Source organism: Vibrio sp. CK2-1 (assembly GCF_021726515.1).
In the GTDB taxonomy this organism is placed as follows: domain Bacteria; phylum Pseudomonadota; class Gammaproteobacteria; order Enterobacterales; family Vibrionaceae; genus Vibrio.
In genome coordinates, this window is record NZ_JAKKCJ010000002.1 from 459,379 (window position 1) to 517,049 (window position 57,671).

The window sequence follows — 57,671 nt, forward strand, 5'->3', positions numbered from 1 at the left end:
TGAGCGAGTTGCGTTAGTCGGCGATGCGGCGCACACCATACATCCACTAGCTGGCCAAGGCGTAAACTTAGGTTTTCTTGATGCGGCGAGCTTAGCAGAAGAAGTATTGACTTTGTGGCAGCAAGGGGAAGATATTGGTCTACAGCGCAATTTGAGATCGTATGAACGCTGGCGTAAAGCAGAAGCGGCAAAAATGATCGCGGCGATGCAAGGCTTTAAAGATTTATTTGAAGGGGAAAACCCGGCTAAGAAGTTAGTCCGTGGGCTTGGCATGCAATTTATTGGTCAGTTGCCAGGCATGAAAGAAGAAATGATGAAAAGAGCGCTAGGTATTACCGGAAAATTACCAAGCTTAGCTCAAGCGAAATCTCCTCAACTGTAAATAACTTCCGTTGGGGTTAATTAAATACACGACTGATAAACGAAAAAAGGTTGGCTATCAAAGCCAACCTTTTTCAATTCTATTCATTTTAATCTAAGCACAGCGCATGCGGCTAATTTCTTGATTGATCTCTTTGACCATTTTGTAATGTTGAACTTGCGCCTGTGATGGAATGATTAACTTTGCATTATCGAATTCAAACTTACCCACACCATTGATATAAATACGCCCTTTGAAAAAACGGCTTACATGCCTTGCGACGGCTCTTGGTACATATTTATTAAATAATCTCATACTAACATCCTTATAGTAACTGAGGTCATTATACTGGTTTTATGAAGCTATATTGTTAAATTTTTATTTTTTATGTGAAAAATGATGCGGCCATCAAATTTTAATGCTGTTTTAATCTGAAATGATAGTGTTTGTATCTGCCAATAAAATAGATGCTGATGCTTTATTGTTTTGAGTGATGATTTAGGCAAAAAAATGCCCACGAAAAAAGTAGCGTGGGCGAATAGTCACAGATGCATTATACAAAGTGGATATGGCTGGAAGAACCAGCACAACACTTTACTGGTTAATTCACTTAATCAAATGAAGTCATGAATCAACCTGCCAATAAATCATACATTAAAAAAGGTCAGATCAATATTTATTCAAAATAAATGATTAAAAATTCTTTATTTTGTTTTTTCTTGTGTGAGTAAGATCGATGTTTAATGAATGCGAGTGCAATAAATTGTATTGATAAGCGATCAAGCTTTGCTCTGAATATTGAGGCTCTGAGGATGGGGCTCGAAAGATTAACGAGCGAATGCTTGGGCTAAGTGATAGTTGGGCTAAAGGCGGGGGAGAGATTAGAGAGTCGAGTAGGTAGATGTGCACTCTAACTAACCTAGTCAATTAGAGTGCATAATTTCAATTATTCTTCTTCAAGTGAATAAGGGAGTTCGGCAAAGCTTAATTGAGCCTCTGGGAATGCTTCTAAACGAAACACAGTATCAGGCTCTAAATTATTGGGTAGTACCGCTAGTGCGATCAATTTACCATCACTGAATTGATAGTAATTATTGAGCTGACCTGCACCTCGCCAGTTTTCACCTACTTGGCGCTCTAATTTAAGATTGTCGTTTAACTCTGAATGAAGTTCACCTTGTAAGCAGAATAATGCACGCTTATTAATGCCGCGGTATTTGGCTCGGGCGACCGTTTCCTGTCCGGTATAACAACCTTTTTGGAACGAAATACCACCGAGTGCTTGCAAGTTCATTGCCTGTGGAATGTGTTCGAGTTGTTCATGTTGGTCGATTCGCGGTAGGGCGTCCATCACATCGGCGTGATCCCATAAACGCTCATCAGATAAAGTGAGATCGCTATTTTTTTCAATAAGTTGTTCTGCACTTTGCTTTGATAACATCAATAACCAACGGTTGGCGCTGATTGGCACTGCGGTACCAGATTCTAGTGCGATGACTTGTAGGTTATCTTGATCAATAGATTGGCCAGATAGTTGCGCGATAAACGAAGTTGCTTGGCTACCCATAAGACCAAGGAAAACATCAGCGCTTTGTTCGATGACTACCTTAGAAAAAATGGCGTACTTTTTTATTTCCACTAATTCTTTTTCGATAGCAGAAGCACGCTGAAACATGGCATAGCCGTCATTGTGGTGGAATAGACGGAAAGTACTCAGCATTTTCCCTTTGGCATCACAATGCGCGCCTAGGGTTGATTGGTCTGCTTCGAGCGATACCACATCACTGGTAATTTGTCCTTGTAGATAAGATTTTTTGTCATCACCGGTCATGGTGATCGCACCCCAAGAGGCAAGGTGACACAGGACTAAATCGGGAAAGGCTTGTGTTGATGCGAGAGGATAAGCGGTAAAAGTATCATTCCAATTCATCATAATGTCCTAGTTGATGGTTCAATAAAGTTATTCACCATGGTACTGGCGTAATTGATATTTGTCAGCATTTGTTGTGATTGTTACTGAGTCTGTGATTGCTGCACTAGTTGCTAGACAGGTGAGCTGATAAACTCGACCAATATGCATTATGAGATGGAACCGTTATGTACACACCAGAACAAAAAGCACGTATAAAGTGGGCTTGCCGCCGTGGCATGCTAGAACTTGATGTAGTTATCATGCCTTTTTTTGAAGAGTGTTTTGATGATTTAACTGAAGATGATCAAAAGTCATTTGTTTCTTTGCTTGAATGCGATGATCCCGATCTGTTTACTTGGATCATGGGGCATGGTCGTAGTGAACATCTAGGTCACGCGAAACTTGTGGATCGAATCGTTGCCCACAATCTTAGTAAAGTGCGCTAAGCGCCATAATACAACGACTGTTTTTTATTATCGTCACACCTATATCGCTCAAATTGGGTTTGTTGTCCTAAACAGCCTATCTATTTGGGCGATATCTGTTTCTACTCTTCCGCTTGCCGCTTCAATACTATTGATAATTTTATCTTTTTCTCTTCTCAGCCAGCTTGTTTTTCGTTTTGGTCACCAAGCTATTTCACCTGAGTTATTTCATCCTTTAATACGGATAGATCGGCAGTTATCGGAGTTTGGTCTGCAATTGCTTTTAAAAAATGGCCAAGTGCTGCGCTTAATGCGTTATCAATTTGAGAGTGATGAATATAAGAAATTCAATGTGGTATTGGATGAAGGGGTAAATAATTTGTCTATCTGCGTTTTATCATCTAAGAAACGTCAAGATAAAAAATAGGCCTCTACTTTTGACAAAGGAGAGGCCAGAGATTTGTTATTCGCTTTGCTGGTTAAAACATTTGTTGATTAAAACAAAGGATTACTGGTTCTGAACGTTTCAGGTTCTAGAATAGTCGGGCCGCTATTTTCTAATTGCTCTGGATAATCCAAAGTGTAGTGTAAACCACGGCTTTCTTTACGTGCCATCGCGCAGCGAACCATTAACTCGGCCACTTGTAGTAAGTTACGCAATTCTAATAAGTTATTGGATACTCTAAAGTGGCTATAGTATTCATGGGTTTCTTGCTGCAATAACTGTATACGACGTAAAGCTCTCTCAAGGCGTTTATCGGTTCTCACTATCCCCATGTAGTCCCACATAAATAAACGTAATTCATGCCAGTTATGCTGCAAGATGACTTCTTCATCCGAGTTGGTTACCTGACTTTCATCCCAATATGGAAGTGCTGGTGGTAGCTCTACTTTATTTATGTTTGTGATGATGTCTTTGGCGGCAGACCAAGCATAAACCACGCACTCTAATAATGAATTTGATGCCAGACGGTTAGCGCCATGCAGACCGGTATAGGTCACTTCACCAACCGCGTACAAGTTAGCTAAATCGGTTTGCCCTTGTTGATTAACCATCACACCACCACAAGTGTAATGAGCGGCAGGAACAATTGGAATTGGCTCTTTGGTCATATCGATGCCCAAATCGAGCAACCGCATATTGATGGTTGGGAAATGCTTTTCAATAAAATCAGCAGGCTTATGGCTGATATCTAAGTACATGCAATCCGCACCAAGGCGTTTCATTTCATAGTCAATTGCGCGAGCCACGATATCACGAGGGGCGAGTTCACCTCTTTCATCAAAATCCGGCATAAAACGACTGCCATCAGGACGTTTTAGGTAAGCGCCTTCGCCGCGCAACGCTTCAGTTAATAAGAAGTTGCGTGCTTCAGGGTGAAATAGGCAAGTGGGGTGGAACTGATTGAACTCTAAATTAGCAACACGACAACCTGAGCGCCAAGCCATGGCAATACCATCACCAGAAGAAACATCTGGGTTGGACGTATATTGATAAACTTTTGAAGCGCCGCCAGTTGCTAATACTACAAATTTCGCTCTAACCGATTCCACGTGCTCTTGGTTACGGTTCCAAATATAAGCACCAACGACTTTTTTAGCGTCGCCACCAATACGGTCTTCGGTAATTAAATCTAAAGCGTTGTAGCGTTCTAAGAAGTGGATGTTGGGGTGGTTATTAACGTTATCTTGTAGATTGGTTTGCATTGCCATGCCGGTGGCATCAGCAGCATGTAGGATCCTACGGTGACTATGGCCACCCTCACGTGTTAAGTGGTGACGAGGATGCTCACTTTTATCGCTTTCATCAAGATCAAATGGTACGCCGCCATCAATTAACCATTGCACGCATTCTTTGGCGTTTTCGGTGATAAAGCTAACCGCATCTTTCTCACATATACCCGCCCCAGCAATTAATGTGTCATCTATATGGGATTCGACACTGTCTTCTTCATCAAATACCGCTGCGATACCGCCCTGAGCATAATAGGTGGAGCCTTCATTTCGAGGGCCTTTGCTTAATACTATGACTTTGCCATGAGGGGCAACTCTCAGTGCTAACGATAAACCTGCAGCACCACTACCAATGACTAGTACATCACATTGATGTTCACTATTTGTGTTCATAAGTTCGTTTCAGTTCCTAAGCTAGTACCGAGAAATAGGGCTCGATACTTATTTGTATTCACTCAGCTGGCGCGCAATGAGACTGGTCGCGCACTTGACGAAGCATTGAAATAAGTAGCTAATATGCATAGATATCAAACTGAGTTTCAAGTGTTGTTTTACTTTCTCATGAAAAAAATGAGAAAGTTCGATGACGATTACAGCACATTTTATGGTTAAAATGGAAAAAGTTGTTCTTTAATGAACTTTTCTCGCCGCCACATGTCACAATAGTGGTCGGTGATACATCAATACTACAATATACCCTAGTGACCACCAAAGGCTGTTTACTTATAAGAAAAGTAGCCCAAAGGTCATTTAAGTATAATAAGAAATGCTTATGTCGTTGAGACAAAAAGTAAAACAATAGGAGTAGGTGCTCGAAATGAGCGAGCAGTTGACTGATCAAGTTTTAATTGAGCGGGTTCAAAACGGAGATAAACAAGCATTCAATCTTTTGGTCACTAAGTATCAAAATAAAGTCTGTAGTTTGATTTCCCGCTACATTAAGAATCCCGGCGATGTGCCTGACGTGGCTCAAGAAGCCTTTATCAAAGCCTACCGAGCGCTACCCAACTTTCGTGGTGAAAGTGCTTTTTATACATGGCTTTATCGTATCGCGGTTAACACTGCGAAGAATCATATCGTCGCTCAATCACGCCGCCCTCCAGCCAGTGATGTTGATGCTGAAGATGCAGAATATTACGAATCTGGAAGTGCATTAAAAGAAATATCGAACCCTGAGAACTTAACGTTGTCAGAAGAATTAAAGCAGGTCGTTTTTCATGCAATTGAAGCCCTGCCAGAAGATTTAAAAACCGCAATGACCTTACGAGAACTGGATGGTTTGAGTTATGAGGAGATTGCGGAGGTGATGGACTGTCCGGTTGGTACGGTTCGTTCTCGGATTTTCCGAGCTCGCGATGCAGTGGAAAAGAAAATAAGCCCACTGATTCAGCGATAACAATGACTAATAATGGTGAGTAAAATGACCAATAAACAGCAGATCTCAGCTCTAATGGATGGAGAGCTTATTGATCAATCATTGATTTCTGAGATAGAGCAAGATGATGAATCTTTGCAGTCTTGGAGTCGCTATCATTTGATCGGAGATACGCTTCGTGGTGAAACGCCAAGTAACCCAAGTTGGGATATTGCGTCTAAAGTCGCTTTAGCGTTAGAAGATGAACCCGCTCATAACAGTTTGTCTTCGAGAAACGACTTGTCTTCAAGCAAAGTTACGCCAATTTTAGAAGCTCAACCTAAGCCAGAGAAAGCTCGCGCAAGAATGCCTGCCTGGTTAAGTAACTTGACTCAAGTCGGTGTGGCAGCGTGTGTCTCATTGGTTGTGATCCTTGGGGTTCAGCAATACTCGGGTTCAGATGCGAATGTTGCCTCTGATTCTGATCAGCTTCCAGTTTTACAAACGATACCTTTTGCTGGTTCAGCAGAGCCTGTTAGCCTGACTCGCGACTCTGTACGTTCACAATCATCTGAAGCCAAAGCGATGGAACAACATCGTCGTGCTAATGAATTGATGCAAGATTATGAATTACAACTGCGTTTGAATCACACGAGCGAATAATATGTCTTTCGTGGCGATTAACCCGATAGAAGCGGTATTTAAATGAAAAAAATTCTGATTAGTACTTGGTTGCTATTCAGCTTATTTAGTCAAGCAGCCTCAGCCGAAGATGTTAAGCCTTCTGCTGAGGCTTTATTGCTTAAAATGAGTGAAGCCAGCAAGACCCTCAATTATGAGTTGTCTTATATCTTGGTTCGCAAGAATAGTATTGAGCCATTACTTTATCGTCATGCAATTGAAAATGACAAAAATTTAGCTCATCTGGTTTATTTAAGTGGTCCGGTGCGTGAAGTGATCCGTCGTGGTGATGAGATCAGTTATATCGAACCTGGGCTCGATCCCTTTTCTATCCGCTCAGGCAACATGGTTGCACCACTGATTCCTCTGATTGATAGTGATATTAAAGAACTGAGCAATATTTATGATTTTGTGAAGATTGGACGCTCTCGTGAAGCTGGCACTGCATGTCAGGTGGTTCGCGTTGTTCCTAAAGATGGTCAACGTTACTCTTATATTGTCTGGATTGATGAGCGTACTAGCTTGCCATTAAGAGCGGATTTAGTTGAGCGTAATGGTGAAGTTCTAGAGCAATATCGAACCATTTCTTACGCGGTGAGCGATCATATTGCGACGATTTTAGATGGGCTTAATTCAGCGAAATTGCCGGATGTATTAACCTTACCTAAATCACAAGATATGGAAGCTAATTGGCAGGTTAATTGGGTGCCGAATGGGTTTGAAGCCAATAACCTCAATCGCTACCGTATGCCGGTGACGGATACCATTGTAGAAAGCCAACTCTACAGTGATGGCTTGTTCAACTTTTCTGTCTACGTGTCGGAAATAAAAACTTCAGACAGTAAGGCGCAGGTTTATCGTCAAGGCCGTCGAACGCTGCAAACTTTTGTCAAAGATAACCGTGAGATTTCGGTGATTGGTGATATTCCACCATCTACCGCGAAGCGCATTGCGGATTCAGTGACATTTACCACTAAAGGCAATACCCCATGATGACCGCTTTAGCGACCGTTATTGCGGTTGAACAAGAGCAAGGAATGAATACCGTGCAGCTGAGTTGTGAACAGCAAACCAGCTGCAAAAGTTGTAAGTCACAAAAAAGCTGCGGCACTGGCATGGTGTCGAAAGCATTAGGTAGTAAAGCGCACTTTTGGAAACTACGGACTAGCCAAGCATTACAAAATGGCCAAGTGGTTGAAATCGGTTTGCCGGAAAAAAGTTTAGTGCTTTCTGCGCTGATTGTTTACTTACTACCTTTGCTAACCATGATAGCGGGTAGTGTGTTTGCACAGCTCGTTTTAAGACCTTGGCTAAACCTTGGTGAGGGTATTGTCATTTTGATGTTCTTCATCTGTGGTGGCCTTGGCATCTATTTCGCCAAACCCATGACTCAATGGTTAGAAAAAAAAGTCGATAGTGAAGTCTCTTTGATCCGAGTTTTAGGTCAACCTATTATTTGAGAATTTCGACTCGGTTTTCTTTTCGGTTTTTTCCTAGGCATATTGGGTATAGCTACCCAGCAGGAAATTGGGTAGAATCGCTGCCACTAAAATGAAATTGACCTAGCAAAAGGGATTTCATATCCAATCCACCATTTATTTGAGTATTGTCTCCAGCCTATGAAGCACATTCGTAACTTTTCGATTATCGCCCATATCGACCACGGTAAGTCGACTCTTTCTGATCGCTTAATTCAAGTATGTGGAGGGCTGACCGAGCGTGAAATGGCAGCTCAAGTACTTGATTCAATGGATCTTGAGCGCGAGCGTGGTATCACGATTAAAGCGCAAAGCGTGACATTGGATTATAAAGCTAATGATGGTGAAACTTACCAACTTAATTTCATCGATACCCCAGGACACGTTGACTTCTCTTATGAAGTTTCTCGCTCTCTAGCTGCGTGTGAAGGTGCATTATTAGTGGTCGATGCAGGTCAAGGTGTAGAAGCTCAAACACTAGCAAACTGTTATACCGCGATCGAAATGGACCTAGAAGTGGTTCCGATTTTAAATAAAATTGACTTACCAGCCGCTGATCCAGAGCGTGTGGCGGAAGAAATCGAAGACATCGTTGGTATTGACGCGATGGAGGCGGTTCGTTGTTCTGCCAAAACTGGTATCGGTGTTGATCTGGTTTTAGAAGAAATTGTTAAATCAATTCCTGCACCAGAAGGTGATCCGGACGGTCCTCTACAAGCTCTAATTATTGATTCATGGTTTGATAACTATTTAGGCGTAGTTTCTTTGGTTCGAATCAAAAATGGTTCACTGAAGAAAAACGACAAAATTAAAGTGATGAGCACAGGCCAAACTTGGGGTGTGGATCGCATTGGTATTTTTACACCAAAACAAATTGATACAGATGGCTTGAATACCGGCGAAGTAGGTTGGGTTGTTTGTGGTATCAAAGACATTTTAGGCGCGCCGGTTGGTGATACGTTAACACATGCTAAAGGCGGCTGTGAGGAGCGTTTACCTGGTTTTCAGAAAGTGAAGCCTCAGGTATATGCAGGTTTATTCCCTGTATCATCTGATGATTATGAAAACTTCCGTGATGCGTTAGGTAAATTAAGCCTGAACGACGCTTCATTGTTCTATGAGCCAGAAAGCTCAGCAGCACTTGGTTTTGGTTTCCGTTGTGGCTTCCTTGGTATGCTGCACATGGAAATTATTCAAGAACGTCTAGAGCGTGAATACGATCTTGATCTGATCACTACGGCACCAACAGTAGTGTATGAAGTAGAAAAGACCAATGGCGATATTATTTACGTTGATAGCCCAGCTAAGCTACCGGCGATTAATGATATTGAAGAAATTCGTGAGCCTATCGCTCGCTGTAATATCTTAGTACCTTCAGATTACCTAGGTAACGTAATCACACTGTGTGTTGAAAAACGCGGTACTCAGGTTGATATGGTTTACCATGGCAATCAAGTTGCATTGACTTATGACTTGCCAATGGCAGAAGTGGTATTGGACTTCTTTGACCGCTTGAAGTCGACGTCACGTGGTTATGCATCACTTGATTACAACTTCCACCGTTATGAAAGCTCAAGCATGGTACGTGTCGATGTACTACTTAACGGCGACACAGTAGATGCACTGGCTATCATCACTCATAAAGACAACTCACAAACGCGTGGTCGTCAGTTGGTTGAGAAAATGAAAGAATTCATTCCTCGTCAAATGTTTGATATTGCAATTCAAGCGGCAATTGGTAACCACATTATTGCTCGTTCAACCGTGAAGCAATTGCGTAAAAACGTAATTGCTAAATGTTACGGTGGTGATGTGAGCCGTAAGAAAAAGCTATTGAAGAAGCAGAAAGAAGGTAAGAAACGCATGAAGCAAATCGGTAATGTTGAATTACCGCAAGAAGCGTTCTTAGCTATTTTGCACGTAGGTAAAGATTAATCACGGTAATAGACGTTGTTCGTTTCCGTGAGCACAAGCAAATGGCTATGTCATAGGTAAATGACGATATAAAGTGAAAGGGCGATAATGCCTTTTCACTTTTGTTATTTATAGCAAACATATTAGTACAATCAGTATTAGATCATAGGGAAGCCGAATCGGATGGCGAATACATTTTCATTAATCTTAGTGCTAGTGACATTAGTGACTGGTGTGGTATGGGTATTAGAAAAGTTTGTTTGGGGCAAGAAGCGCCAACAAGCGGTTGCTGATGTTGAGACCAAAACAACAGAACCACTCACTAAGGAAGCGGCTGCGAAAATTCACCCGCAACCTTGGTGGGTAGAAAATAGCGTATCGATTTTCCCAGTGATTGCCTTTGTTTTGGTATTGCGCAGCTTTATCTACGAACCCTTTCAAATCCCATCAGGCTCTATGATGCCAACGTTATTGGTTGGTGACTTCATCTTGGTAGAAAAATTCTCATACGGCATTAAAGATCCAGTATTCCAATCTAAATTGATTGAAACTGGTGAACCTAAGCGTGGTGATATTGCGGTATTTAAATACCCACCACAGCCAAATATTGATTACATTAAGCGTGTGGTTGGCCTACCTGGCGACACCATCCGCTATACTGAAGATAAGCAAATTTGTGTTCAAGCTGTCGGCACTGATACTTGTAAGCCAGTGGCACAGTTTGATGCGAAAGAAAGTCCATTTTATCAAGATGGCATTCCGTTGATTCAAGCAAAAGAAAAGCTTGGTGAAGTGGAACATAATATTTTAGTCAGCCCAATTCGTCGCGATAACGTGCAGGCATACCAGCCACGCCCGTATCACAATGAATGGGTCGTGCCAGAAGGTGAGTACTTTATGATGGGTGATAACCGTGATAACAGTGCAGATAGTCGTTACTGGGGCTTTGTTCCAGAAGCAAACTTTGTGGGTAAAGCCACCGCCATTTGGATTAGCTTTGAATTTGATCGTGATGCGGACAGCGTATTACCTTCTTGGATCCCTTCCGACGTGCGATTTAATCGTATCGGCGGACTAATATAATTGAGAGAGTATGAATTCTCAGATTCCTAGATTACAAAAAAAGATTGGCTATCAATTTAACGATGCCAATCTTTTAAACCTCGCACTGACTCACCGCAGTGCGAACAGCAAACACAATGAGCGCTTAGAGTTTTTGGGCGATTCAATTTTAAGTTTTGTTATTGCTGATGAGTTATATCATCGCTTCCCTAATATTAACGAAGGGGATATGAGCCGCATGCGTGCAACTTTAGTTAGAGGTCATACTTTAGCGGAGTTAGGACGTGAGTTTGTGCTTGGTGACTACTTAAAATTAGGTCCAGGTGAATTGAAAAGTGGCGGCTTCCGTCGTGACTCTATTCTAGCTGATGCCGTCGAAGCTATCATTGGTGCATGCTATCTTGATAGTGATATTGAAATGGTACGTAAAGTCGTACTTGCTTGGTATCAAACTCGTTTGGATGAAATCCAGCCGGGAGTATCGCAAAAAGATCCTAAAACTCGCCTACAAGAATTCTTGCAAGGTCGTCGTAAACCGTTGCCTGTTTATACTGTGGCAAAAATTAAAGGTGAAGCGCACAACCAAGAATTCACCGTTTCATGCGAGATCACTGGTGTTGCTGAGCCTGTCGTAGGTAAAGGCACTAGCCGCCGCAAAGCCGAGCAAGCTGCTGCTGAGCTAGCTTTAGGAGTATTAGCAAATGGTAAATAAAAACGATCCACAAGACGAGCAAGAGTTCGATCTTGATGCTTACTTTGCCGGTGAAGCGCAGCCAAACCAAGTTGCCGCGGAAGATGTCGATCCTAGTGAACAACACTGTGGTTTTATCGCGATTGTTGGTCGTCCTAATGTTGGTAAATCAACGCTGCTAAACCATCTACTTGGTCAGAAAATTTCAATTACCTCACGTAAACCTCAGACTACCCGTCACCGCATCATGGGTGTGGATACCGAAGGCGCGTTTCAGGCTATCTACGTGGATACTCCGGGATTACACATCGAAGAAAAGCGTGCGATTAATCGTTTGATGAACCGCGCGGCCAATAGCTCACTAAGTGATGTAAACCTAGTGTTGTTCTTGGTTGATGGTACTCAGTGGACTGCGGATGATGAAATGGTACTCAATAAGTTGCGTACTGCTAATTTCCCAACCGTATTGCTGATCAACAAGGTCGATAATGTAAAAGATCGCACCGAAGTGATGACGCACATGCAAGCCTTGTCTGAGAAAATGGATTTTGTCGATATTATCCCAATCTCAGCGAAACAAGGCCGCAACACTGACGCGATTCGCGAACGAGTACGTGCAGCCTTGCCACAAGCGGTACACCATTTCCCTGAAGAGTATGTGACAGACCGTTCACAGCGCTTTATGGCATCGGAAATCATTCGTGAAAAACTGATGCGTTTTACCGGTGAAGAATTGCCTTATTCAGTGACGGTTGAAATCGAACGTTTCGACTACAACCCAGAAACCGATGGTTTTCATATCAACGCTTTGATTTTGGTTGAGCGTATCGGCCAGAAGAAAATGGTGATCGGAAAAGGTGGTGAGAAAATCAAAACCATCGGCCGTGAAGCCCGCCTAGATATGGAAGAGCTATTTGAACGTAAAGTTTATCTAGAAACTTGGGTGAAAGTGAAATCCGGTTGGGCTGATGATGAGCGTGCACTGCGTTCTCTTGGCTATATTGATGATTTATAATCGTTAATCGTTAATCGGAATCTCGAGACTCGTTTCTCGATATGCTAACTTCGAGAAACGAGCATTCGAGATTCGAGCTACGGAAAAATTATGTCTGACGCTTTAGGACTTCAACGCTGTTTTATCCTACATCGCCGTCCTTATACTGAAACTAGTCTCATCTTAGATGTGTTTAGTGAAGAGTACGGTCGCGTCAGCATTTTAGCCAAAGGTGCTCGTAGTAAACGTTCTAATCTAAAAGGGGTGTTACAACCCTTCACACCGCTACTGCTTAAATGGTTTGGCAAGGGCTCGATGCGCACGCTCAGGCAAGCCGAACCGATCAGTTTAGGTATCCCTCTCAATGGCATTAATCTTTATTCGGCTATGTACATCAATGAATTGATTAGCCGAGTGATTGAAAGCGAAACCGCTTATCCTGAATTATTCCATGACTATCTAGCTTCTTTGACGGAACTGGCACAGGCTGATAATCCTGAGCCGGCTTTACGTCGTTTTGAGTTAGCTTTGCTGTCCTCGCTAGGCTATGGCGTAGATTTCTTACATTGTGCCGGCAGTGGCGAGCCTGTGTCTGAAAACATGACTTACCGTTACCGAGAACAAAAAGGCTTTATTGCGAGCGTAAGAAAGGATAACTTAACCTTTCTTGGGGATGAATTGATTGCGATCAGTGAGCGCCGTTTCCTAACCAAACAACAATTACAAGCTGCTAAGCGTTTTACTCGAATGGCATTAAAGCCGTATCTTGGCAGTAAACCATTAAAAAGTCGGGAGCTATTTATGGCGCTTTCACCGCACAAAGCCATCCCGAAGACAAGGAGTTAACCATGAGTGAGATTTACTTGGGTGTCAATATTGACCACATCGCAACCGTCAGAAATGCCCGTGGCACTAAGTATCCCGATCCTGTGCATGCAGCAGAAATTGCTGAGCGTGCTGGAGCTGATGGCATTACGGTTCACCTACGTGAAGATCGTCGCCATATTAAAGATCGTGACGTGCGTATTTTAAGCGAAACCATTCAAACACGTATGAACCTTGAAATGGCGGTTACCGATGAAATGGTTGAAATCGCAATTCAAACTAAACCTGAATATGTATGTCTAGTACCAGAAAAACGCGAAGAGTTAACCACTGAAGGTGGTTTGGATGTTGCCGGCCAGTTAGACAAAGTTAAAGCGGCAACGCAAAAACTGACTCAAGCGGGCATTAAAGTGTCACTATTTATTGATGCTTCTCATGAACAAATTGATGCAGCTAAAGCGTGTGGCGCGCCTTATATCGAACTGCATACTGGTCATTATGCCGATGCTGAATCAGATGCCGAGCAACAAGCTGAGTTAAAGCGTATTGCCGCGGGCGCCACTTATGCGCACAGCATTGGCATCAAAGTAAATGCAGGCCATGGTTTGACGTATCATAATGTAGCGCCAATTGCCGCGTTACCTGAAATTTATGAATTGAATATCGGTCACTCAATCATTGGCCGCGCCTTGTTTGATGGTTTGGATAAAGCGGTTGCTGATATGAAAGCCATCATGCAGGAAGCGCGTCGTCGATAATGGCTATTGTTGGATTAGGCACTGATATTGCCGATATTGAACGTATTGAAAAAAGCTTGCAGCGTTCTGGGCAAGCTTTTGCTGAGCGTATTCTTCATCCGACTGAGCTGGCGATTTTTCATGGTTTAAAACAGCAAGGTCGTTACTTAGCAAAGCGCTTTGCTGCCAAAGAAGCAGCCTCTAAAGCACTCGGTACTGGCATTGCTTGTGGCGTGAGTTTTCAACACTTTGAAATTGCAAATGATGAATTGGGTAAACCGATTTTAACGCTACATGGCAAAGCAAAAGAAATCGCTCAAACGCAAGGCATTAGCCATATCCATTTATCGATTTCTGATGAAAAACGTTACGCTATGGCGACGGTGATTTTAGAGTCCTAATTGCTAATTTATCTAGTAGTCAATTTACCTAGTGCCAATTTGGCTAATAGCTATAGATTAAATAATAAAAACCGAGCTGTGCACTGTGAAGTGAGCTCGGTTTTTTATTGTTGGGTATTAATCTTTATCTAACAAGGTACTGCTTCGAATCTTCTTTTACTTTTTCCATTTCATCTTGCAGCTCAAATAACTCAGGCTCTATTTCAGCGAGATCTTGCTCTGCTCTTAATGCGGTTTCAATGGTTGCGCACAGGGTTTGTAGTTTAGGCACACCACTATAAGCACAGCTGCCATGTAGTTTATGGATGGTAGCCAGTAGTTGGTTTTGTTGTTCATTGGGCTCTATCAATGCTTTTTCTATCGATTCATCTACCTCAGGTAAAAACTCAATCAACATTTGTAGCATATCTTTGGCTAAGGCTTCTTTGTTGGCCGCTTGTTTTAAGGCGGTAGACCAATCAATACTAGACCCACCAATACCAGAAATAGTTGCCTGCTGACTAGTCGAGACGGCTGGGATGCTATCTAATTGGCTTTCCTTTAAATCCAGCTTTTCAATGGTGCCTTGCTCTGCATAAGGGTTCCAATGCACCAGTGCTTGATGCAGTACATGCTCTTCAATCGGTTTAGACAAGTAGTCATCCATGCCGGCTTGCAATAAACGCTCTCTTTCACCGTCAATTGCATGAGCGGTTACCGCTATCACTGGAGTTTGATGGTTGAACTCGGTCTTTTTGATATTTTGACAAGCAGTTACCCCATCCATATCTGGCATTTGGATATCCATCAATATCACATCAAACTTCTGTAATTGCGCTTGCTCAACCGCTTGTGAACCGCTGCTACAAGTGACAATATCTTCCACTTGTTCTTCAAGTAAGGCGCAGATTAACTTCAAGTTTGCTGGGTTATCATCGACCGCCATCACCTTAAGTGGTAAAGCTGCTGTTGGTGGTTGAGGTGCTGCCAGTAAAGTAGATTTAGCTTGGTTTGGCAGCATAAGTTGAATCAGCTTACGGCGCACGATGGGTTTAGCGATACATTGAATTGGGTAGAGCTTGATTAAGTTTTCAGCTAGCGCTAATTCGGTACTTGGTAGTCCAAGGATTAGTTGCGGCGATAAAGATAAGCCTTGCTGTATCATCGCAAATAACAGGCTTTGGTCGTGCTGGATATTTGCTGGCAAGTTGAGGAGTACAATATCAAAGCGCTCAGGGTTATCTGCTAATTGCGCTTGATAAGTAACCTTCATGCCAACGCGAGTTAATTGCTGCTCAATAATGGCCGCCGCTGGCATGTTAGGTTCAACTAGCAGAACCGATTTATCTTGTAGCGAAGAAGTATCAATCTGCGGTGCAATAGGCATATTTGTGGCTTGGAAAGTAACACTAAACCAGAATGTTGAACCTTGGTGTAAGCGACTGGTTAAGCTGATTTCACCACCCATCTGATTTACCAAGTTTTGAGTAATCACTAACCCTAGACCCGTACCACCATAACGGCGTGAAATGCTGGCATCAGCTTGACTGAATGCTTGGAATAATTGCGCTTGCTGACGTTCTGAAATACCAATGCCAGTGTCGCGCACCATGAATTGCACTTCGACATTTTTATCTTGGCTTGAGCGTAACTCAGCAACAATATCTATGTTGCCACGTTCAGTAAACTTGATCGCATTGCCCACTAGGTTAGTAAGTACTTGCTGAATGCGCAGTGGGTCGCCCACCATGCCTTGAGGAATGTTGGAATCAATATTTAAAGTGATTTCTAACCCTTTTTCATGGGCGCTGGTGGCTTGCAAACTGACCACTTCATCTAAGGTTTCTTGTAAATCGAAAGGAATGTTTTCGAGCAGTAATTTGCCGGCTTCCAATTTAGAGAAGTCTAAGATGTCATTGATGATAGACAGCAAGTTTTGTGCAGAACGCTCAATCGTTTGTAGGTAGTCAATTTGGTTCGCGGTGAGCTCAGTTTTAAGCATTTGTCTGGCAAAGCCAATCACACCATTTAGTGGAGTACGTAATTCATGCGACATATTGGCTAAGAATTCAGATTTAACTCTGGCCGCTTCTTGAGCGCGTTTCTTGGCAATATCAAGCTCAATGTTTTGAATTTCTAGCTGCTCTAGTGTTTCACGTAAATCTGAGGTGGCTTGGTCAATACTATGCTGCATTTCAACATGATATTCTGACAGTGACATGGCCATGGCGTTGATACCACTTTTTAAGGTATCGAGTTCACCATGCAGCTTGCCTTCAATTCGCACATCGAGATGACCACGGCGAATTCGGTCAACCACGCTTACCATGTGGGAAATCGGTAAGGTAACATCGCGCATGAGTCGATAAGCAAAAAATCCCGACAAGCCCATACCAAGTAGTAAAACAATTAAAGCGGCAAAGATTTCTTGATATTGCTGTAAGCGTAATGACGATAAATCGAGCTCCATTGCGATGTAGCCTAGAGCTTGATTGGGTGCAATCTCTTTACCACTTGGGCTGGTAAACTGACCTTCCGCCAAGATAGGTGAGCGTAAGATCATTAAATTTGGATTGGTTTTAGATTGAGTGATCGAGCTAAGCAGCGGGATCGGTTTGCTTTTATCAAAAGTGAGAGACTGAAAGTTTGGGTGAAAGTTAGAGGTTACGAATAGTTCGTGATGGGTATCAAACACCGCAATACTACGCACGATATCAGAGTGCTTACGATGGGCATAACTGATCAGCCGACGTACCGCCTCACGGCTTTGCTGAGTCATGCCATATTCACTAGCGATGGCTAAAGGCTCGATAATATCCGTACCAGACGTGATAAGCTGAGTCTCGAGATCGTTATAGCGATTTAAAGTGAAAAATGTGCTTAATAATAAGCCAATGATCAGCGTCGGTGCTAACGTTAATGTAATTACGCGGGCGCGCAAGCCATACCTTGTCATGATTCTTTAATTACAAGCCTGTCTGGATATGGGAAAATAGCAATAACTCTGATTATCGCCAATGTGCACTTAGCTTAATCAACTAGGCGCAGTTCGACAATCATTGTTATGAATAAACACGAATTAAGCCCGATAATATATTTACCTATAAAGGCATGATGACCTTTATATATTTATGGATACCTTGCACCAATGGTCAATTTCTACCAAGCCAAGAAAAATACAACCAATAATCAAAAACACCAAACAGTGACCATTGATAAGCTCGATCATCAAGGTGCCGGTATTGCGTATTACAATAATAAACCGATGTTTGTGGAAGGCGCACTGCCGCAAGAAAAAGTGCTGGTTCAACCGATTGAAGAGAAAAGCAAATATTCACGCGCAAAAATTATCAGCATACAGCAACCGAGTAGTCAGCGAGTTGAGCCTTTTTGTCCGCATTATCAAATTTGTGGTGGCTGCAATATGCAGCATTTGGATCATGATGATCAAATTACTCATAAGACCACATCACTGCATCATTTAATGGCAAAATTCGGCCAAGCTAATCTTGTGATGGCTGAGACTATCCGCTCCAAAAGCACTGGGTATCGACGTCGAGCACGCATTAGTATGCTGTTTGATAGTAAGCAGCAACAATTACAATTTGGCTTTAGACAAAAAGCCAGTAAGCAAATTGCAAACATCACGGATTGTCCGGTTTTAGAACCAGTATTAAACGAACTGCTGCCTGAAATAAAATCTATGCTGCAAGCCTTTGATAATCCAAGAGCGCTAGGGCATGTTGAAGTAGTGTTTGATGGGCAGCGTAAAGCCTTGCTATTGCGCCACACCGCGCCATTAACTGAACAAGAACAGCAAAGCTTATTGGAGTTTGCTCAGCAACATGAGGTGACAACCTACTTGTTAGGCAATAGTGGTGAACTAGACTGTTTGACGGGTGAGCCTCTGCAATGCATCGAGACAGGTAACAAAATTGATTTTCTGCCGACAGACTTTATTCAAGTGAACCAAGCAGTAAACCAAGCGATGGTTGCTCAGGCGATTTCATGGTTAGAGGTCACTAAAAATGATCGCATACTGGATTTATTCTGCGGTTTAGGTAATTTTAGTTTGGCGCTTGCTCAACAGGCTCAGTCGGTTGTCGGCGTTGAAGGTATTCAAGCCATGGTAGATAGAGCGAGATCCAACGCCCAAATCAATCAACTCGATAACCTAGAGTTCTATCAAGCTGATCTAGAGCAAGACTTCACCCAAACATCATGGGCTAAAAAGGCGTTCGATAAAGTGCTACTCGATCCTGCTCGAGCTGGAGCATCCGGCATTATCGATAAAATGTCTGAGCTCGGCGCTAAAACCGTGGTTTATGTTTCGTGTAACCCAGCGACATTAGCCAGAGATAGTCATAGTCTACAAAAGCAAGGTTATCAGCTGAAAAAGCTAGGTATGATCGATATGTTCCCGCATACCAGTCATTTAGAATCAATGGCGCTGTTTGAAAAAGTCGCCAAAGCAGACAAGAAGAATCTTAAGAATAAAAAGCCGACGAAACTGAAATTATTTTAATAGCTTTTTTAATAACTATGTTTAATAGCTATTTTTTATAAGTAAGGAAAAGGGGCTTTATGATTGAACGAAGAAAGCCTCTATTTGTCGGATATGCATCAGCATCACCTTTAAAGATTAGATAAACAGGATAGTGTAATGGTCGCAGTCAGAAGCGCGCATTTGAATAAGAACGAAGAGTTTGAACTGGAATCTTGGATTGCAAGTCTGCATCAAGACGGCAAGACCAGCAATAAATTGACCCAGGTCTATCAAGCGTGTGAAAGCTTACTAAAAGATCATCCTGAGCGTTCATTGCTGCTATGGCGTGGTCGCGAGATGATTGAAATTTTGATCACCTTGTCGATGGACCGACCGACTTTATTGGCCGCGCAGCTTTTTCCGATCGTCACCGCTGGATTATTTGAGCGTGAAGCCTTAGTTGAAAAGTATGGCAAAGAAATCGTAAAACTGATTGATGGCGTGGAAGAAATGGCCGCGATTGGTCAGTTAAATGTCAGTCTTGATGATTCAGAAGCCTCAGAGCAAGTGGATAACGTACGTCGCATGCTATTGGCGATGGTCGATGATTTTCGCTGCGTAGTCATCAAACTTGCTGAGCGTATTTGTAATTTACGTGAAGTGAAAAATGAGCCAGATGAAATTCGTCAGGCGGCGGCAAAAGAGTGTGCCAATATTTATGCCCCATTAGCCAACCGTTTAGGTATCGGTCAACTTAAGTGGGAAATTGAAGATTACGCTTTCCGTTATCAGCAATCTGACATCTATAAAAAAATTGCCAAACAGCTGTCTGAGCGTCGAATCGTCAGAGAGCAATATATTCATGACTTCGTGACCAACTTATCTAAAGACATGAATGCCGCCAATATTAATGCTGAGGTGAGTGGCAGGCCCAAACACATCTACAGTATTTGGCGCAAAATGCAGAAAAAGAATCTCGCATTTGATGAATTGTTCGACGTGCGAGCGGTAAGGATCATCGCAGACCAATTGCAAGATTGTTACGCCGCTCTAGGCATGGTGCATACCAAATATAAGCACCTACCTAGTGAGTTTGATGACTATGTTGCTAACCCAAAGCCCAATGGTTACCAATCGATTCATACCGTGGTGCTTGGCCCCGAAGGCAAAACCATTGAGATCCAAATTCGTACCAAGCAAATGCATGAAGATTCGGAGCTTGGGGTTGCTGCGCACTGGAAATACAAAGAAGGCAGCTCGGCTGGCCGTAGTGGTTACGATGAAAAGATCACCTGGCTACGTAAGCTGATCGATTGGCAAGAAGAGATGGCGGATTCTGGCGAAATGCTGGATGAACTACGCAGTCAAGTATTTGATGATCGCGTGTATGCCTTTACGCCACGCGGCGATGTGGTAGATCTACCTATGGGTGCCACGCCATTGGATTTTGCCTACCATATTCACTCTGAAGTCGGTCACCGTTGTATCGGTGCGAAAGTAGGCGGACGTATTGTCCCGTTTACTCATAAACTGGCGATGGGCGATCAAGTTGAAATCATTACTCAAAAAGAACCGAACCCATCTCGTGATTGGCTCAACCCTAATTTAGGATTTGTTCATTCAGGCCGTGCTCGCGCCAAAATTAACGCTTGGTTTAGAAAGCAAAGCCGCGAGAAAAACCTAGAAGCGGGTAAAGATATTCTTGAAGCGGAACTGCAAAAAATTGGCGCAACGTTAAAAGATGCCCAGCAGTACGCGTTAAAACGTTTTAACGTAAATTCCCCTGATGAGCTATATGCTGGAATAGGTAGCGGCGATTTACGTATTAACCAAGTCGTCAATCACATAAATGCCTTGGTGAACAAGCCAACCGCTGAAGAGGAAGATCAGCAAGCACTGGCCAAACTGCAAGAATCACAAGTATCTCAGCAAAGTCGTCCTCGTAAAGATGCAGTTGTGGTGCAAGGGGTTGATAACCTTATGAACCACTTGGCTCGCTGTTGTCAGCCGATCCCAGGTGATCACATTTGTGGTTATATCACTCAAGGTCGAGGCATTTCAGTGCACCGTACCGACTGTGAACAGCTTGAAGAACTAAGACATCATGCACCAGAGCGCATCATTGAAACCGTGTGGGGAAGTGGCTTTACTGGTCTGTACATTCTGACCATTCGCATTGAAGCTCTAGAGCGCGGTGGACTACTCAAAGATATCACCGCACTGTTTGCCAATGAAAAGCTGAAAGTCAGTAGTATGAATGGCCGTACTGATTACAAACGTCAGATAGCGATCATGGACTTTAATTTAGAAGTGCAGAATGTCGAAATCTTATCGCGGATTATCGCTAGGATTGAACAGCTCAAAGATGTATTAAGAGTGAAACGTCTGAAATAACCGAATCAGTGCCAATATCAACACCGCTTATATGCCCAATTTACTAGAGTATATAAGCGGTGTTTTGTTATCTGAATTCAGTATCTATTTAATCTCTATTGAGGTTATTTAAAAGAATATAAAAAGAGAAAGTTATGACATTACCAATTGAACAACTTAAATCCATCATGCAGCAGTTACGCGATCCTGAAAATGGTTGTCCTTGGGATAAAAAACAAACTTTTGATTCGATTGTGCCTCATACCATAGAAGAAACGTATGAAGTGGTGGATGCAATTCACAACCAAGATTGGAAAAACCTACAAGAAGAGTTAGGTGACTTGCTGTTTCAAGTGATTTTTTATAGCCAGATGGCCAGCGAGCAGCAACTATTTGATTTTGATGATGTGGTGAAAGGGGTAAACGAGAAGCTCATACGTCGCCATCCTCATGTGTTTGCTGATGAAAATATTGAGACAGAAGATGAGCTGAATGCGCGTTGGGAACAAGAAAAGCAAAACGAGAAATTACAGCAAGGCAAAGTAGAAGAAAGTATTCTAGACTCTATACCAAAAGCATTACCAGCGTTATCACGAGCCAATAAGTTACAGAAAAAGTGCGCTAAATACGGCTTTGATTGGGGCACATTAGGCCCAGTCGTAGACAAGGTTCATGAAGAAATTGATGAAGTCATGGAAGAAGCCTTACAGGTTGATAAAAATGAGCAGCGTATTGAAGAAGAACTGGGCGATTTGATGTTTGCGACGGTCAATTTAGTTAGGCATTTAGGCAAAGATCCTGAAGTGGCTTTGGCGAAAGCAAATCATAAATTCGAGCGTCGTTTTCGCGGAGTAGAGTCCATCATCTCTGGGCAAGGTAAAGCATTGACAGATTGTTCTTTGCAAGAGCTTGATATTCAGTGGGAAAATGTAAAATTGGCAGAAAAAAGAATATAGCGAATACTTTTGATGCTTATTGATTGTTTTATATAGATATTGTTTATCTGTAACACGTGGCTTTCCTTGCTGAGATAGCTAAATTGATTTGAAGCAAGAAATAAATTAATCGAGTGTGATAGATTTCACGTTGTAGCGGAAAAGGGGTTCTGGTATATTTTCATCCCGTCCAGAAGAAATCCATTTCCCTCATTCAACCAACTTCAGGTTAAGCATGACGACAAATTACATTTTTGTTACTGGTGGGGTCGTATCCTCTCTAGGTAAAGGTATTGCAGCAGCATCACTTGCAGCGATTTTAGAAGCTCGTGGTCTTAAAGTGACCATGATGAAACTAGACCCATACATCAACGTGGATCCAGGCACAATGAGCCCGATTCAGCATGGTGAAGTATTCGTTACTGAAGATGGCGCTGAAACCGATCTCGATCTTGGTCACTACGAACGTTTTATTCGTACCAAGATGAGCAAGCGTAATAACTTTACGGCGGGTCGTGTTTACGAAGATGTTCTACGTAAAGAGCGTCGTGGTGACTACCTAGGTGCAACCATTCAGGTTATTCCTCATATCACAAATTCAATCAAAGACCGCATCATTGCTGGCTCTGAAGGTCACGATATCGCGATCGTTGAAATTGGTGGTACGGTAGGTGATATCGAATCTCTACCATTTATGGAAGCCATTCGTCAGCTAGCGGTTGAAGTAGGTCGTGAGAATGCATTATTCATGCACTTAACTCTAGTTCCTTACCTTGCTGCGGCAGGTGAAGTGAAAACTAAGCCAACTCAGCACTCGGTAAAAGAATTACTTTCTATTGGTATTCAACCAGATATTTTAGTTTGTCGTAGTGATCGTATCATTCCGGCTAACGAACGTAAGAAAATTGCACTATTCTGTAATGTGCAAGAAAAAGCCGTGATCTCAATGAAAGATGTGGATTCTATCTATAAGATCCCACAACTGATTCGTGCGCAAGGCTTAGATGACCTAGTGTGTACTCGTTTTGGTATCAGCGCTCCTGAAGCTGACCTGACCGAGTGGGAACAAGTGATTTACGAAGAAGCAAACCCAACCGGTGAAGTGACTATCGGTATGGTTGGTAAATACACTGAATTACCAGATGCATACAAATCAGTTAACGAAGCATTAAAACACGCAGGTTTGAAAAATCGCCTAAGCGTTAACATTAAGTATATTGATTCTCAAGATCTTGAATCTAAAGGTGTTGAGCTACTTGAAGGCATCGATGCGATTCTAGTACCAGGTGGCTTTGGTGACCGTGGTGTTGAAGGTAAAATCCTTGCGGCTCAATATGCTCGTGAAAACAAAGTTCCTTACTTAGGTATTTGCCTAGGTATGCAAGTGGCACTGATTGAATATGCGCGTAATGTTGCGGGTATGGAAGGTGCACACTCAACTGAGTTTAACAAAGAAACGAAATTCCCAGTGGTTGGTTTAATCACTGAATGGGTAGACAAAGAAGGTAACGTTGAAGAACGTACTGAAGCATCAGATTTAGGCGGCACTATGCGTCTAGGTTCTCAGCTTTGTCACCTAGAAAAAGGCACGAAAGCGTACGAGTTGTACGGCAATGCTCAAATTCATGAGCGTCACCGTCACCGTTACGAAGTGAACAACAACTTGCGTCCTCAAATTGAGAAAGCAGGTCTGAAAGTGTCTGGTTTATCTGCGGATAAGAAATTAGTGGAAGTGATTGAAAACCCGAACCACCCTTGGTTTGTGGCAGCTCAGTTCCACCCAGAATTCACATCAACGCCTCGTGATGGTCACCCATTATTTGCAGGTTTTGTAAAAGCGGCTGGTCAAAACCAACGCGGTGAATTTGAATAATTGCCTTTGGCAACTAATCTAATTAGCAACAGTTCTGATTAGAAATAATTTGAAAGTAAGATGTAAAAGGGATACGGGTAGTGGCTTTAGTTGTGCGACTACCCATTAAATTGACATTTATATTTAAATTGAACGAGAGGAAACATCAATGTCTAAGATCGTTAAAGTTCTAGGTCGCGAAATCATCGATTCACGTGGTAACCCAACAGTAGAAGCTGAAGTACACCTAGAAGGTGGCTTTGTAGGTATGGCTGCTGCACCATCTGGCGCATCAACTGGTTCTCGTGAAGCTCTTGAATTACGTGACGGCGACAAATCACGTTTCCTAGGTAAAGGTGTTCTTAAAGCTATCGAAGCAGTAAACGGCGCAATCGCTACTGCTCTAGTTGGTAAAGACGCTAAAGACCAAGCTGCAATCGACCAAGTAATGATCGATTTAGACGGCACAGAAAACAAATCTAACTTCGGTGCTAACGCAATCCTTGCTGTTTCTCTAGCAAACGCAAAAGCTGCTGCAGCTGCTAAAGGTATGCCTTTGTTCGAGCACATCGCTGAACTAAACGGCACTCCAGGCGTATTCTCTATGCCTCTACCAATGATGAACATCATCAACGGTGGTGAGCACGCTGATAACAACGTTGATATCCAAGAATTCATGATTCAACCAGTTGGCGCGAAAACAATCAAAGAAGCTCTACGCATCGGCGCAGAAGTATTCCACAACCTAGCTAAAGTACTTAAAGCTAAAGGCCTAAGCACTGCAGTTGGTGATGAAGGTGGTTTCGCTCCTAACCTAGAATCAAACGCTGCTGCACTAGCTGCAATCAAAGAAGCCGTTGAGCAAGCTGGCTACGTTCTTGGTAAAGACGTAACTCTAGCGATGGACTGTGCTGCATCTGAGTTCTACGACAAAGAAGCTGGCAACTACAACATGAAAGGCGAAGGTAAAATCTTCACTTCTGAAGAGTTCAACCACTACCTAGCTGACCTAGCTAACCAGTACCCAATCGTTTCTATCGAAGACGGTCTTGACGAATCAGATTGGGATGGCTTCAAGCACCAAACTGAACTACTAGGTGACAAACTTCAACTAGTAGGTGATGACCTGTTCGTAACTAACACTAAGATCCTTGCTAAAGGTATCGAAATGGGTGTTGCTAACTCTATCCTTATCAAATTCAACCAAATCGGTTCTCTAACTGAGACTCTAGCTGCAATCAAGATGGCTAAAGATGCAGGTTACACAGCTGTAATCTCTCACCGTTCTGGCGAAACTGAAGATGCAACTATCGCTGACCTAGCGGTAGGTACTGCTGCAGGCCAAATCAAAACTGGTTCTATGAGCCGTTCTGACCGTGTTGCTAAGTACAACCAACTTATCCGTATCGAAGAAGCTCTAGGTTCTAAAGCTCCTTTCAACGGTCTTAAAGAAGTTAAAGGTCAATAATTCATCATTGAATTAGTTTGATTGATACTTTGAAATCCTCGCTTCGGCGGGGATTTTTTTGTTTACGGAAATGGAAAAGACAGAAACGTTACTCGGTACTCGGCCGTTTCACTTCTCGTGGCTCGAAGGTATCGCTTTGGCTTTTTCGAGAAACGAGCAGCGTAGCGCCCGAGATACGAACTACGGCTCTCATCTTCTTTCCAACTTTTCACCTGTATTATTATGCTTCAATTCTTCGAATGAGGTATCATTAGCGCAAGAATTTTATAGCGAGTAGATGATGCGGATATTTACTTTAGTACTGATTGCCATCTTGGCTACCCTGCAATATGACTTATTTTTTGGTAAGAACGGCGTTCTTGATTACCAAGCGGTTCATTCTGATATTGCAGTGCAGCAAGAGGTGAATAATAGTTTGAAAAAGCGCAATCACCTGATGTTTGCCGAAATTGATGATTTACGCCAAGGGCTCGATGCGATTGAAGAGCGTGCTCGCCATGAATTGGGCATGATCAAAAACGGTGAAACTTTTTATCGAATTATTGGTGATGACTCAGAAGCCAATACCACATTCAACTCTGATGATAATTAATCATGACTGACTTTCCACAGCAGTTTGCTGTCGTGGTGCCAGCCGCCGGGGTTGGTAAACGTATGCAGGCTAACCATCCTAAGCAGTATTTATCTCTGCACGATAAAACCATTCTTGAGCACACGGTCGAAAACTTATTATCACATCCGCAAATTGAATTGGTAGTGATTGCGGTGAGCGACGGCGATGAATATTTCTCAGAGCTTGCCTTAGCCAAAGCTGACAATGTTATCCGAGTCGCTGGTGGGCAAGAGCGTGTTGATTCCGTTCTTTCAGGGTTGGAATATCTATCTCAAAATCATGCCGACCAATATTCATGGGTAATGGTGCATGATGCTGCGCGTCCTTGTCTAACCCATGGCGATATCAACAAATTAATTAATCAATGCCAACAAGCGCACCGCGGTGGCATTTTAGCTGCGCCAGTACGTGACACGATGAAACGTTCTTGTGTTCAAAATGGCTTGAATACCATTGAGCAAACTGTCGATCGTAGTCAATTATGGCACGCATTAACGCCGCAGCTTTTTCCGCTTATTGAACTAAAATCAGCTTTAGTCGATGGATTAATTAATCAAAAGGTTATTACTGATGAAGCCTCCGCGATGGAGCTGTCAGGCTACCCACCTTTACTGGTTCAAGGTCGCTCCGATAACCTTAAAGTCACCCAGCCTGAAGATTTGGCCCTAGCGGAATTTTTCCTATCTCAGCGTAAATAAATAATAGGTAATGTAATGATTCGAATCGGTCATGGTTTTGACGTGCATAAATTTGGTGGCGAAGGCCCAGTTATTATTGGTGGTGTCGCCATTCCTTATGAACAAGGTTTAATTGCTCACTCTGATGGCGATGTTGCGCTGCATGCATTAACTGATGCTTTACTAGGTGCGATTGCGGCTGGAGATATCGGTAAGCATTTTCCAGATACCGACGATAAATGGAAAGGCGCAGATAGCCGAGCTTTACTACGCGAAGTGTATCGCTTTGTTAAGCAGAAAGGTTATGTATTGGGCAATGCAGATGTCACTATTATTGCTCAAGCACCGAAAATGCTGCCATTTATTCAAAGTATGCGCGAAGCCATCGCCGCTGATTTAGAAACCGATATTGATAATATTAATGTCAAAGCGACCACTACCGAAAAACTGGGTTTTACCGGTCGTAAAGAAGGCATTGCATGTGAAGCGGTTGCATTAATCGTTCGCCAATAAATTTTATAAATAAAAAAGATCTTAATTCATGACTGATATTCTAGCGCCATTTGCATACTTACTGGGTAAACCTGTTGCTCAAGCCAAACTGAAATCTCAAGCGGAGGATTTTCAAGTCATTGAAGATCTTGGTTTTGAATTTTCTGGTGACGGCGAACACTTGATGGTGAGAATTCGTAAGCAAGGTGAAAACACGACCTTCGTTGCCAATGAAATCGCGAGATTGTGTGGCGTGCCATCGAAAAATGTCGGTTGGGCAGGTTTAAAAGATCGCCATGCCGTGACTGAGCAATGGTTAAGCGTTCACCTACCAAAGCCGGATATGAGTTTTGATGCTAAAGCTTTGGAGCAACAGTACCCAAGTATTAAAGTGCTTGAGACCGCTCGTCATAATAAAAAACTGCGCCCGGGTGATCTGATTGGTAATCAATTCGTGATTCGTCTGGTTGATGTGACGGATGTTAACGATGTGATTGAGCGTCTAGAAAAGATCAAACAAAGTGGCGTGCCAAACTACTACGGTTCACAACGTTTTGGTCGTGATGGTAATAATTTGGCGGAAGCTCGTCGTTGGGGGCGTGATAATGTGCGCACTCGCAATCAAAATAAACGCAGCATGTATCTATCGACCGCACGTTCTTGGATCTTCAATCATATTTTGTCTCATCGAATTGAAAATGGCTTGTTTAACCAACTGGTTGAAGGCGATTTAGTTCAAAACTCTCAAGGCGAATTACTGACCGTAGAAGCGGATACGCTAGAATCATTACAATCTCAACTTGAACAAGGCAGCGTATTTTTAACTTCAGCATTGGCGGGGGATAACGCGCTTCCAACTCAGAGCTTAGCACAACAACTTGAAAATCAATTTCTAGATGCCGAAGAAGATTTAATGAAGCTTATCCGTGGTAACCGTATGCGCCATGATCGCCGTGTAGTGGGATTAAAAGCCGATAACATGAATTGGCAAGTTGATGGCAGCGATGTTGTAGTGTCATTTTCTCTACCAGCAGGATGCTTTGCTACCTCGATTTTAAGAGAAGTGGCTGATGCGGTTGAAGTAGAGCGCGTTTACGCAGACTAGCATCAGGTTCAACAAGGAAGAACAATGAAAATATTATTAAGTAACGATGATGGTGTGAATGCTCAGGGGATCAATACGTTAGCCGAAGTATTGTCAGAGATCGCTGAGATCATCATTGTGGCACCGGATCGTAATCGATCTGGTGCTTCAAATTCATTAACATTAGAAACACCACTTCGCGTGACACAAGTTCGCCCGAATGTATATTCTGTGCAAGGGACTCCGACCGATTGTGTCCACTTTGCTTTAAATGAATTATTAAAGTCGGATATGCCCGATTTAGTGGTTTCAGGGATCAATCATGGTGCAAACCTAGGTGATGACGTGTTGTATTCCGGTACGGTTGCGGCGGCAATGGAAGGGCATTTTCTTGGTGTTCAATCGATAGCTATTTCGCTGGTGGGGAAAACCCATTTTGATACTGCGGCACAAATTGCTAAAGATCTGGTTTTACAGCATGTGAAGAACCCGGTTCCGGCTAATCATTTGATCAGCGTTAATGTACCGGATTTAGCACTCGATCAGCTTGGGGCGACTCGAGTCACTCGACTTGGTGCTCGTCATCATGCGGAAGATATGATTAAACAAAAAGATCCGCGCGGTGCTGATATCTATTGGCTTGGTCCTCCGGGAAAAGAAGCGGATGCGGGTGAAGGTACCGATTTCTATGCCATAGAAAAAGGCGAGGTGTCGATTACGCCATTACGCGTTGATCTTACGGCACATGAAGCGATAGAAAAAATGAAACACTGGGTTAGCCCAAAATAAACATCACAGGCAATAATGAAGAATATCAAAGCAGATCAACTCGTCTCTATTTTGCAGCACAAAGGCATTCAAGATCCTCAACTTCTAGAGGTAATGAGAAGCTTGCCCCGCGAGTACTTCTTATCTGAAGCAATGCGTCATCAAGCCTATGATAATAATGCGCTGCCTATCGGGGCCGGTCAGACTATCTCTCAGCCTTATATCGTGGCAAAAATGACCGAACTATTGAATTTAAAACCCAATAGTCGAGTACTAGAAGTTGGCACGGGATCGGGTTATCAAACCGCGGTACTGTCAAAAATGGTTGATCATGTTTATTCAATAGAACGCATTAAGTCCTTACAGTGGGATGCCAAGCGTCGTTTGAAACATTTAGATATTTACAATGTCTCAACTAAGCATGGTGACGGCTGGCAAGGTTGGCCATCGAAAGGTCCATTTGATGCGATTATTGTCACGGCGGCGGCTTCTCATCTGCCGCAAGCGTTAGTTGACCAATTAGCTGATGGCGGCGTTTTGGTGGTGCCAATAGGTGATGAACATCAAGAATTGATAAAAATAGAAAAGAAAGCAGGGGAGTGTATTTCTACTTTGGTAGAAGTCGTTCGTTTTGTCCCTCTAATCGCGGGCGATTTAGCCTAATAAACGAAAGGTACTCAGGTTGTTGTCGATAAGAAATACACTAATTGCTTTGTTTTTTCTCACTTTTTTAGCAGCGTGTTCATTGAACCCAGCTAAAAATGATCGTGGTAGCTATAAGGGTAGTTACTACGTCGTTGAAAAAGGTGATTCGGTTTACTTAATTTCTTATCTCGCCGATAAAAATGTTAATGACATCATTAGCTTCAACCACCTAAAGCCCCCTTATACCATTCACCCAGGTCAAAAATTAAACTTATGGCGTCCGGTTTATATCCCGCCAGCATTTGATGGTACTGGCGCTGGAGATAGCCAAGTAGCCTCAACTTCTACGACTAAAGTGGCACAAAAACAGAACACTTCCCCAGTTGTGCAATCACAGTCAAAGGAGTATGTTGAACCTCAAGCAACACAAAATAATAATAAACCTGTCACACAATCGACATCGAGTAATGACAAGGTAGAACGCTGGGTGTGGCCAACAAGAGGACGAGTCATTAGCAAGTTCTCAGTCGGTGACCAAGGTAACAAAGGGATAGATATCGCAGGGCAACGAGGACAGGACGTAGTATCAACCGCAGCAGGTGTTGTGGTGTATGCTGGCAATGCACTTCGAGGTTATGGGAACCTGATTATTATTAAACATAATGATGAGTATCTCAGCGCTTATGCTCATAACGATAGTTTATTGATAACAGAAGGTCAGTCTGTAAAAACTGGCCAGAAAATTGCATCGATGGGAAGTACGGGCACCAATAGTGTTCGCCTACACTTCGAAATTCGATACAAAGGTAAGTCAGTCAATCCAGAAAACTACTTGGAGTAGACCTATTTGGGAATGACGAGACTTACAATAATGACATATTAAGTTGTTATGTCTTGCTAAAACTTTATTCGCCAAGGGGAGGCGCTTATGAGTATCAGCAATGCAGTAACCAAAATAAACGACATCGATGATTCTGAATTTGATGTTGAGGCTCTTGCAGCCGAAGCGGTTTCACAAAAAGCAGAAGCCAAAGAAGAGTATGAAGTTTCGGCCAAAAGCCTTGATGCGACTCAGCTTTATCTAAGTGAAATCGGTTTTTCTCCACTCTTAACGGCTGAAGAAGAAGTACTTTATGCTCGTCGAGCACTTCGCGGTGATGCAGCAGCACGCAAGCGTATGATCGAAAGTAACTTACGTCTAGTCGTTAAGATTTCTCGCCGTTATAACAGCCGTGGTTTAGCACTACTTGACCTGATTGAAGAAGGTAATTTAGGTCTGATCCGTGCGGTAGAAAAATTCGACCCAGAACGTGGTTTCCGTTTTTCTACGTATGCAACTTGGTGGATTCGTCAGACCATCGAACGCGCTTTAATGAATCAAACACGCACCATTAGATTGCCTATCCATGTTGTGAAAGAGCTGAATATCTATTTGCGTACGGCTCGTGAGTTAGCACAAAAGCTAGACCATGAACCAACCGCAGAAGAAATTGCTTTCCAACTTGATAAGCCTGTGGAAGATGTCAGCAAAATGCTGCGTTTGAATGAGCGTGTAAGCTCAGTTGATACTCCTATTGGTGGCGATGGCGATAAAGCGCTGTTGGATATCATTCCTGATATTAACAACTCAGACCCTGAAGTCTCGACCCAAGATAACGATATTAAGTCGTCGTTGATTGATTGGTTAGATGAGCTTAATCCGAAACAAAAAGAAGTCTTGGCACGCCGCTTCGGTCTTTTAGGCTATGAGCCATCAACTTTGGAAGAGGTTGGCCGTGAGATTAACTTAACTCGTGAACGTGTTCGTCAGATCCAAGTGGAAGGCCTACGTCGTTTAAGAGAGATTTTAATGAAGCAAGGTTTGAGCATGGAATCATTATTCGATGCTGAGTATGAATAATTCATTTATTTATAAGATGAGCAGATAAAATAAAGGGAAGCCACGGTGGCTTCCCTTTTATTTTTTGAGTTAATTTAGTTTCTAGTTTCTAGAAGGAGCATGTTCGTGGCTCGTATCTCGGCCGCTGCGCTGCTCGTTTCTCGATAAAGCGTTTTCTTTTCCGAGCCACGAGAAACGAGATCCCGTTTTTTACTAGTTTCTAGGACATTAAGTTTTTAAGACGGTATAAGGCATCCAATGCTTCCCTTGGGCTCATATCATCTGGATTAATCTGTGTTAATGCTTGTTCCACTTCACTGATTTCAGGAATCAAACTTAGCTGCTGCTCAACGGTTTGAGTTTGCATGTTTAGTGCCGTCTGAGCTGAATTACCTTGTTCTGCTTTTTGGTGACCAAGCGCTTCTAATTGTTGCAGTTTAGCCTTAGCTTGTTTAATCACTGATTTTGGCACGCCAGCTAAACTGGCTACCGCAAGCCCATAAGATTTACTCGCAGCACCTTCTTGAACCGCGTGCATAAAGGCAATGCTATCACCGTGTTCAATCGCATCTAAATGCACATTTGCTAGGTGAGCGATTTGGTTTGGTAGCTCTGTTAATTCAAAGTAGTGCGTGGCAAATAAGGTCATGGCGTTAATTTTAGTGGCTAACCAATCGGCACTGGCCCACGCTAATGACAGACCATCATAAGTACTGGTCCCGCGACCAATTTCATCCATCAAAACTAAGCTGTTTTTAGTAGCGTTATGTAAGATATTGGCGGTTTCAGTCATTTCTACCATGAAGGTTGAGCGACCAGATGCCAGATCATCTTGCGCGCCAATTCGAGTAAAGATGCGATCTATCGAACCTATGGTCGCCGCTTCCGCTGGCACATAGCTGCCAATGTGCGCCAATAAAGCAATCAATGCCGTTTGACGCATATAAGTTGATTTACCGCCCATGTTTGGACCGGTAATGATCAACATTTGGCGCTTAGCATTTAGCTCTACTGGGTTGGCAATAAATGGCACATCTAGCACTTGCTCAACCACCGGGTGGCGACCGGCATCAATATGTAGCTCAGCATTATCGGTCAGTGTTGGGCGGCAGTAGTTGAGCGAATCAGCACGTTCCGCGAGATTTTGTAATACGTCTAATTGAGATAAAGAGGCTGCCAATTCTTGCAAACGTTCTAGATGTGGCATTAATAAATCAAAGAGTTCTTCCCACAAACGTTTCTCTAACGCTAGCGCCTTTGATTTTGAATTAAGCACTTTGTCTTCATGCTCTTTTAATTCAGGGATAATGTAACGTTCAGCATTTTTTAAAGTCTGGCGACGAACATAATGAGGCGGTACTAAGTGACTTTGCCCACGACTGACTTGGATGAAAAAGCCATGCACATTGTTATAGCCAACTTTTAAGCTATCGATACCGTGACGTTCGCGTTCTTCTGCTTCCATCTTGTCGAGGTATTCGGTCGCACCATCGGCTAAGTTACGCAGTTCATCCAATTCCGCATGATACCCTTCCGCCAATACACCGCCATCGCGGATCACCACAGGCGGATTTTCTTTAATAGCACGTTCAAGTAGTGAACAAATCTCATCCACCGGTAAGCAAGCTTTAGCCAGTTTTTGTAGATGATGGTGCTGGAAGCTTTGGGTAATACTGCTTAATTCAGGCAATTGTTGCATGGCATTACGTAAGCGAGCTAAGTCACGTGGACGAGCTGAACGTAGAGCTAAACGCGCTAAAATACGTTCAATATCGCCAATGCTTTTTAGACTAGGGTGCAGTTCGGTAAAGTAGGCGTTGTCTTTAATTTCAGTAATAGCGTCAAGGCGTTGGTTAAGCATGTCGTTATTACGCATTGGCTGATGTAACCAACGTTTGAACATGCGGCTACCCATTGGCGTGGCAGTTTTATCGAGTACTTCCGCTAGAGTATTATCAGTGCCGCCGGCTAAATTGTGGGTAATTTCTAAGTTACGGCGAGTGGCTGCATCTAAGATCACTGAGTCATCTTGGCGATCAAACGTTAAAGAACGAATATGTGGTAAAGCGGTACGCTGAGTATCTTTAACATACTGAATCAAACATCCAGCAGCGCATAAACCAAGCTTGGCATTTTCAACCCCAAAACCAACTAGGTCTTTGGTGCCAAATTGCATATTAAGTTGTTGCTTCGCGGTATTGAGTTCAAATTCCCAAATCGGGCGGCGACGTTGACCTTTTGATTTTTCAAGCAAAGACATCGCTTGTAAATCTTCTGGGTATAACAACTCTTTCGGCGAGGTTCGTTGCAGCTCGGCTTGCATCGCTTCTAGGGTTTCGGGCTCGCACAATTGAAAGCGGCCAGATGTCATATCTAACGTGGCATAGCCAAATTTTTCATCTTGCTGGTAAATGGCGGCAACTAGGTTATCAATACGCTCAGGTAGTAGCGCTTCATCGGTCACCGTTCCCGGCGTGACAATGCGGACTACTTTACGCTCAACTGGGCCTTTGCTGGTGGCAGGATCGCCAACTTGTTCACAAATGGCCACTGATTCACCAAGTTGAACTAATTTGGCTAGGTAGCCTTCGACAGCGTGAAAAGGAACACCAGCCATCGGAATCGGTTCGCCAGCAGAAGCGCCACGCTTAGTTAAAGAAATATCCAATAATTGCGAAGCGCGTTTGGCGTCATCGTAGAATAATTCATAGAAATCACCCATACGGTAAAACAGCAAAATATCTGGATTTTCTGCCTTTAAACGCAAGTACTGCTGCATCATTGGAGTATGAGTTTCTGATTTGGCCACGCTTACCACCCGAGGTTGTGTTGAAAATTATTAATATACCCAAGTAACTTCAAGATGCGAGTTTCAGCAAGAATAAAACAAGCTTTAGGCAAGGCAAATTGAACATGATCATAGTTATTCTATATCTGTTCAATTTAACGCAGCATAAAGCTTGTTTTAACTTGCCCTTCGGGAGCTTCATCCAAACCTTTATGCCGCGTCAGATTGGTTTGAAAGGTGCTTACATTCCTTCGCCAATCTTCCTTGCCTAAAGGTCTGGATGATAGCTCTGAATTCTGCATCTTGAAGTCACTTGGGTATATAGCCCGACATGATATTTTTCATACCAGTAGAAAGCAATGAAAATGGCCCAGTTCAAGTGAAGTGGGCCATTTTTAATACGGGGTTAAGTTTTATATTTACGATTTAATCGTTCATTTAAGTTAATGCGGGTTCTGCTCGCTTAGCATTAAGCAGAATAATCACCGCGACAATAGCAATGCAAACTAAGCGATAAATATCGTCTGTAAATAAGATCCCTAGTGCAAGGATCAGTAGTAAGCCACGTTCTATTGCATTTAATGGTTTAACTAAGCGACCCTCGATTCCTCCGGCAAAGGCAAAAATCAGACCTAATGTGCTGATCACGCCAATAAAGAAGTGAGTCAGTTCACCATCAAGCCAAATTAAGCCGGAGAACGCCATCATGGCTGGAATAATGAAGAAGCCTTGTGCCAGTTTGAATGCTTGAATAGCAGACTTCATTGGTGAAGCTCCTGCAATTCCAGCTCCCGCAAAAGCAGCTAATGCAATAGGAGGAGTGACGTTAGAGGTTTGAGATAACCAGAACACAATCATGTGCGCAGTTAATAGCCCTAAACCAAAATCATTGAGCGCAGGCACCGCCATCACAGACAGTACGATATAGGCCGCTGTAACAGGAAGCCCCATGCCTAAGATCACCGCAGCAATTGCAATCAAACCTAATGCAGACCACAAGTAGCCGCCAGAGAGCGCAATTAAGAACTGAGTAAATTGCAAGCCTATCCCCGTTTGACCAACCACGCCAACAACGATACCTGCGGTGGCACAGGCAATTGAAATCGGTACTGCCGAGATCGCGCCTTCTTTTAGTCCTTGTAGAAATACAGGGAAAGTAATACGGCTGTGTTTTCTTAACATCGCCGCCACTAAAATTGCCGCGCATCCTGCAATACCAACCAAGACCGGCGAGTAGCTCATCAATAACAAGGTAGTAATGAAGATTAGCGGCACTAAGAAATGCCAGCCATTTTTCATTACCACGCCGATTTTATCTGTCACGCTCATGCCCTGTAGACCTAGCTTACAAGCCATTAAATGCACATAAAGTAGGGTACTGACAAAGTAGAGAATCGCTGGGGCAATCGACACCAGTAAAATGTCGCTGTAGGGAATGCCGGTAAATTGCGCCATCACAAAAGCGCCGGCTCCCATCACTGGTGGCATGATTTGCCCTCCGGTTGATGCCGCCGCCTCTATGCCTGCCGCTTGTTCTGGTTTATAGCCGAGCTTTTTCATCATAGGAATGGTTAAAGCGCCGGTTGTTACTGTATTGGCAATGGCTGAACCAGAAATCGAACCTAGTGCAGCAGAAGCTAAAACACTCGCCTTGGCTGGGCCGCCGCGGTACTTGCCCGCAATCGCAAACGCGGCATCAATAAAAAATTGGCCAGCGCCAGTTACTTGTAAAAATGCGCCAAATAGCACGAACATAAACACTACCCCAGCGGCAATCGCGAGTGGGGCACCGAATACACCGTTGGTAGAGAAAATATGAAAGCGGATCACTTCTTCAAGTGAGAAACCTTTACTGGCAACACCAGATGGTAGGGCGTCGCCAAAGAAAGCGTAGGCTAAAAATAACCCTGCGATAAACACCATGACAAAGCCTACGGTGCGGCGAGTGGCTTCTAGTAATGCCACGATCAAAATCACGCCCGCAAGTTGGTCGATAGGTTGTAATCCATCGAGTAAAAAGCTGATGTCATCGTAGTCAAAAATACTGATTTGATAAGTCGCCCAGCAAGTCGCCACAATTAACACAATATCAATCAGGCGTGAGCATAAATAAAGCCCAATTGGTTTATTTTCTGGTTTAAGTAATGGGTAGAGTAAGAAAGCTAAAGTTAGGATCCAAGCTAAGTGAATAGGTCGAAAAATAGGGGCGGATAAAGTGGGTTGTAGACCTTGCCATACTTGAAAAACAGATAAGCCAACAGCGACCGCCGCAGCAAAATAGACAAAACCATCAGTGACGGTTTGACTAAGCGGTTTGGATTGTGTCATTTCAAACTCCGTATGAAAAAACCAGATTCATTATTGAAACGTTTAAAGGGAAAGCGGCAACAGTCATATTGCCGCTTAGGTAGATAAAGAAGTTATTTCTTCATTTGTTCATCAAGGTATTGTTGCGCACCAGGGTGTAGTGCAATGCCTGATAGTTTGTTCATATTCTCAAGTGTCGTGAATTTAGTTACTCCAACCACTTGGCGAATTTTCTTCATGTTATCAAACGCTACTTTAGTCATTTCATAAGCTTGCTCTTGTGGCATATTCTTATTTACGACCAGAACATTCCATACCGCTGGCGTGGTAAATGCTGGGACGTTTTTATAAGTTTCAGCCGGTGCTTCTAGTGGTTGATAAGATGGATTGGCAGCAATGATCTTTTGCATATCATCTTCGCTAAAAGACAAAATACGAATGTCGCGAGTCAGGGCTAATTCGGTAATCGCACCAACGCCTAAACTGCCTACGATCACGCCGGCATCAATTTGACCATTGGCGAGCGCATTGGTTGTCGCAGTGTAGTTAAGCGACTGAGGTTTCACGTCACTTTCATTAATGCCTAGGGTACTTAAAATATTGACCGCACTAACACGCGTACCCGAACCTGGCGCACCTAGAGAAATACGTTTACCTTTAAGGTCGGCAATTGAGTGAATATCAGAGTTAGCTGGCACCATAAACTGAACCGCATTTGGATAAAGCGCAAACAGAACCGAGACATCCATCTTTCTTGGGAATGGCTTTACTCCTTCATTGGCTTGCAGAACTACGTTACCTTGTGCAATACCAACCAGTTGTTTACCTGTCGCAACCTTGATGGTGTTTTCAACTGATGCTGCGGTCACTTCGGCACGCATATCAAAATCATCAATATTCTCACTCCAGATTTTGGCTAAAATGCCTCCAAGTGGGTAGTATGTACCGCTCTGGCTACCAGTTCCTATCGTATAGCTAGCTGCAAAAACGGGGATTGAAATCGCAAGTGATACGGCGACTAGGGTTTGTTTAGCAAATTTCTTTAACATGGTCACTTCCCTTTCTCGTTATAAAGTAAATCTAGATAACAACCGATTGAGTATAGAGTGAAATTTATTGTGAAAGAGTTGTTAAATTATCTAGGTGTGATTTCTAACAATGAATTACAACGAAAAGTTAAGTAACGTCACAAAAATGAATGACAAATAAGAGAGCTGAGCATGAATTTATCGGAATTACATATTCTTAGTAAACGAGTTGGCATTAAGCTAAAGCAGCAATCGCAAGTATTGGTAACCGCTGAATCATGCACCGGTGGCGGAATCGCGACGGCAATAACCGATGCTTCAGGAAGTTCTGCTTGGTTTGATCGTGCATTTGTCACTTACAGTAATGAAGCTAAAATGGAAATGTTGGATGTTTCCGAGACGACGTTACTAGAGCATGGCGCGGTTAGTGAACAGACAGTAAAAGAAATGGCACTTGGCGCTTTGCAACATTCAAGAGGGACATTTGCCATATCAGTCAGTGGTATCGCAGGGCCTTCTGGTGGTAGCGATGAAAAGCCAGTTGGCACGGTTTGTTTTGGCTGGGCAAATTCACAAGGTGATCTCGAAATCGAAACCATGAATTTTAGTGGTAATCGTGAAGAAGTGAGGCTACAAGCTTGTTGGCATGCATTAGAGCACTTAGAAGATATGCTAGACAAAACGGAATAAATTGGCTGAAAAAAATTTAAAAGTAAAAAAATCATATACAGGTGTGGACACTGTACAAACAAACAGTATAATGAACCCATCTTTACAAGAACAAGTTTAACGCATCTGATAGGTGGAATTAGAATGGACGAGAACAAACAAAAGGCTCTAGCGGCGGCACTTGGCCAAATCGAAAAACAATTTGGTAAAGGCTCAATTATGAAATTGGGTGACAACCGCACGATGGACGTAGAAACTATTTCTACAGGCTCTCTTGCTTTGGATATCGCATTGGGTGCGGGTGGTTTACCAATGGGACGTATCGTAGAAGTATACGGTCCTGAAAGTTCAGGTAAAACAACATTAACATTAGAATTAATTGCAGCGGCGCAACGTTCAGGCAAAACCTGTGCATTCGTAGATGCAGAGCACGCACTAGACCCAATTTACGCGAAAAAATTAGGCGTAAACATTGATGAGCTACTAGTTTCTCAGCCAGACACTGGTGAGCAAGCGCTTGAAATCTGTGATGCGTTAGCACGTTCTGGTGCGATTGATGTATTAGTTGTCGATTCGGTTGCAGCTTTAACACCGAAAGCGGAAATTGAAGGCGAAATGGGCGATAGCCACATGGGTCTTCAAGCACGTATGCTTTCTCAAGCAATGCGTAAGCTTACAGGTAACCTAAAACAATCTAATTGTATGTGTATCTTCATCAACCAAATCCGTATGAAGATTGGTGTGATGTTTGGTTCACCAGAAACCACAACTGGTGGTAACGCACTGAAATTCTACGCTTCTGTTCGTCTTGATATTCGCCGTACTGGTGCTATCAAAGATGGTGACGAAGTAGTCGGTAACGAAACGCGTATTAAAGTTGTTAAGAACAAGATTGCGGCACCGTTTAAACAAGCTGAAACGCAAATTCTTTATGGTAAAGGTTTTAACCGTGAAGGTGAGCTAATCGACCTAGGTGTGAAGAACAAACTGGTTGAGAAAGCAGGCGCATGGTACAGCTACCAAGGCGACAAGATTGGCCAAGGTAAAGCAAACTCTTGCAACTACTTACGTGAACATCCAGCGATTGCACAAGAAATCGATACTAAGCTTCGTGAAATGCTATTAGCACCAGTGGTTGAAGAAACTGATGCGGTAGAAGCTGCTGAAGTAGAATCTGGTGATGAGTTTTAATTTACCGATTTAACCGATAGATATAAATTGAGCCCTGCCATTGCGTAGGGCTTTTTGCTATATATCTTTGCCACAAAGATCCTAGTTCTTAATTTAGATGGTTTTCCATGTACCGAAAAAAGATGAAACTTTCAGCTCGAGAAGTCGCCGTGCAATTGCTTAGTCGACGAGATCATGGAGAGTTTGAATTAAAGCAAAAGCTAACTTTAAAAGAGTTTGAAGAGCAAGAAATTAATCAAGCACTAGAGTATTGCATCTCTAATGGCTGGATGGATGACCTGCGTTACGCAAAAAGCCAAGTCAGGCAGCATGTTTACAAAGGTCACGGTAAACGTCGAATTCAACAAGAGTTATCAATGAAGCAAGTTGCCGATTATATTATTGAGCAAGCGTTTGATGAAGAGCCGCAAGATTGGTTTGAATTGGCAAAAGAAACCGCGCAAAAAAAGTTTAAAGGCCAAAAAGCCGTTGACCAAAAAGCTTATGCGAAACAGATCCGTTTTTTGCAATATCGCGGCTTTGATTTTGACCAAATACAATATGCTTTATCGAGTTTTGAGGATGAAGATTAATCGCTTTTGTATCTAACCGCTTAAACCCACCCAATACTCTCAAATAATCAATAAGCCCCTACAGCAACTTGTTTTACTAACGAGTCGTCATCCATTACAATGGCCAACAATTATATCTCGAATATTTCCGGAAGAATTGCATGTACATGAGCACAGATGAGGTACGCCGCGCGTTCCTATCGTTCTTTGAAAGCAAAGGACACCAAATTGTTGATAGTTCTTCATTAGTTCCTGCTAATGATCCAACCTTGCTATTTACCAATGCAGGGATGAACCAATTTAAAGATTGTTTTCTAGGTGCTGAAAAACGCAACTATACCCGTGCGACTACAGCTCAACGCTGTGTGCGTGCTGGTGGTAAGCATAACGATTTAGAAAATGTTGGTTTTACTGCGCGTCACCACACCTTTTTTGAAATGCTAGGTAACTTCAGTTTTGGTGACTACTTCAAGCATGATGCGATTGCTTATGCGTGGGAATTCTTAACCGAAGTACTGCAACTTCCGAAAGAAAAGTTATTGGTTACTGTTTACGAAACCGATGATGAAGCGTTTGAAATTTGGAATAAAGACGTTGGTATTCCTGCGGATCGTATCGTACGTATTGGTGATAAGAAGGGCGGTAAAGCTTACGAGTCAGATAACTTCTGGCAAATGGGTGACACGGGTCCTTGTGGTCCTTGTACCGAAATTTTCTATGATCACGGTGAACATATTTGGGGCGGACGCCCGGGTACACCAGAAGAAGATGGTGACCGTTTTATCGAGATCTGGAACAACGTATTCATGCAATTTAACCGCCATGCTGACGGTACAATGGAACCGCTTCCGAAGCCTTCTGTTGATACTGGTATGGGCATCGAGCGTATCTCTGCCATCATGCAGGGCGTGCACTCGAACTATGAAATCGACGTATTCCAAACGCTAATCAAAGCGGCAGCAGAAGTGATCGGTACTGAAGATTTAGATAATCAATCACTACGCGTAGTGGCGGATCATATTCGTTCATGCTCATTCTTAATTGTTGATGGTGTTATGCCGTCAAATGAAGGGCGTGGTTACGTTCTTCGCCGTATTATCCGTCGTGCAGTACGTCACGGTAACAAGCTTGGCGCTCAAGGTACTTTCTTCTACAAACTAGTAGGCCAGTTGGCAGAAGTCATGGGAACCGCTGGTGATGAGCTGAAAAAACAGCAGCCTGTGGTTGAAAAAGTATTGCGTATCGAAGAAGAAAACTTTGCCCGTACTCTTGATCGCGGCATGGCAATCTTAAATGAAGCGATTGATGCAATGGACTCACTGCAAGGTGAGAAAGTGCTTGATGGTGAAACGGTATTTAAACTCTACGATACTTACGGTTTCCCAGCAGATTTAACCAATGATGTAGCACGTGAATGTAATGTAGCGATTGATGAAGATGGCTTTGAAAAAGCGATGGAAGCTCAGCGTCAACGTGCTCGTGAAGCGGGTCAATTTGGTACTGATTACAACAAAGCAATTAAAACGGATGCAGACACTGACTTCTGTGGTTATACCGGCGTAACAGGTGAAAGCTCAATTAGTGAAATTTTCGTTGAAGGCGAAGCGGTTGATAGTATCAGCGCAGGTACTGAAGCGATCATTATTTTGGCTGAGACACCTTTCTACGCAGAATCAGGTGGCCAATGTGGTGATGCAGGTACGCTAAAAACCGATTCAGGTTTATTTGAAGTACAAGATACTCAAAAATTGGGTAATGCAATCGCGCATCACGGTAAATTGCTTGAAGGTGTGATGGCGAAATCGGATAAGACTACTGCTCAAGTTGATGCAGAGCGCCGCAGTGCTATCACTTTAAACCACTCAGCAACTCACTTGTTGCACGCAGCACTACGTAAAGTACTGGGTGAGCACGTGACGCAAAAAGGTTCTTTAGTACGAGCTGAAAACCTACGTTTTGACTTCTCACATCTTGAAGCGGTAACCGCGGCAGAATTGCGTGAAGTAGAGCGTCTAGTGAATCAACAAGTACGTCGTAACCATGCTGTTGAAACCAATGTTATGGATATCGAATCTGCTAAACAAAAAGGCGCAATGGCCTTGTTTGGTGAGAAGTACGATGATGAAGTGCGCGTATTATCAATGGGCGACTTCTCAACTGAACTTTGTGGTGGTATCCACGCTTCAAATACTGGTGATATTGGTTTATTCAAAATCACATCAGAAAGTGGTATTGCTGCGGGTATTCGTCGTATCGAAGCGGTAACTGGCGAAGCGGCACTGGATGCAATTGAAGTGCAAAATGGTCAATATGAGCAGAAGATTTCTGAAAGCCAAGCTAAAGCGAAGCAGTTAGAAAAAGAAATTCAACAGCTTAAAGACAAGTTAGCTTCACAAGCGGGCGCAAGCTTAATTAGCCAAGTCAAAGAAATTGCAGGTATTAAGGTATTGATCAGCCAACTAGATGGTGCTGATAACAAAGCACTACGTGGCATGGTCGATGAGCTTAAAAACCAAATTGGCAGCGGTATTATCTTATTAGGTAATGTGGCTGATGATAAAGTTGGTTTAATTGCAGGTGTGACGAAAGATTTAACCGGCCAAGTTAAAGCGGGTGAATTAGTTAACTTTGTTGCTCAACAAGTTGGTGGTAAAGGTGGTGGCCGTCCTGATATGGCACAAGCGGGCGGTACAGATGCTGCTGCACTACCTGGTGCGATGAGCGCTGCTGAAGCTTGGATCACTGAAAAGCTTTAATCGACAAAAATAAGTTATAAATATAAGGCGACGGTAATACGTCGCCTTTTTTATTGTTTGATGACAAAATATGCGACAATCTTGATAAACCTTTTCAATAAGAAAGGTATAACATGATCGAAATAAACAGAAACGTAACGACTGTGGCTTAAACTGTTCAGTCAGCTTATACTAAATTAAAATTTCGGTTGGATCATAAAATTGCGATTTAGTGGTCGCTAAGCCCTTAATTTTAATTGATTGTGTAAATGGAATGATCGTCAACATAGGTTTTACTTATACTTAACTTGCTAGAGTGAAGCATTTGACAACCATTGGCATCAAATTACTTTAAAAAACATGTTTTCCCATGAAGTTTATTTACCTAAATATGACTTTTCATGGATAATGGCATGATTGAAATAATAAATAGAGATTACTCAAGGAGTAGATAATGCTAATTTTGACTCGCCGAGTTGGTGAAACTTTGATGATTGGTGATGAAGTCACCGTAACCGTTCTTGGTGTGAAGGGGAATCAGGTACGTATTGGTGTTAATGCACCAAAAGAAGTATCTGTTCACCGTGAAGAGATTTATATGCGAATTCAAGCAGAGAAAGGTACAGCTGCTGCACCATCTGGTAATTTTTAATTTGCATTGTGTCAGATAAGGTCAGCATTGCTGGCCTTTGTTTTTTAGTATCAAGTAAAGTTGTTTTATTTAGCAAGTCACTGCCAAATCTCGCTTTGTTTACTTTTATTAGGCAAATGAGTAGGCTGTGTTTGCGGCTACATATTCACGAAAAAATAATAAATAGGTCATATTTTATCGGATTTGATTGAATACTATCCTATTGAACGTTTTTTCGGTTTTTTTGCCAAGAAAGTGTTTGACATATTTTGGGTAAAACGTAATATGTGCCTCCGCAAGACGGTGAGGTGGCCGAGAGGCCGAAGGCGCTCCCCTGCTAAGGGAGTATGCGGTTTGTAGCCGCATCGAGGGTTCGAATCCCTCCCTCACCGCCATTCTTGCATTGTTTCTATAACCATTTAGGTTAGCAACTGAATGTTAAGTTAGGAAACGCTCTAAATATAGAGAATCAGATTATTGCGCGCTCGTAGCTCAGCTGGATAGAGTACCTGGCTACGAACCAGGCGGTCGAAGGTTCGAATCCTTCCGAGCGCGCCATTCTGAAAAAGAACAAAAAAGTGGTGAGGTGGCCGAGAGGCCGAAGGCGCTCCCCTGCTAAGGGAGTATGCGGTTTGTAGCCGCATCGAGGGTTCGAATCCCTCCCTCACCGCCATTTGTTTGTTGATGAAAGTTTTGGCTTAGCAACTGAAATATCTTCCCAACATGCTCTTTTAGAGATCAAATCATTGCGCGCTCGTAGCTCAGCTGGATAGAGTACCTGGCTACGAACCAGGCGGTCGAAGGTTCGAATCCTTCCGAGCGCGCCATCATTTGATTTAACTACTGAAAAGTAGAACAATTTAAAATTCTTTGCGCGCTCGTAGCTCAGCTGGATAGAGTACCTGGCTACGAACCAGGCGGTCGAAGGTTCGAATCCTTCCGAGCGCGCCATCATTCAAAACATTGAATGTTGTGAATAATTGAAAATACTGCGCGCTCGTAGCTCAGCTGGATAGAGTACCTGGCTACGAACCAGGCGGTCGAAGGTTCGAATCCTTCCGAGCGCGCCATTTCAATTAACACAATGTTGGATGTAATAAAAAATTTGCGCGCTCGTAGCTCAGCTGGATAGAGTACCTGGCTACGAACCAGGCGGTCGAAGGTTCGAATCCTTCCGAGCGCGCCATATTTTGAAGCCCTGCACATTTGTGTGGGGCTTTTTTGCATTTTGCACTAAAGACACACTAAGTTGCTTTTAGTCGAATGAATAGTAGGGTAATTTACATCTAATTAACCAAAGCTACTCGATGCAAGCCCTATATAATGTGCGTATACCAATGTCAGTTTGTTAACTGGCTCAGCTTGGTATAACTTCAGTTAAGCAAAAATAATGTGGATGTCATCAATGATGGCATAACGTAAAGGACAACAACCCATGCCTTCAAATGCAAAGATTGTAATTTCTCAATTCGGTGCTCCAGAGCAACTTGAAATTTTAGATAGCGATATTCCTTCACCACAAGAAGGTGAGGTATTAGTTAAGGTTTCGTATGCTGGTGTAAACCCTATCGATGTAAAAACGCGAGCAGGGCTAGGTTGGGCGGCTCAGCATAATAAAAATAACCTACCGTGGACTCCTGGTTATGACATCGCTGGCGTTGTGTTAAAGCAGGGCGAAGGCAGCCGTAAATTTAATCTTAATGATATGGTTACCGGCTTTATCGGCTTTCCACTACGCGGCGGCGGTTATAGCCAATATGTATGTGTGCCTGAAAGTGAGCTGGCTTTAGTACCTGAAGATATTTCTTTAAAAGCGGCTGCTGCTATTCCTCTAGCCGGTCAAACTGCAGCACAAGCGTTAGAGAAGGCTCAGATTCAATCGGGCGAAACCGTGGTGATCTTAGCGGGCGCTGGCGGTGTTGGTCATATTGCGGTGCAAATTGCAGTTGCTGCAAAAACTACCGTTTATGCGACATGCAGTGCGGATAACTTGGAATATATTCATTCTTTAGGTGCTACTGGTCTTGATTACGCAAATGCAGATTGTCTTAAAGGTATCGGTCAGATCGATGTGTTGATTGATTTGGTGGGTGGCGACACAGCGATACAAGCGATGAACCACTTACACCCAGGTAGTAGAGTGATCACAGTGCCAACCATTACAGCATCGACCGTTTGTGAACACGCTTCTCAAATGGGCATTATTGGCATGGGGATGCTGGTCGAACCGGATGTTACTCAACTTGAAGAATTAGTGAAATTGATCAGCGCAGGTATGATCAAGGTTGAAATTGAGCAAGTCATAAATTATCAAGACGTAGTGACAGCACATCAAAAAATTGAAACGGGTCGAGCTCGTGGCAAAATCTTATTGAATATGCAGTCTTAGGCTTTTAGTTGTCAGATTTCTATTTAGCTCTGCAAGACCTACTTGCAGGGCACCCGTTATGGTTTTTATTTAGCTCTGGCTTTTTAAGTGCTACCTTGCTGCCGGGTAGTTCGGAAGTAACCTTATATGCTGCGCTCAGATTAGAGAATATTTCCCTCTATAGTGTCATTATGGTAGCAACCATAGGTAATACACTGGGGGGGATGACCAATTATTATTTAGGCTTATTACTGCCAAATAGAACATTGAAGCAAAAACGCGGTCAACAACTAGAGCGTTTGATTGAGCGTTATGGTTATTGGGTTCTATTAATGAGCTGGCTACCTGTGATTGGTGACCCATTGTGTGTCGCAGCAGGTTGGCTCAGAATGAATCCATGGATATGCTTAATAGCAATTATGCTGGGTAAAGGCGTGCGCTATGCATGTCTTGCGATGATTTTTAAGGGATTGATATAAATGAAAAACTGGTTATTAGTTTTTACTCTTCTTACGTTATCTGGTTGTTCTTTGTGGGGAGAGCTCAGTTCATCTAACTCTTTGCCGCCAGGTGTCCACCTCATTGAATCTCAACCTGCTGATCCTGATAAAGCATCTATTCCTTACTCCAAGTATCAATTAGATAATGGCTTAACCGTTATTCTTTCTCCTGATCATTCCGATCCACTTGTCCATGTTGACGTTACTTATCATGTTGGTTCTGCTCGCGAGAAAATTGGTCGTTCTGGTTTTGCGCATTTCTTTGAGCATATGATGTTCCAAGGTTCAGAGCATGTTGGCGATCAGCAGCACTTTAAGATTGTTACTGAAGCCGGTGGTAGTTTAAATGGTACAACTAACCGAGATCGCACCAACTACTTTGAAACCGTGCCATCTAATCAGCTAGAAAAAATGTTGTGGTTAGAATCAGATCGTATGGGCTTTTTAGTTAATGCCGTATCACAGCGCAAATTCGAAATTCAGCGAGATACGGTGAAAAACGAGCGCGGTCAAAATTATGATAACCGCCCTTATGGCCTAGTGTATGAAAGAATAGGCGAAGCGCTGTATCCGAAAAATCATCCTTATTCATGGCAAACCATAGGGTATGTTGAAGACCTAGACCGCGTTGATGTGAATGATTTAAAAGCATTCTTTTTACGTTGGTATGGCCCTAACAATGCAGTATTAACCATCGGTGGTGATATTGATGAAGCGCAAACACTTGCGTGGGTAAATAAGTATTTCGGTTCTATTCCTAAAGGGCCAGAAGTGACTGATGCCGATAAGCAACCAGTGAGCTTACCCAATGATCGCTTTATTACCCTAGAAGATCGAATTCGTCAGCCAATGGTAATGATGGCGTTTCCAACCCAATACCGCGGCGCAAAATCAGAAGCGTCGATTGATGCGTTGGCGGCCATTCTAGGCGATGGTAAAAATAGTATCTTGTACCAAAACTTAGTGAAAAACCAAGTCGCTATAGATGCTGGGGCGTTCCAAGATTGCGCCGAGTTATCTTGTACTTTATATGTGTATGCGATGGGGGATTCAGGTGATAAAGGCAACCTCACACCAATCTATCAAGCATTGAATAAAGCACTAGAGCAAGTGAAAACAGAAGGCGTTAAGCAAGAGCAACTGGATGCTATTACCGGTCAAGCCGAAGCGGGAACGATTTACGCACTGCAAAGTGTCAGCGGTAAAGTTTCACAACTTGCTGCTAACCAGACTTTTTATAATCAGCCAGATCGATTACAAACTGAGTTGGATCAGATCCGAAGCGTGGCACCAGAATCAGTAGAGCAAGCTTATCAACAATTCGTCGATGGTAAGCACAAAGTGGTACTTAGTGTGGTGCCGAAAAAGCAAACTCAGCTAGAGGTGCAAAAGCCAAACTTTACGCCGCCGAAGCGCGATCTACCTGACTATCCAAAAATTACGGATGATCAACTTGATATTCGTGAGCCGAAAGACAACTTCGACCGCTCGCAAGTACCAGAAGTCGGCCAAGCCGTTTCCGGCACTATGCCTGAGTTATACCGATTTAATTTAGATAATGGTATTCAAGTTCTTGGCACCACTACTACAGAAACGCCAACAGTGGCTATTCAAGTGTCTTTTCCTGCCGGCAGCCGTTATGTGCCATCGGGTAAGGAAGGGGTAGCCGATTTAACCGCCGCGATGCTGCAAGAGGGCACCACCGAGCGCACTAGCGAGCAACTGCAGCAAGAGTTAGATAAGCTCGGTAGTAGTGTGAGTTTCTCTGCTGGCGGTTATCAATCGAGTATTGTGATTACCTCATTGACTAAAAACCTGGATGCGACCTTAAACATTGCCGATGAAATGCTATTTAAACCCGCCTTTAATCAGCAAGATTTTGAGCGCGTGAAGAATCAAACTATTCAGGGGCTAATTTACTCACATCAACAGCCATCATGGCTTGCCTCACAAGCAACCAAACAAGTGCTGTACAAAGGAAGCTTATTTAGCCGCAGTGCCGATGGTAGTGTTGATTCACTTAAGAACTTAACCTTAAACGATGTACAGCAATTCTATCGCAGCCATTACACACCAGTAGAAGCAAAGGCGGTAGTCGTTGGCGCGATTGAACAATCACAAGCATCGCAAGCGTTGACCTTTTTAAATAAATTGTCTGGCGAGAAAGTAGCAATGCCTGCTGTCGGCAAGGTTGTTCCTCCTAGCAAGCAATCTATTTATTTAGTAGATAAACCGAACTCTCCACAAAGTGTTGTTCGATTGGCGCGCATTGGTATGCCTTATGATGCGACAGGGGAGATGTATTTGACCCAGTTAGCCAACTATAACTTAGGTGGCAACTTTAATAGCCGAATCAACCTAAACTTGCGTGAAGACAAAGGTTTTACCTATGGCGCGGGTGGTGCAGTTTATGGGACCAAAGAAACCGGTTTAGTGCTATATAGCGCGCAAGTGCGAGCAGACTCTACCGCCGCCTCTATTCAAGAATTATTGAAAGAGTTGAAAAGCTACAGCCAAGATGGAATGACTGATGATGAACTTGCGTTTATGCGTCTAGCCGTTGGTCAACAAGATACCTTGAAATATGAGACCCCAGGGCAGAAAGCCAGCTTGTTGTATTCAATCTTAGATTATTCATTGAGTGATGATTTCATCGATAAGAAAGCGGAAATAGTAAAAACGGTTGATAAGCCAACACTCAATAAAGCCGCTGCTACTTGGTTCCAGCCACAAGATTTTCAAATTATTGTGGTAGGAGATGCTAAAAAGCTAACGCCTGAATTGAAAAAATTAGCAATTCCTATCCAAAACCTTGAAGTTAAGCATTAACGCCCATAAGTTAATGATTGGCCCGTTATTGATGTTAATTCACTTTATCGATAACGGGCCTTTATTTTCTTTGATGTCAGGTTTTCCTGATGGCAATTATCTTCCAGAATGATTATCCTACTCGGATCGCAAACCACAATAAGTGAGTGCTATTTTGACCGACTTTTCTGCACGCCTTGAGCAAGTTGCTAGCAACCCAAACACGTTTAAGCAATTTGGACGCGGAATTGAGCGTGAAGCGTTACGTTATGATCTTAATGATCACCTTGCTTTAACGCCTCATCCTCAAACTTTAGGTTCGGCGTTAACCAACCAATGGATTACCACCGACTTCTCTGAATCTTTACTCGAATTCATTACACCGGTTTCTCATGATGTCGATGTATTACTACAGCAATTGAAAGATGTTCATCACTTCACCATGACGAAAATGGGTGATGAGAAGCTGTGGCCGATGTCGATGCCGTGTTTTGTGAGTGATGAAGATAAGATCCCGCTTGCAGAGTACGGTACATCGAATGTTGGGCGAATGAAAAACTTGTATCGCCAAGGCTTGAAACACCGCTATGGTAGTTTGATGCAAATTATTTCTGGCGTGCACTTTAACTTTTCTTTCCCAGAAAGTTATTGGGATAGTCTATATGGCGAACAAAACGAACAGCAAAGAGCGGATACTAAATCAGAAGACTACTTTGCCTTAATTCGTAACTACTATCGTTATGGCTGGATCATTCCATATCTATTTGGCGCTTCACCGGCATTATGCCCTTCATTCTTACAAGGCCGAGAAATTGGGCTAGATTTTGAAAAGATTGGCAAGACGCTATATTTACCTTATGCGACAGCACTACGCTTGAGCGACCTAGGCTATACCAATAGCGCTCAAAGTGATTTGCATATTGGCTTCAATAGTTTGCAAGAGTACCTTGATGGGCTTAACTCGGCGATGCATAAACCTTCAGAGCGATTTGCTAAGCTCGGTGTGAAAGTCGATGGTGAACACCGTCAACTGAACAGTAATGTTTTGCAAATCGAAAATGAACTTTATGCACCAATTCGACCTAAGCGTGTTGCCAAAGATGGAGAGAAACCATCGGAAGCGTTAAAACGTGGTGGAGTCGAATATATTGAAGTTCGCTCACTAGACGTTAACCCATTCAGCCCTGTTGGGGTGGATAAAGAGCAAGTGCTATTTTTAGATTTATTCGTGACTTGGTGTGGTTTAAAAGAATCAGCACCAATGAAAGAAGGCGATTTAGAGTGCTGGCGCAGTAACTGGAACAATGTCATCTTGGAAGGTCGTAAGCCAGGATTAGAATTTAAACTATGCTGTGATCAAGCGCCGAATACTCTCGTTCATTGGGGCAAATTAATGTTTGCTCAGTTACAAGAAATTGCGATTGAAATGGATAAAGCGCATGGTGGAAATGCTTACCAATCGGTGTGCCAAACGTTAAGTTCATGGATCGACGATCCTGAGTTAACCATTTCTGGTCGTTTGCTGAATAACATTCGTCAAGCGGGCGGTATTGGTAAAGTCGGTTGCCAACTTGGTGAGCAATATCGCGATGAATTATTAGCGCATCAATACCAAGTCTATAATCAACAGATGATGGAAGCCGAAGTAGTGCGTTCTCGCGAGACTCAGCAGGAAGTAGAAAGTGCTGACCAATTAAGCTTTGATGATTTCCTTGCCGATTACTTTTCTTATTTAGGTCAGTCATAACATGGCTTGGGGGAGAAGAGTATCCGCTAGTGTAATGCTTGGTATTAGTCTTCTATTGTCTGGTTGTGCAACGCCGCCGCCAGATAATCAAGATAATATATGTGATATTTTTCGCCAATACCCCGATTGGTATGAAGATGCTTTAGATATGAATGATGAATATGGCGTGCCTATTCAGATTTCCATGGCATTTATGAAACAAGAAAGCTCTTTTGTTGGTGATGCTAAGCCACCTCGTTACTACTTTTTAGGCTTTATTCCTTGGGGGCGAGTGAGTAGTGCGTATGGTTATGCGCAAGCCCAAGATCCTGTTTGGTCGGAATATCAAGACGAAGTGAGTTCTTGGTCTTCAAGGGATGATTTTGGCGATGCCATTATGTTTATCGGCTGGTATATGGATGGTTCGCAAAAGAGTCTAGGCATTTCTAAGTGGGATGCTTATAGCCAGTACCTTGCTTACCATGATGGTCGTGGCGGCTTTAAACGAAAGACATACGCGAGTAAACCTTCACTGATTAAAGTCGCTCGTCGAGTAGAGCAAACCGCAAAAAATTATGGCTGGCAGTTGAAAAAGTGCCAAGCTGAACTGGAAGATAACCGCAGTTGGTTTTTTTAATTGAACCAATTGTGTTACAAAGAATTAGGAGAATAAGCAATGCCTTTATTAGATAGCTTCACCGTCGATCACACTCGTATGAGCGCACCAGCAGTTCGTGTTGCCAAGACAATGCAAACACCAAAAGGCGATACCATTACGGTATTTGATTTGCGTTTTTGTATCCCGAACAAAGATATTTTATCTGAGAAAGGGATTCATACTTTAGAGCATTTATACGCAGGCTTTATGCGTGCTAATTTAAACAGCAGCGAAGTGGAAATTATCGACATTTCACCTATGGGTTGCCGCACAGGTTTCTATATGAGTTTGATTGGTACTCCGACTGAACAACAAGTAGCAGACGCTTGGCTTGCAGCGATGAATGATGTGCTGAAGGTAGAAGACCAAAACAAGATTCCTGAATTGAATGAATATCAATGTGGTACTTACTCAATGCATTCATTAACTGAAGCACAAGAGATTGCTAAAAACATCATTGCAGCGGGCATTCAAGTTAATAAAAATGATGAGCTAGCGCTACCTGAAAGCATGTTACAAGAGCTAAAAGTAGACTAGTCTCGGTTTTCGAGTCTCGGGCGTTTCACTGCTCGCATCTCGAATAAGCTGTTACAAACAGAAGGGCCCTTAGCTTACAACAAGCTAAGGGCCCTTTTAAATAATATGACTTTCCATATAGGATCGAGCAACGAGAAGCTGGGCGCCCGAGACTCGAGCTCCGCTAGTGCACCTTCTTCGGCTTCTTCTTCGAAGGATACACTTTCACTAACTTGATCTTGTTCTCGGCGATTTCGATTAATTCCATCTTATGATTCGCCACTTCAATACTGAGGTAACTTTCAGGAATATCTTCTAAATGCTCCAAAACTAAACCGTTTAATGTTCTTGGGCCATCGGTTGGTAGTTTCCAATTTAAACCTTTGTTGATATCACGGATATTAGCACTGCCTTCAATCAGGTAACTGCCATCGCTTTGTGGCGTGATTTCATCGGCAAGGCTTGGAGACATTGAGGTAGTAAACTCACCAACGATCTCTTCAAGAATATCTTCTAGGGTAATTAAACCGATAATATCGCCGTACTCATCGACAATCATGCCAATGCGTTCTTTATTGCGTTGGAACTTTAATAATTGAACGTTAAGCGGTGTCGCTTCTGGAATGAAATATACTTCATCGGCAGAACGCAGTAAGGTTTCTTTATTAAATTCATTCTTTTCAAGCATTAAGCGGTATGCTTTACGCAGACGCAACATACCAACCACTTCATCAATCTGATCACGGTATAACACGACTCGGCCATGGGCTGAGTGAGTTAACTGACGAACAATCGACTTCCAATCATCATTAATGTCGATGCCGGTTATTTCGTTACGAGGCACCATAATATCGTTCACTGTAACATGTTCTAAATCTAAAATTGAGATCAACATGTCTTGGTGACGACGAGGGATAAGACTACCTGCTTCATTTACCACAGTACGGAGCTCTTCAGAACTTAAAGGGTCTCCCGTTGAATCTTCCGCTCTTACGCCTAATAAACGTAATAAGCCATTAGTGATGAAGTTGACGAGAATAACAAGCGGTGACAACACCTTCATCAATATGCGCAGTAAAATACTGCTGGTATAAGAAACTCGTTCTGGATAAAGCGCTGCTAATGTTTTTGGTGTGATTTCAGCAAACACTAGAATGACTAAGGTGAGTGCACCAGTGGCAATCGCTACCCCATAATCGCCGTATAAACGCATCCCTATGATGGTAGCAATCGCTGAGGCAAGAATGTTGACTAGGTTGTTACCAATTAAGATAAGACCGATTAAGCGATCTGGGCGTTCAAGGAGAGATTCAACTCGCTTAGCCCCTTTATGCCCTTGATTAGCAAGATGTCGCAAACGGTAGCGGTTTAGAGACATCATGCCTGTTTCTGAGCTAGAGAAGTAAGCAGAAATGAGGATAAGTATTGCAAGTAGGGCAAACAACAGCCCCGTCGATATTTCACCCAAACTTAGGTTTTCCTTTGATTATTATAATTAGATACAAACCATCTACGTGATAATTTGAAGTTAGCAGTTATGACGAAATCTCATTACCCTGTCAATAGATGGGGATAATTAACAGAGAACAAATTAGTTTAAAATTATTTCTCTAACAAAACGGCTGCCGAAGTAGGCCAGTGTGAGTAGGCTCGTACCGCTAATGGATAACCAAAGCACTCTCTTGCCTCGCCAGCCTTGTTGGTAGTGACCCCATAATAAAATGCAGTATAAAACCCAAGCAATAAAGGATAGAACACTTTTATGAGCATTGGGTGAAGAGAACATACCTTCGGTGTAAATGGCTCCAGTAACTAGTGTTGCCGTTAGTAAAACCGTACCAATTAGTATGACCTTGAAAAGATGCCTTTCCACCATCATTAAAGGAGGGAGGTTAGGGTTAATGACCAATGACTTTTTGCTTTTTAGTTGATGATCAAGCCACGCCAATTGCAGAGCAAATAGAGCTCCGATGGTAAGGGTGGAATAAGCAAATAGCGCAATGGTGATATGAACCAGTAATTCAATTTTACCCTCAAAGTGGGTAATGAAGGTGCTTGGCAAAAAGTTAGCAGCGCACAGGTTAATCGCAGCAAAGCTATAAACGACTGGCAATAAAAACCAAAGACGTGTTTTCCACATCGAAACCGTGAGTACTAAACAAATAATAAAACCAATTAAAGAAGCGACATTCAGAATACTCATGTTTTGCCCATTAGGGTTAAAAATGAGATCGCTAATTAGCCAACCGTGAGTGGCGATGGCAAGAATGGCTAAACTAAATACCAGCTTAATTCTGATGCCAGAGCGGTGCACTAGCCCCGGGACGATCATGCAAGTCGCCGCGAAATATAAAATAACAGCAATGATTGAAAGCAAGTTTTCCATATTACTCATTAAAAAAATCCATCAGATAGGTGATTATAACTCTTATGGGTGGTGCGGGTATATAGCCAGATTCACAAGGATACTATCATTTTAAGCGGGAGAATTACTCCCATCGTAGAAGAAAAAATAGCCAAGAATAGGAAAGTCAGTGAAACATCGAGCTTGCATCGTTATACTGTCTAGTACTAGAGAGCCAAATGGCCCAACTTAATTAGAGTAAAAAGCTGAAATATCCCTGAATCTTCAGTGTCTTCATTCCGCTTTTTCAATAAAACTTATGTTTAATTAGGCAGAATCATGTTTGATAATTTAACCGAAAGACTGTCCGGTACGCTGAAAAATATCAGTGGTAAAGGGCGCTTAACAGAAGATAACATCAAAGATACTTTACGCGAAGTACGTATGGCGTTGCTTGAAGCGGATGTTGCCCTTCCTGTTGTTCGTGATTTCGTAAAACAAGTAAAAGAGCGTGCGGTTGGTATTGAGGTTTCTAAATCTCTTACTCCGGGCCAAGAGTTCATCAAGATCGTTCAAGCTGAACTTGAGTCAGTGATGGGCGAGTCGAACGAAGCGCTAAATCTTGCCGCTCAACCACCGGCTGTCATTTTGATGGCGGGTTTACAAGGTGCGGGTAAAACCACCAGTGTTGGTAAATTATCGAAATTATTAACCGAGCGTGATAAGAAAAAAGTGTTAGTGGTGTCTGCCGACGTTTATCGTCCAGCCGCGATCAAACAGCTTGAAACCTTAGCAACTGAAGTTGGTACGGATTTCTTCCCATCTAGTGCTGACCAAAAGCCGATCGATATTGCTAATGCCGCCATCGATCACGCGAAGAAAAAATTCTATGACGTTGTGATTCTGGATACCGCGGGTCGTTTAGCGGTTGATGAAGAAATGATGTCGGAAATTAAAGACCTTCATCAAGCTATCAAACCGGTAGAAACGCTGTTTGTGGTTGATGCCATGACAGGTCAAGATGCGGCGAACACTGCAAAAGCATTTGGTGATGCACTACCGTTAACCGGTGTGATCCTAACCAAAGTCGATGGTGATGCGCGTGGTGGTGCGGCTCTGTCGGTTCGTCATATCACAGGTAAGCCAATCAAATTCTTAGGTGTTGGTGAGAAAACCGATGCATTAGAAGCTTTCCACCCAGATCGTGTTGCTTCGCGAATTTTAGGTATGGGCGATGTTCTGTCTCTTATTGAAGATCTAGAGAAGAATGTTGATAAAGCCAAAGCCGAAAAAATGGCGAAGAAGTTCAAGCAGAAGAAAGGCTTTGACTTAGAAGATTTCCGCGAACAACTTGGCCAGATGAAAAACATGGGCGGCATGGCAGGCATGATGAACAAACTGCCAGGCATGGGTAACTTACCTGCTAATGTTAAAGATCAAGTTGACGATAAAATGTTCACGCAAATGGAAGCGATGATTAATTCGATGACCATGAAAGAGCGTGAACATCCTGAACTGATTAAAGGCTCACGTAAAAAACGTATCGCTGCCGGTTCGGGTACTCAAGTTCAAGACGTTAACCGCATGCTAAAACAATTTACCCAAATGCAGAAAATGATGAAAAAAATGCAGAAAGGTGGAATGAAAGGCATGATGCGCAACATGCAAGGCATGATGGGCGGCGGTGGTATGGGAGGAATGGGCGGCTTCGGTCGTTAATTCAATTTCATCCAAATGCGTTCCGTGACATGAAGTGTTAACTCTGTCACACTCCAATACTGAGTGAAACTTCACCAGAATTGATTACAAAAATACCTATACCCAAGTAACTCCAAGATGCGAGTTTCAGCAAGAATAAAACAAGCTTTAGGCAAGACAAATTGGACATGATCATAGTCATTCTATCTCTGTTCAATTTAACGCAGCATAAAGCTTGTTTTAACTTGCCCTTCGGGAGCTTCATCCAAACCTTTATGCTGCGTCAGATTGATTTGAAAGGTGTCTACATTCCTTCACCAATCTTCTTTGCCTAAAGATTTGGATGATAGCTCTGAATTCTGCATTTTGAAGTCACTTGGGTATAAAGCCCTTGCATTGACTCTGAATAAGAGTAAAATTCGGGGGCTTTATTTTGGCACGAGGCCCCAAGTCGTTTTTATCCTCACATTGTGAGTGAAGAAACAAGGTTTGGGGCTAATTTAATTATTGAGAAAGCAAAAGAGGACGACATGGTAACCATTCGTTTGGCACGTCACGGCGCTAAAAAGCGTCCATTTTATCAAATCGTTGTAGCTGACAGCCGTTGTGCAGCAACTGGTCGCTACATTGAAAACGTAGGTTTCTTTAACCCTACAGCTCAAGGTCAAGAAGAAGGTCTACGTTTAGACCTAGATCGCGTTAACCACTGGGTTGGTCAAGGCGCATCTGTATCTGACCGTGTTGCTAAACTAGTTAAAGACGCTCAAAAAGCGGCTTAATTATTAGCACATTAGTAGTTGTAAAGGTTAAAGGTAAAAACAATGAGTGAACAACAAAACGAAAAAATCGTTGTAGGTAAGCTTGGTTCTTCTTACGGCATTCGTGGTTGGCTTAAAGTTTTTTCCTATACCGACAACGCTGAAAGTATTTTTGAATACAGCCCTTGGTTTATTAAACAAAAGGGTCAATTGGTTCAATATAAAGTTGAAAGCTGGAAACGCCATAATAATGGTTATGTTTGTAAGCTTGAAGGCATCGATATTCGCGAAGACGCACAATTGTACGCTAATGTGGAAATCTTGATTGATCCAATCGCACTACCTGAACTGTCAGAAGAAGAATTCTACTGGCGTGAGTTATTCGGTATGCAAGTTTACACAACTCAAGGCTATCACCTAGGTGAAGTGACTGATTTGATGGAAACGGGCTCGAATGATGTTCTAGTAGTAAAAGCGAATTTAAAAGATGCTTTTGGCCAAAAGGAACGATTAATTCCGTTCCTTGAAGAGCAAGTGATCAAAAACGTTGATCGCACAGCTCAACGGATCGAAGT

Annotated in this window: 50 protein-coding genes and 7 tRNA genes (2 of these 57 only partly in view); 48 read left to right on the forward strand and 9 right to left on the reverse strand. The window is 42.8% G+C overall.

Features of this window, described 5'->3' with window-relative positions; genetic code table 11:
- A protein-coding gene (locus L3V25_RS07005) for an FAD-dependent 2-octaprenylphenol hydroxylase (protein ID WP_237294709.1) crosses the window boundary here: on the forward strand, nt 1-382 show its end. 839 nt of this gene lie to the left of the window's left edge; 382 of the gene's 1,221 nt are visible here — the last part of the coding sequence; its start codon lies off the left edge, out of view; it ends in the stop codon at nt 380-382.
- 93 nt (nt 383-475) lie between these two features.
- Here the strand turns inward: L3V25_RS07005 and L3V25_RS07010 are convergent, their stop codons facing one another.
- Together L3V25_RS07010 and ygfZ are read right to left on the reverse strand one after the other, a co-directional pair.
- Entirely contained in the window at nt 476-676 is a 201-nt protein-coding gene (locus tag L3V25_RS07010; RefSeq protein WP_237294710.1) for a DUF1107 domain-containing protein, read from the reverse strand.
- 631 nt (nt 677-1,307) lie between these two features.
- Nucleotides 1,308-2,291, reverse strand: coding sequence for a tRNA-modifying protein YgfZ (gene ygfZ, locus L3V25_RS07015; RefSeq protein WP_237294981.1), 984 nt, complete (start codon nt 2,289-2,291; stop codon nt 1,308-1,310).
- Nucleotides 2,292-2,458: 167 nt separating this feature from the next.
- Between ygfZ and L3V25_RS07020 the strand changes: the two genes are divergently transcribed.
- Nucleotides 2,459-2,719: a succinate dehydrogenase assembly factor 2 gene (locus L3V25_RS07020; protein WP_027697662.1), complete on the forward strand. Its 261-nt coding sequence runs from the start codon at nt 2,459-2,461 to the stop codon at nt 2,717-2,719.
- Entirely contained in the window at nt 2,691-3,125 is a 435-nt protein-coding gene (locus tag L3V25_RS07025; RefSeq protein WP_237294711.1) for a hypothetical protein, read from the forward strand. Before L3V25_RS07020 ends, L3V25_RS07025 begins: the two co-directional genes overlap by 29 nt.
- Nucleotides 3,126-3,193: 68 nt before the next feature.
- Here L3V25_RS07025 and nadB read toward each other — a convergent pair whose 3' ends face one another.
- Complete coding sequence (gene nadB / locus L3V25_RS07030; protein ID WP_237294712.1) at nt 3,194-4,825, reverse strand: L-aspartate oxidase; 1,632 nt, start codon at nt 4,823-4,825, stop codon at nt 3,194-3,196.
- A gap of 424 nt (nt 4,826-5,249) precedes the next feature.
- Here nadB and rpoE point away from each other — a divergent pair, with 424 nt between their 5' ends.
- The 11 genes from rpoE to acpS all read left to right on the forward strand — a co-directional run bounded on the left by rpoE (nt 5,250) and on the right by acpS (nt 14,569).
- A complete protein-coding gene (gene rpoE / locus L3V25_RS07035; RefSeq protein WP_237294713.1) occupies nt 5,250-5,828 on the forward strand; it encodes an RNA polymerase sigma factor RpoE in 579 nt (192 codons plus the stop codon).
- A gap of 24 nt (nt 5,829-5,852) precedes the next feature.
- Complete coding sequence (locus tag L3V25_RS07040) at nt 5,853-6,449, forward strand: RseA family anti-sigma factor (protein ID WP_237294714.1); 597 nt, start codon at nt 5,853-5,855, stop codon at nt 6,447-6,449.
- 42 nt (nt 6,450-6,491) lie between these two features.
- The gene (rseB, locus tag L3V25_RS07045; RefSeq protein WP_237294715.1) at nt 6,492-7,460 is read left to right on the forward strand and encodes a sigma-E factor regulatory protein RseB; all 969 of its coding nucleotides are present in this window, start codon (nt 6,492-6,494) and stop codon (nt 7,458-7,460) included.
- Nucleotides 7,457-7,927 (forward strand): SoxR reducing system RseC family protein, encoded by a 471-nt coding sequence (locus L3V25_RS07050; protein WP_237294716.1) that lies wholly within the window; start codon nt 7,457-7,459, stop codon nt 7,925-7,927. The genes rseB and L3V25_RS07050 overlap by 4 nt, the downstream gene beginning before the upstream one ends.
- A gap of 159 nt (nt 7,928-8,086) precedes the next feature.
- Nucleotides 8,087-9,880, forward strand: coding sequence for a translation elongation factor 4 (lepA, locus tag L3V25_RS07055; protein ID WP_237294717.1), 1,794 nt, complete (start codon nt 8,087-8,089; stop codon nt 9,878-9,880).
- 162 nt (nt 9,881-10,042) lie between these two features.
- Nucleotides 10,043-10,942 carry a signal peptidase I gene (gene lepB, locus L3V25_RS07060; RefSeq protein ID WP_237294718.1) on the forward strand — a complete coding sequence of 300 codons (900 nt, stop codon included), beginning with the start codon at nt 10,043-10,045 and terminating at the stop codon, nt 10,940-10,942.
- 10 nt (nt 10,943-10,952) lie between these two features.
- Nucleotides 10,953-11,633, forward strand: a complete 681-nt coding sequence (rnc, locus tag L3V25_RS07065; RefSeq protein ID WP_237294719.1) for a ribonuclease III — start codon at nt 10,953-10,955, stop codon at nt 11,631-11,633.
- Nucleotides 11,623-12,627: a GTPase Era gene (gene era / locus L3V25_RS07070; RefSeq protein ID WP_237294720.1), complete on the forward strand. Its 1,005-nt coding sequence runs from the start codon at nt 11,623-11,625 to the stop codon at nt 12,625-12,627. The genes rnc and era overlap by 11 nt, the downstream gene beginning before the upstream one ends.
- A 90-nt stretch (nt 12,628-12,717) precedes the next feature.
- Nucleotides 12,718-13,452: a DNA repair protein RecO gene (gene recO, locus L3V25_RS07075; RefSeq protein WP_144229843.1), complete on the forward strand. Its 735-nt coding sequence runs from the start codon at nt 12,718-12,720 to the stop codon at nt 13,450-13,452.
- 2 nt (nt 13,453-13,454) lie between these two features.
- Complete coding sequence (pdxJ, locus tag L3V25_RS07080; protein WP_237294721.1) at nt 13,455-14,189, forward strand: pyridoxine 5'-phosphate synthase; 735 nt, start codon at nt 13,455-13,457, stop codon at nt 14,187-14,189.
- Nucleotides 14,189-14,569 (forward strand): holo-ACP synthase, encoded by a 381-nt coding sequence (gene acpS, locus L3V25_RS07085; protein WP_237294722.1) that lies wholly within the window; start codon nt 14,189-14,191, stop codon nt 14,567-14,569. Before pdxJ ends, acpS begins: the two co-directional genes overlap by 1 nt.
- 124 nt (nt 14,570-14,693) lie before the next feature.
- On the opposite strand, the gene barA is transcribed toward acpS, so the two are convergent.
- The gene (gene barA, locus L3V25_RS07090) at nt 14,694-17,504 is read right to left on the reverse strand and encodes a two-component sensor histidine kinase BarA (protein WP_237294723.1); all 2,811 of its coding nucleotides are present in this window, start codon (nt 17,502-17,504) and stop codon (nt 14,694-14,696) included.
- A gap of 192 nt (nt 17,505-17,696) precedes the next feature.
- Here barA and rlmD point away from each other — a divergent pair, with 192 nt between their 5' ends.
- From rlmD to rpoS, 13 genes are all read left to right on the forward strand, one after another.
- On the forward strand, nt 17,697-19,073 hold the full coding sequence (gene rlmD, locus L3V25_RS07095) for a 23S rRNA (uracil(1939)-C(5))-methyltransferase RlmD (RefSeq protein WP_237294724.1): 1,377 nt from the start codon (nt 17,697-17,699) through the stop codon (nt 19,071-19,073).
- A gap of 138 nt (nt 19,074-19,211) precedes the next feature.
- Nucleotides 19,212-21,428: a GTP diphosphokinase gene (relA, locus tag L3V25_RS07100; protein WP_237294725.1), complete on the forward strand. Its 2,217-nt coding sequence runs from the start codon at nt 19,212-19,214 to the stop codon at nt 21,426-21,428.
- A 134-nt stretch (nt 21,429-21,562) separates the two neighbouring features.
- The gene (gene mazG / locus L3V25_RS07105) at nt 21,563-22,363 is read left to right on the forward strand and encodes a nucleoside triphosphate pyrophosphohydrolase (protein WP_237294726.1); all 801 of its coding nucleotides are present in this window, start codon (nt 21,563-21,565) and stop codon (nt 22,361-22,363) included.
- A 214-nt stretch (nt 22,364-22,577) separates the two neighbouring features.
- Entirely contained in the window at nt 22,578-24,215 is a 1,638-nt protein-coding gene (locus tag L3V25_RS07110) for a CTP synthase (protein ID WP_237294727.1), read from the forward strand.
- Between the two features lie 148 nt (nt 24,216-24,363).
- The gene (gene eno, locus L3V25_RS07115) at nt 24,364-25,662 is read left to right on the forward strand and encodes a phosphopyruvate hydratase (protein ID WP_237294728.1); all 1,299 of its coding nucleotides are present in this window, start codon (nt 24,364-24,366) and stop codon (nt 25,660-25,662) included.
- Between the two features lie 280 nt (nt 25,663-25,942).
- Nucleotides 25,943-26,254, forward strand: a complete 312-nt coding sequence (gene ftsB / locus L3V25_RS07120) for a cell division protein FtsB (protein WP_027697642.1) — start codon at nt 25,943-25,945, stop codon at nt 26,252-26,254.
- Between the two features lie 2 nt (nt 26,255-26,256).
- Nucleotides 26,257-26,973 carry a 2-C-methyl-D-erythritol 4-phosphate cytidylyltransferase gene (ispD, locus tag L3V25_RS07125; RefSeq protein ID WP_237294729.1) on the forward strand — a complete coding sequence of 239 codons (717 nt, stop codon included), beginning with the start codon at nt 26,257-26,259 and terminating at the stop codon, nt 26,971-26,973.
- A gap of 15 nt (nt 26,974-26,988) precedes the next feature.
- The gene (gene ispF, locus L3V25_RS07130) at nt 26,989-27,465 is read left to right on the forward strand and encodes a 2-C-methyl-D-erythritol 2,4-cyclodiphosphate synthase (protein ID WP_144229829.1); all 477 of its coding nucleotides are present in this window, start codon (nt 26,989-26,991) and stop codon (nt 27,463-27,465) included.
- Nucleotides 27,466-27,493: 28 nt separating this feature from the next.
- Nucleotides 27,494-28,549 carry a tRNA pseudouridine(13) synthase TruD gene (gene truD, locus L3V25_RS07135; protein WP_237294730.1) on the forward strand — a complete coding sequence of 352 codons (1,056 nt, stop codon included), beginning with the start codon at nt 27,494-27,496 and terminating at the stop codon, nt 28,547-28,549.
- Nucleotides 28,550-28,573: 24 nt separating this feature from the next.
- Nucleotides 28,574-29,317, forward strand: a complete 744-nt coding sequence (surE, locus tag L3V25_RS07140) for a 5'/3'-nucleotidase SurE (RefSeq protein ID WP_027697638.1) — start codon at nt 28,574-28,576, stop codon at nt 29,315-29,317.
- A gap of 15 nt (nt 29,318-29,332) precedes the next feature.
- Nucleotides 29,333-29,959: a protein-L-isoaspartate(D-aspartate) O-methyltransferase gene (locus L3V25_RS07145; RefSeq protein ID WP_237294731.1), complete on the forward strand. Its 627-nt coding sequence runs from the start codon at nt 29,333-29,335 to the stop codon at nt 29,957-29,959.
- 43 nt (nt 29,960-30,002) lie between these two features.
- Nucleotides 30,003-30,782 carry a peptidoglycan DD-metalloendopeptidase family protein gene (locus L3V25_RS07150; protein WP_237294982.1) on the forward strand — a complete coding sequence of 260 codons (780 nt, stop codon included), beginning with the start codon at nt 30,003-30,005 and terminating at the stop codon, nt 30,780-30,782.
- 87 nt (nt 30,783-30,869) lie between these two features.
- Complete coding sequence (gene rpoS, locus L3V25_RS07155; protein ID WP_237294732.1) at nt 30,870-31,841, forward strand: RNA polymerase sigma factor RpoS; 972 nt, start codon at nt 30,870-30,872, stop codon at nt 31,839-31,841.
- Nucleotides 31,842-32,040: 199 nt separating this feature from the next.
- Here the strand turns inward: rpoS and mutS are convergent, their stop codons facing one another.
- The 3 genes from mutS to L3V25_RS07170 all read right to left on the reverse strand — a co-directional run bounded on the left by mutS (nt 32,041) and on the right by L3V25_RS07170 (nt 37,964).
- Complete coding sequence (gene mutS / locus L3V25_RS07160) at nt 32,041-34,602, reverse strand: DNA mismatch repair protein MutS (RefSeq protein ID WP_237294983.1); 2,562 nt, start codon at nt 34,600-34,602, stop codon at nt 32,041-32,043.
- 444 nt (nt 34,603-35,046) lie between these two features.
- Nucleotides 35,047-36,936, reverse strand: a complete 1,890-nt coding sequence (locus L3V25_RS07165) for a TRAP transporter fused permease subunit (protein ID WP_237294733.1) — start codon at nt 36,934-36,936, stop codon at nt 35,047-35,049.
- A gap of 92 nt (nt 36,937-37,028) precedes the next feature.
- The gene (locus L3V25_RS07170; protein ID WP_237294734.1) at nt 37,029-37,964 is read right to left on the reverse strand and encodes a TAXI family TRAP transporter solute-binding subunit; all 936 of its coding nucleotides are present in this window, start codon (nt 37,962-37,964) and stop codon (nt 37,029-37,031) included.
- A 171-nt stretch (nt 37,965-38,135) separates the two neighbouring features.
- Here L3V25_RS07170 and pncC point away from each other — a divergent pair, with 171 nt between their 5' ends.
- From pncC to luxS, 18 genes are all read left to right on the forward strand, one after another.
- A complete protein-coding gene (pncC, locus tag L3V25_RS07175; protein ID WP_237294735.1) occupies nt 38,136-38,633 on the forward strand; it encodes a nicotinamide-nucleotide amidase in 498 nt (165 codons plus the stop codon).
- Nucleotides 38,634-38,756: 123 nt separating this feature from the next.
- Nucleotides 38,757-39,803: a recombinase RecA gene (gene recA / locus L3V25_RS07180; RefSeq protein WP_237294736.1), complete on the forward strand. Its 1,047-nt coding sequence runs from the start codon at nt 38,757-38,759 to the stop codon at nt 39,801-39,803.
- A gap of 107 nt (nt 39,804-39,910) precedes the next feature.
- Nucleotides 39,911-40,375 carry a recombination regulator RecX gene (gene recX, locus L3V25_RS07185; RefSeq protein ID WP_237294737.1) on the forward strand — a complete coding sequence of 155 codons (465 nt, stop codon included), beginning with the start codon at nt 39,911-39,913 and terminating at the stop codon, nt 40,373-40,375.
- 140 nt (nt 40,376-40,515) lie between these two features.
- Nucleotides 40,516-43,110, forward strand: a complete 2,595-nt coding sequence (alaS, locus tag L3V25_RS07190; RefSeq protein WP_237294738.1) for an alanine--tRNA ligase — start codon at nt 40,516-40,518, stop codon at nt 43,108-43,110.
- 433 nt (nt 43,111-43,543) lie between these two features.
- Complete coding sequence (csrA, locus tag L3V25_RS07195; protein ID WP_237294739.1) at nt 43,544-43,741, forward strand: carbon storage regulator CsrA; 198 nt, start codon at nt 43,544-43,546, stop codon at nt 43,739-43,741.
- A 281-nt stretch (nt 43,742-44,022) separates the two neighbouring features.
- Nucleotides 44,023-44,115: transfer RNA gene (locus tag L3V25_RS07200), tRNA-Ser, on the forward strand.
- Between the two features lie 86 nt (nt 44,116-44,201).
- A tRNA-Arg gene (locus L3V25_RS07205) sits at nt 44,202-44,278 on the forward strand.
- Nucleotides 44,279-44,300: 22 nt separating this feature from the next.
- Nucleotides 44,301-44,393 (forward strand) — tRNA-Ser (locus tag L3V25_RS07210).
- A gap of 77 nt (nt 44,394-44,470) precedes the next feature.
- Nucleotides 44,471-44,547: transfer RNA gene (locus tag L3V25_RS07215), tRNA-Arg, on the forward strand.
- A 47-nt stretch (nt 44,548-44,594) separates the two neighbouring features.
- A tRNA-Arg gene (locus L3V25_RS07220) sits at nt 44,595-44,671 on the forward strand.
- Between the two features lie 42 nt (nt 44,672-44,713).
- Nucleotides 44,714-44,790, forward strand: a tRNA-Arg gene (locus tag L3V25_RS07225).
- Between the two features lie 39 nt (nt 44,791-44,829).
- Nucleotides 44,830-44,906, forward strand: a tRNA-Arg gene (locus tag L3V25_RS07230).
- A 249-nt stretch (nt 44,907-45,155) separates the two neighbouring features.
- Nucleotides 45,156-46,109: an NADP-dependent oxidoreductase gene (locus L3V25_RS07235; protein WP_237294740.1), complete on the forward strand. Its 954-nt coding sequence runs from the start codon at nt 45,156-45,158 to the stop codon at nt 46,107-46,109.
- A gap of 29 nt (nt 46,110-46,138) precedes the next feature.
- Complete coding sequence (locus L3V25_RS07240; RefSeq protein ID WP_237294984.1) at nt 46,139-46,567, forward strand: YqaA family protein; 429 nt, start codon at nt 46,139-46,141, stop codon at nt 46,565-46,567.
- Nucleotides 46,568-49,417: a pitrilysin family protein gene (locus L3V25_RS07245; RefSeq protein WP_237294741.1), complete on the forward strand. Its 2,850-nt coding sequence runs from the start codon at nt 46,568-46,570 to the stop codon at nt 49,415-49,417.
- Between the two features lie 154 nt (nt 49,418-49,571).
- Nucleotides 49,572-51,143: a glutamate--cysteine ligase gene (gshA, locus tag L3V25_RS07250; RefSeq protein ID WP_237294742.1), complete on the forward strand. Its 1,572-nt coding sequence runs from the start codon at nt 49,572-49,574 to the stop codon at nt 51,141-51,143.
- Between the two features lies 1 nt (nt 51,144).
- On the forward strand, nt 51,145-51,759 hold the full coding sequence (locus L3V25_RS07255; protein ID WP_346656328.1) for a hypothetical protein: 615 nt from the start codon (nt 51,145-51,147) through the stop codon (nt 51,757-51,759).
- A 39-nt stretch (nt 51,760-51,798) separates the two neighbouring features.
- Nucleotides 51,799-52,317 (forward strand): S-ribosylhomocysteine lyase, encoded by a 519-nt coding sequence (luxS, locus tag L3V25_RS07260; protein ID WP_237294744.1) that lies wholly within the window; start codon nt 51,799-51,801, stop codon nt 52,315-52,317.
- Nucleotides 52,318-52,480: 163 nt separating this feature from the next.
- Here the strand turns inward: luxS and L3V25_RS07265 are convergent, their stop codons facing one another.
- Together L3V25_RS07265 and L3V25_RS07270 are read right to left on the reverse strand one after the other, a co-directional pair.
- Nucleotides 52,481-53,764, reverse strand: a complete 1,284-nt coding sequence (locus L3V25_RS07265) for a CNNM domain-containing protein (protein ID WP_237294745.1) — start codon at nt 53,762-53,764, stop codon at nt 52,481-52,483.
- Nucleotides 53,765-53,887: 123 nt separating this feature from the next.
- Nucleotides 53,888-54,682: an inner membrane protein YpjD gene (locus L3V25_RS07270; protein WP_237294985.1), complete on the reverse strand. Its 795-nt coding sequence runs from the start codon at nt 54,680-54,682 to the stop codon at nt 53,888-53,890.
- 297 nt (nt 54,683-54,979) lie between these two features.
- Between L3V25_RS07270 and ffh the strand changes: the two genes are divergently transcribed.
- The 3 genes from ffh to rimM form a co-directional block, all read left to right on the forward strand.
- On the forward strand, nt 54,980-56,359 hold the full coding sequence (gene ffh / locus L3V25_RS07275; protein WP_237294746.1) for a signal recognition particle protein: 1,380 nt from the start codon (nt 54,980-54,982) through the stop codon (nt 56,357-56,359).
- 509 nt (nt 56,360-56,868) lie between these two features.
- Complete coding sequence (gene rpsP / locus L3V25_RS07280; protein ID WP_027697617.1) at nt 56,869-57,117, forward strand: 30S ribosomal protein S16; 249 nt, start codon at nt 56,869-56,871, stop codon at nt 57,115-57,117.
- A gap of 42 nt (nt 57,118-57,159) precedes the next feature.
- On the forward strand, nt 57,160-57,671 hold the 5' portion of the coding sequence (rimM, locus tag L3V25_RS07285) for a ribosome maturation factor RimM (RefSeq protein ID WP_237294747.1). 22 nt of this gene lie beyond the right edge of the window; only the first 512 of its 534 coding nucleotides appear in the window; the start codon lies at nt 57,160-57,162; the stop codon falls past the right edge of the window.

What these genes read in the sequence shown, in the direction of transcription:
- L3V25_RS07010 (WP_237294710.1), bottom strand. Translation starts at nt 676, where the DNA reads ATGAGATTATTTAATAAATATGTACCAAGAGCCGTCGCAAGGCATGTA.
- ygfZ (WP_237294981.1), bottom strand. Translation starts at nt 2,291, where the DNA reads ATGAATTGGAATGATACTTTTACCGCTTATCCTCTCGCATCAACACAA.
- L3V25_RS07020 (WP_027697662.1), top strand. Translation starts at nt 2,459, where the DNA reads ATGTACACACCAGAACAAAAAGCACGTATAAAGTGGGCTTGCCGCCGT.
- nadB (WP_237294712.1), bottom strand. Translation starts at nt 4,825, where the DNA reads ATGAACACAAATAGTGAACATCAATGTGATGTACTAGTCATTGGTAGT.
- rpoE (WP_237294713.1), top strand. Translation starts at nt 5,250, where the DNA reads ATGAGCGAGCAGTTGACTGATCAAGTTTTAATTGAGCGGGTTCAAAAC.
- L3V25_RS07040 (WP_237294714.1), top strand. Translation starts at nt 5,853, where the DNA reads ATGACCAATAAACAGCAGATCTCAGCTCTAATGGATGGAGAGCTTATT.
- rseB (WP_237294715.1), top strand. Translation starts at nt 6,492, where the DNA reads ATGAAAAAAATTCTGATTAGTACTTGGTTGCTATTCAGCTTATTTAGT.
- L3V25_RS07050 (WP_237294716.1), top strand. Translation starts at nt 7,457, where the DNA reads ATGATGACCGCTTTAGCGACCGTTATTGCGGTTGAACAAGAGCAAGGA.
- lepA (WP_237294717.1), top strand. Translation starts at nt 8,087, where the DNA reads ATGAAGCACATTCGTAACTTTTCGATTATCGCCCATATCGACCACGGT.
- lepB (WP_237294718.1), top strand. Translation starts at nt 10,043, where the DNA reads ATGGCGAATACATTTTCATTAATCTTAGTGCTAGTGACATTAGTGACT.
- rnc (WP_237294719.1), top strand. Translation starts at nt 10,953, where the DNA reads ATGAATTCTCAGATTCCTAGATTACAAAAAAAGATTGGCTATCAATTT.
- era (WP_237294720.1), top strand. Translation starts at nt 11,623, where the DNA reads ATGGTAAATAAAAACGATCCACAAGACGAGCAAGAGTTCGATCTTGAT.
- recO (WP_144229843.1), top strand. Translation starts at nt 12,718, where the DNA reads ATGTCTGACGCTTTAGGACTTCAACGCTGTTTTATCCTACATCGCCGT.
- pdxJ (WP_237294721.1), top strand. Translation starts at nt 13,455, where the DNA reads ATGAGTGAGATTTACTTGGGTGTCAATATTGACCACATCGCAACCGTC.
- acpS (WP_237294722.1), top strand. Translation starts at nt 14,189, where the DNA reads ATGGCTATTGTTGGATTAGGCACTGATATTGCCGATATTGAACGTATT.
- barA (WP_237294723.1), bottom strand. Translation starts at nt 17,504, where the DNA reads ATGACAAGGTATGGCTTGCGCGCCCGCGTAATTACATTAACGTTAGCA.
- rlmD (WP_237294724.1), top strand. Translation starts at nt 17,697, where the DNA reads ATGGTCAATTTCTACCAAGCCAAGAAAAATACAACCAATAATCAAAAA.
- relA (WP_237294725.1), top strand. Translation starts at nt 19,212, where the DNA reads ATGGTCGCAGTCAGAAGCGCGCATTTGAATAAGAACGAAGAGTTTGAA.
- mazG (WP_237294726.1), top strand. Translation starts at nt 21,563, where the DNA reads ATGACATTACCAATTGAACAACTTAAATCCATCATGCAGCAGTTACGC.
- L3V25_RS07110 (WP_237294727.1), top strand. Translation starts at nt 22,578, where the DNA reads ATGACGACAAATTACATTTTTGTTACTGGTGGGGTCGTATCCTCTCTA.
- eno (WP_237294728.1), top strand. Translation starts at nt 24,364, where the DNA reads ATGTCTAAGATCGTTAAAGTTCTAGGTCGCGAAATCATCGATTCACGT.
- ftsB (WP_027697642.1), top strand. Translation starts at nt 25,943, where the DNA reads ATGCGGATATTTACTTTAGTACTGATTGCCATCTTGGCTACCCTGCAA.
- ispD (WP_237294729.1), top strand. Translation starts at nt 26,257, where the DNA reads ATGACTGACTTTCCACAGCAGTTTGCTGTCGTGGTGCCAGCCGCCGGG.
- ispF (WP_144229829.1), top strand. Translation starts at nt 26,989, where the DNA reads ATGATTCGAATCGGTCATGGTTTTGACGTGCATAAATTTGGTGGCGAA.
- truD (WP_237294730.1), top strand. Translation starts at nt 27,494, where the DNA reads ATGACTGATATTCTAGCGCCATTTGCATACTTACTGGGTAAACCTGTT.
- surE (WP_027697638.1), top strand. Translation starts at nt 28,574, where the DNA reads ATGAAAATATTATTAAGTAACGATGATGGTGTGAATGCTCAGGGGATC.
- L3V25_RS07145 (WP_237294731.1), top strand. Translation starts at nt 29,333, where the DNA reads ATGAAGAATATCAAAGCAGATCAACTCGTCTCTATTTTGCAGCACAAA.
- rpoS (WP_237294732.1), top strand. Translation starts at nt 30,870, where the DNA reads ATGAGTATCAGCAATGCAGTAACCAAAATAAACGACATCGATGATTCT.
- mutS (WP_237294983.1), bottom strand. Translation starts at nt 34,602, where the DNA reads ATGATGCAGCAGTACTTGCGTTTAAAGGCAGAAAATCCAGATATTTTG.
- L3V25_RS07165 (WP_237294733.1), bottom strand. Translation starts at nt 36,936, where the DNA reads ATGACACAATCCAAACCGCTTAGTCAAACCGTCACTGATGGTTTTGTC.
- L3V25_RS07170 (WP_237294734.1), bottom strand. Translation starts at nt 37,964, where the DNA reads ATGTTAAAGAAATTTGCTAAACAAACCCTAGTCGCCGTATCACTTGCG.
- pncC (WP_237294735.1), top strand. Translation starts at nt 38,136, where the DNA reads ATGAATTTATCGGAATTACATATTCTTAGTAAACGAGTTGGCATTAAG.
- recA (WP_237294736.1), top strand. Translation starts at nt 38,757, where the DNA reads ATGGACGAGAACAAACAAAAGGCTCTAGCGGCGGCACTTGGCCAAATC.
- recX (WP_237294737.1), top strand. Translation starts at nt 39,911, where the DNA reads ATGTACCGAAAAAAGATGAAACTTTCAGCTCGAGAAGTCGCCGTGCAA.
- alaS (WP_237294738.1), top strand. Translation starts at nt 40,516, where the DNA reads ATGTACATGAGCACAGATGAGGTACGCCGCGCGTTCCTATCGTTCTTT.
- csrA (WP_237294739.1), top strand. Translation starts at nt 43,544, where the DNA reads ATGCTAATTTTGACTCGCCGAGTTGGTGAAACTTTGATGATTGGTGAT.
- L3V25_RS07235 (WP_237294740.1), top strand. Translation starts at nt 45,156, where the DNA reads ATGCCTTCAAATGCAAAGATTGTAATTTCTCAATTCGGTGCTCCAGAG.
- L3V25_RS07245 (WP_237294741.1), top strand. Translation starts at nt 46,568, where the DNA reads ATGAAAAACTGGTTATTAGTTTTTACTCTTCTTACGTTATCTGGTTGT.
- L3V25_RS07255 (WP_346656328.1), top strand. Translation starts at nt 51,145, where the DNA reads ATGGCTTGGGGGAGAAGAGTATCCGCTAGTGTAATGCTTGGTATTAGT.
- luxS (WP_237294744.1), top strand. Translation starts at nt 51,799, where the DNA reads ATGCCTTTATTAGATAGCTTCACCGTCGATCACACTCGTATGAGCGCA.
- L3V25_RS07270 (WP_237294985.1), bottom strand. Translation starts at nt 54,682, where the DNA reads ATGGAAAACTTGCTTTCAATCATTGCTGTTATTTTATATTTCGCGGCG.
- ffh (WP_237294746.1), top strand. Translation starts at nt 54,980, where the DNA reads ATGTTTGATAATTTAACCGAAAGACTGTCCGGTACGCTGAAAAATATC.
- rpsP (WP_027697617.1), top strand. Translation starts at nt 56,869, where the DNA reads ATGGTAACCATTCGTTTGGCACGTCACGGCGCTAAAAAGCGTCCATTT.